Genomic DNA, 55,139 nt, shown 5'->3' on the forward strand with positions numbered 1-55,139 from the left:
CGCTTTATGCGGGGGCGTCTCTGTACGGCTGTCTCGTCGAGATCTTGGCGCGGTTTCGTCCGGACCCAGCAGTTGTCGCGGAGATGGCTGCGATCGAGGTGAGTGACGAAGATGACGAGCTCTATCCCACCGTCGAGGCAGGAACGGTGGACGCCTCCTGGTTCAGGAACCGCAGGGTGGGGCGCGCCGACCTCGCCGGTCGCTACTGCGATGTGACGAACTCGCGAACGATTGCGGCGCTGCGTGACTCCTTTGCCGCCATGGCCATCCGGGAGTTCGGCTTGGGTGACTTCGACAGCTCAGCGCTGCAGAACAGCCAGCCTCGTGCGCTCACCCAACGCGTGGGTCGTTTCATTTTCGGGCGAGACGCCAGCGATGGTGGACCGTTCGACGGCATCCAATTCGGATCCCGTCATGGGGCGGACATCGTGCTCTGGGCCATCTTCGAGCAGGCGGATGACGGCATCACGAGCACGAGGCTCGACAACATCGACATCGATCTCATCGACCTGCAGTCCCCGGATCTTCTCAGCGTGTTGCGCCTCCACAACCTGACCATCGCCTAGCGTCACCACGTCCCGTCCGATGGGACGATCATGAGGCTTCAAAGCCGTCGAGCCGCTCGCCCGTAGGATTGGCGGAGGTGTCCGCGAGCAGGGAGTGGTGATCGATGGCCGGCCGCACAGGAGCATCGCCCGGTCGTCCTCGCGCGAGCGGGATCGCCGCCGAGGATCCTCGCGAGGAGATCATCCAGGTCGCGACCAGGCTGTTCGCCGAGCGCGGGTACGAGCGCACGAGTATGACGATGCTGGCCGAGGCGTGCGGGATGAAGCAGTCCTCGCTCTACTACTGGTTCGCGAACAAGCGCGAGGTGCTGCGGGCGACCGCCGCCTCGAACCGCCAGTCGGTCGGCGCAGCGGAGGCCCTCGGTTCGATCGAGGCTGATGTTCCGGCGAAGCTCTACCGCGTCCTCTACGAGGACGGCGTCGCGATCTGTGAGGCTCCCTTCGACTACAACGAGATCGAGCGACTCGCGGCGGAGCATCCCGACGACCTCGCGTCGTTCTGGGTCGACTATCGCACGCTGTTCACGTTCATCGCCGGACTCATCCGCGACGGGGTGGAGCAGGGATCCCTCGTCCTCGGCGGCAGCGAGACGCCGGAGTGGGCGGCGGCGGCGGCGCTCCACGCCAACGAGGGCATGCAGAAGGCCTACCGCTACGGCTCCGGCGACATCGCCGCGCAGTACCCGCCGGTCGAGGCCGCCGAGGGTGCGAGCGACGCGGACCGTATCCGGGCCTTCGCCCGCCGGACGGCGTCGGCCACCGTGCACAGCCTCCTCGTCGACCGCGCGGCGCTCGCCGACGTGGAGCACGACGCCCTGGCGCTGGACCTCGCCGTCGGCGGTGAGGGGCTGGCTTCACCTAGCAAGGCTGATCTCATTGATCTCATTTAGCGCTCCAATTGGGCCAAAGACCTATCAGGAACTTGCCAGCGGATCGATGCTGCCGCTGAATATCCCGGTTTGGTAGCCTTGCTCGGTCGAGCATCGTGCTCGTGCCCGGAAGCACTTGGTAGTCGGACAGGTGCCGCTACAGACTTGCGCTTGAGGCAAAGGTCACTTCTGCGTTCGGGTGCCAGTGCGATATTTGGCCGAAGCGCGGCGTCCTTCTAGGAGGGCTCTCGGTGGTGTCCGAGTTGGAGCGTTGCTCTTCCGCGGCCTGTCATAGGTCGCGGAAGAGCCTCTCGATCAAGGCAACGGTCGATCCAATTGAACTGGGCGCCTGACGCTCTGGCTAATTCGTAGGCCGTTTGCCCGTAGTTGGGCAGCAAAGAGGCGTAGCTCCATCCGCGCCGCCGCAGGATCGTCTAGCGAGAGTGTGTAGCGGCGACGGCGCCGGTCCTCGATTCGCAGTGTGGTCTCGGAGCGAGTGCGAACACGCCAGCCCTGCGCTTCGGCTGCTCGACATACGCGTTCGATTTCAGATCGCAGGATCCGCTGAGAATCGGATTGGTGCGACGCGCTCGCCGTGGTCACCATCTGTGTACGCGGTCCGAGCGCGCCGATTCGCTCCACAATGCCTAGCACCGCTTCGTTCAGGGCAGCTCGCTGATTCCCGTCCTGCCGACGGGTATATGGAAGCCATGTGACTCCCATCAAGTCGGTGGGGAGGTGGAGGTCGGTGGATCGATCCGCAACTATGTAGGTTCGCTCTCGACCTAGGGCTCCAATGAACAAGCCAAGTTCGAAAACGACATTGTCGCGGGCGACCGGGCGAGTCACGCCTCGAGAACTCACCGTGTCGTCCGCTGACACGACGAGTACGGCGAAATCGGACTGGGCCGTTGCCTCGGTCAGGCGATCAATTGTTATGGAGGATGCCTGGAACACACCTTGGTCCCACCGTGTCGCGACGCACGAGCCGGTATGTTCCAGTTCTAGCTGAAGATACCGACCGATCTGTAGGGCCTCGCTCGACGAACCTATGAAGACAGACGGGAGCTCGTCGTGGCCTATTCCTGCATCGCGCATGAGGCCATCGTATGGTCACCTTCCTCGCGCACGCGTACGTAGGAGGATAATGCTTGCGGCCACTAGTCTGAGTCCCATGCCAGAAAGAATGGATGAGGAGAGCCTTGCTCTGGTCCACAGTGAGATGCTCCGCCTACGCGAGGCCCAGTCGGTGCGTGTCGCGAGCGTGCGCGCTAGGTCATCGGCCGTTCTAGCGGCGGCAGGCATCGCGACGACGCTCCTCGCAGCGGCCACAGCAAATCCCTACTACGTACTGGTAATCTGTGCTTTAGTTACGTCCAGTGTATATTGCGTAAAGTCGATGTGGATGACTCGGGTTGCAGTCATGCATCCGGTAGCGATGATGCGATCGATAGGCCTCAAGCGGCCGTTTGAGGCCAGACTGCAGCTCCTGCAGCAGCTCAGGAACGAGTACAACGCAGTCGAGGTGGGTCTGCTTGAGACCGGTAAGCACACGAACACGGCATTGGGTTGGTTTGTGGCTGGCCTCGTTTTGGCGCTTCTAGTGAGTCTTGTCACGGCTCTATTGCCGGTATTTACAATTCATTAGGAGGTGAATTATGAGCGATAACGAGGATGAGATCGTCGCTATTGCCTATGGACGTGTTGTCGGACAGCCTGAGGATGAAAACCAGGAGACGATCCAGGCGTCTGGTTGGGGAGGCAAGCACACCACCCTTCAGGAGAGTGCCGACGTGCCTCCGCAGGAGGACTTCGAAGATTAGGCAGTGGATGCGGAACATCCGGCCAGCGGCTGCAAGCGGACTCTGATTGTGCGGGCTGGCCGGATGGCGCAGCGAGGCGGATCGTGTCCGGTTCTTCGCTCGCCTCCTGGCCTCCGCAACGGCGAAGCTCCGCATCTTGGGGCCTCGGCTATAGGTCCGTCGTCGACTCATCTAGCGCCTCTCCAGAATGGATCGGGTCAGGACCGCTGTCGTCCCTTTCTCGAGCCTGACGCCCGCCGCTGGATCGATGGAGGGGCGCGGAGCTTCTGGTGCGAGCGAGCCGCCGGTGAGATGCTGCGGGCTGACGTACTGGCTCCGTTCGGCGAGGCCATGGCCACGAACAGGTGCTGGGCTGCTCGTGCGGAACCGACTCCGCCCCGCTCAATCGCGGTGGACTAAAGTCGTGAGGCGAGATTGTCCACGGCCGCTACGCAATCGAGGCGATATGGCTCGTTCACTTGAATGCGCTGGCCCTCGACCTCGAGGCGCCCCGAGCGCATCGCATAGAAGGGGCAGCCCCGAGCGAAGGCGACCACGCCAGTGGTTTGGAAGTCGCGGATTTCGACCATCCCCTCGGCAGGGACGGTGAAGTCAAAAATCTCAGGGTTCGTCACCAGGAGCTGCGCGACGTCCCGGTCGATGGACTGAAGAACACTCGCATACGCCGACGACGGCCCCATGTATTGCGTGAGCCGGTTCTTCACAATCGAATGTACTTTTGGAAGCGGTCGTCCTGCTTCACGGAGTTTTGTTGGGAACGCATATGCAAGGTAAATATCCGATGGGAGTTTGAGCCCGTAGATCAGCGAGAATGCGTTCTGGATCGCGCGACGTGATGAATCATCGGCCATGACCGGTAAAACAAGAAGTTCAACGGTTGAAAGAGCGATCTGGGTGTAGATCGAGAAGCTCGGGTTGGCATCGACGAAGACCGTGTCGTATTCATCCTGGATGCCGGCGAGGAAGTCACTGAGCCAGTCGATCACGGCAATCCAACTGTTCGTGCCCGGGATTTGGTTATTTGCGAGCGTCGAGATCGCGTTGGCCTGTAACTCGAGAAGTGGATCGCCCGCTAGCAGGTCGATGTTGGTCGGAATCGCGTCGTTAAAGTCGCTCGGGTGAGTGATGAAGTCCCGGGGGTCAAACGTAGGAGGTGAGTAGGGGGAGGGTAACCGTAGCTGGAAATATCCCCCGATGGTCGCGCGCACCAATCCTCCCTGGATTTCAAGGAGACGGGTGCTCCCGCCGTTGACGAGGCCCCCAAGGAGCAGTTCGGAAAGATTCGCCTGTGGGCATACATCCACCGTGAGGATCTTCTCATCGGGGTGCGCATGGGCGTACGCGGTGGCAGTTTGGAAGCTCAGGCTTGTCTTCCCCGTGCCGCCCTTATTGTTCCAGAACCCATAGATCTTCATTGTTGCCTCTCGACAGTCATAGACGTAGTTGCGTCGTTCGTAACCATCCTAGCGTACACATTGTACGTATTGGCAACCAATCTCGACGCGCTGACCGGCGCGTTGGCTGCATCTTGGCGACATTGGCGCCCGTGTGGATCCCGTAACGAACACGAAACGGATTCGATACTGCATTGAAACCGGTCGTCATGACAATTGGATGACCTATTGAAATGCGGTCGTCCGTTTCGGATCCCGCGCGAACCCTGGAGGTCCGGATGGACACGGCTGCAATCGCGGGTAACACGGCATGGCTCCTGACGGCGGTGGTGGCCGTGGCACTCATGCTGCCCGGCCTGGCGATGTTCTACGGCGGGATGGTCAGCCGTCGCGTCACCATGAACATGATGATGATGATCTTCGCGTCGTTCTGCCTCGTCGGGATCCTCTGGGTGGCCTTCGGCTACTCGATGGTCTTCGGGGACAGCCTCGGCGGCCTCGGCATCGTCGGCGACCCCACCGAGTACCCGGGCCTCGGTCAGTTGCTCGTCGCGCCCGAGGGGAGCACGCTGCCGCCGCTGGCGCTCGCCGCACTCCACCTGATGTTCGCCGGTCTGACGATCGGGATCGTCGCCGGAGCGGCCGCCGGTCGGATGAAGTTCAGCGCGTGGATGGTCTTCGCCGGCGTCTGGTCGACGCTCGTCTACTTCCCGGTCGCGCACTGGGTCTTCGCCTTCGACTCCGCTGACGGCAGCGTGCAGGGCGGGTGGCTCGCCAACACGATCGGCTCGATCGACTACGCCGGCAGCACCGCGATCCACGTCAACTCCGGGGTCGCCGCACTCGCCCTCGCCATCGTCCTGGGCAAGCGGAACGGCTTCCCGTCGCAGCCCAAGGCCCACAGCCTCCCGCTCACGCTCCTCGGTGCCGGCCTGCTCTTCGTCGGTTGGATCGGCTTCGACGGCAGCGCCCTCGGTGCCGCCGACAACAACGCCGCCGTCGCCGTCTTCAACACCGTCGCCGCGACCTGCGCGGGCGTCATCGTCTGGCTCGTCGTCGAGAAGCTGCGCGACGGTCACCCCACCACCCTCGGTGCATGCTCGGGCGCGATCGCCGCACTCGTCGCCATCACGCCGTCCTGCGGTGCGGTCACCCCGCTCGGCTCGCTCGCGATCGGTGCCGCCGCAGCGGTCGTCTGCTACTTCGCGGTCAGCCTCAAGCTCCGCCTCGGCTTCGACGACGCGCTCGACGTCACCGCGCTGCACTTCGTCGGCGGTGTCGTCGGTGGCCTCCTCATCGGTGTCCTCGCGGTGCCGCTCGCGCCGAGCGGTGGAGAGGGGCTCCTCGCGGGCGGTGGCTTCCTGCTCCTGGGCAAGCAGGCGCTCGCGATCGTCGCCGTCTTCGTCTACACCTTCTCCATCACCTGGGTGCTCGCGAAGGTGCTCGACAAGACGATGGGCATCCGCGTGTCGGCCGAGACGGAGGCGCAGGGCCTCGACGTCGTCCTCCACGCCGAGAACGCGTATGAGATCAGCACGCACGAGGCCCTCGCCCCGCGTGGGCACGCCGAACCGAAGGTCCCGGCCGTCGTCGACTAGGACCGGTACCGACGAGGACGGGCACCGACGGCGCCGCAGAACACCACCGGGGTAGGGGGTCCGCGATACCCCAGGGTGATGCTGCGGCGCCGTCCGCTTCGTAGCGTCGGAGCATGGACGTCATCAACGAGCTCATCCTCAACGCAGTGACCTCACCGTGGCTGTACGTGGTGATGTTCGCGACCGCGGTCATCGACGGGTTCTTCCCGCCGATCCCGAGCGAGACGGTGCTCGTCGCCGCGGCAGCCGTCGCGGTCTCGACCGGCGGATCGAACGTCCTGCTCCTCTGCGCCGTCGCGGCCGTGGGTGCGGCGATCGGCGACAACATCGCCTACCTCATCGGCCGTGGGGTCGGCACGACGCGCTTCGCGTGGATGCGGCGTCCCCGGATCGCGGCGGCCTTCGACCGGGCAGGGCGGACGCTCGGGCGTCGCGGCGCCCCGCTGATCCTCGGGGCGCGGTACATCCCGGTCGGCCGCGTCGTGGTCAACATGTCCGCGGGTGCCCTCCGATACCCGTGGCGACGGTTCCTGCCGCTCAGTGTCATCGGGGGAGTGACCTGGGCCGCTTACAGCGCGATCATCGGCGTCGTCGCCGGCAAGCTCTTCGAGGACCAGCCGTTCCTCAGCTCCGTGCTCGGTGTGGGCGTCGCGCTCGTCCTCGGCCTGGTCGTCGACCGGGTCGCAGCCATCCGTCGTCGTCGCCGTGAGCGGTCCGATACGGCCGCAGACGGGACGCCGGCGGGACCCGACACCGAGGACCACCCGCCGACCCTGGCGCTGATGGGACAATGACCCTCATGGATCGGACGGCGCGCGGCACCTCCCGCCGCACCGTCGGACTCTTCGTCCTCGCGGGTGTCGGCGTCGTCCTGCTGAGCGTCCTCGTTCCGATCCAGAGCCTCCTCTACGGCACCGTGCTCCCGGCGTCGTTCCTCCTCGGAGCCGCGATCTGCGGCGCTCCACTGTTGTCCGTCGTACTCCCACGCGTCGCGATCGTGCTGTTCTCCGCTGCGGCCTTCGTCCTTCCGCTGGTCGCCTCGCCCGACCACGATCCGATCTGGCCATGGCCGTGGTCGGTGCCCGCGCTCATCGCCTTCGCCGTGTTCATCGGCGTCGTCACCTTCCTCCACGGCTGGCTGCACGGGCTCATCCCATTGCTCGTGAACATCGCCGGCTCGCTCGTCGCGGCGTTGCTCGTCCCCGCCGCCGCCGACGCGACCGTCATGACCGCCGACCTCATCGTCGCCTCCTCCGTCGCGGCGGCGGCGTACCTCGTGGCGCTGCTCCTCTCCGGCCGCGTGCGGGTGGGCCAGGAGCTCACCCGAGAGCGCGAGATCTCCGCCGCCGAGCAGTCCCGGCGCGTGCTCGTCGAGGAGCGCACCCGGATCGCCCGCGAGCTCCACGACGTCGTTGCGCACAGCATGTCCGTGATCCAGGTACAGGCGTCGACGGCGAGGTACCGTGTGCCCGGCCTCGCCGAGGACGCCGCAGCGGAGTTCGACGACATCGCAGCCACCGCGCGGGGCTCGCTCGTCGAGATGCGCCGTCTGCTCGGCGTGCTGCGCACCGAGGACCAGGTCGCCGAGCTCGCGCCGCAACAGGGCATCGACGACCTCCCGGCGCTCGCCGACGGCCTGCGTCGCGTGGGCGCCGACATCACCCTCTCGATGGACCGCGGCGACGAGGGCGTCCTCCCCGTCCCGCCGACCGTGCAGATCGCAGCGTTCCGCATCGTGCAGGAGGCGATGAGCAACGCGGTCCGACACGCACCGGGCGCGCCCATCGTCGTCGACGTCCGGGTCGATGCGACCGCGGTGCGGCTGCGCATCCACAATGGCCTTGCACAGACCCCGGGCGAGCATGGCGCCGGACACGGTCTCCGCGGCATGCTCGAACGCGCAGCCCTCCTCGATGGCGCCCTCGACGCCGGCCCCGACGGCGCAGGCGGCTGGCTCGTGACGGCCGTGCTGCCCACCGGCGAGCCGACCTCGACGCCACCCCGCCCCCGATCCAGCTCGACGAAGGACCGCCTGTGACCATCGACGTCCTCATCGCCGACGACCAGGCTATGGTCCGAGCCGGGTTCGCCGCGCTCCTCGACGCCCACGACGGGATCCGGGTGACGGGGCAGGCCGCGAACGGTGCCGAAGCGGTCACACTGTCGGCGCGCCTCGATCCCGACGTCATCCTCATGGACGTGCGCATGCCCGAGCTCGACGGCATCGAGGCCACGAAGCGCATCCTCGGCCCAGGCTATCCGGCGGCGAAGGTCCCTCGCATCATCATGCTCACCACCTTCGACATCGACGACTACGTCTACGACGCCCTGCAGGCCGGCGCGAGCGGCTTCCTCCTCAAGGACGCCCTGCCCGAGGACCTCGTTCACGCCGTGCGGGTGGTCGCTGCCGGTGACGCGCTGCTGGCCCCCAGCGTCACCCGCCGGATGATCGCGCAGTTCGCCGCGCAGAAGCCCCGCGCCTCGCATGGCACCGCGCGGCTGGCGGAACTCACCGAGCGCGAGCGCGAGGTGCTCGTCCTCATCGGCCATGGTCGGTCGAACAGCGAGATCGCCGCGACCCTGTTCATCGCGGAACAGACCGTGAAGACCCATGTCGCCAAGGTCGGCGCGCGCGACCGCGTGCAGGCCGTGATCTTCGCCTACGACACCGGACTCGTCGCCCCGTCCTGACCCGGACTCCGCGCATCGGTGCCTCACCCCTGGGTACGGGGCGCGACGACACCGCCGGGTGATGTGCCCTCGGGTGCCGCGTTCGTAACCTCCTCGGACATCACCGAGGAGGACCGTCATGGCCATCACCCACGCAGCACCGATCGACGCTAGACCCGATCGCGCCAGACCGGTCAGCACCGGGCCCGATCGCACCCTGGGTGCACGTGACCGCGGGATCGACCTCGTGCGTGCCTGTTGCATCATCGGGGTCGTCGTCCTGCACGCGATGATGGTCGGCGTGACGGTGACCTCCGCCGGCCCCGTGTTCGAGAATGCGAGTGATGGCACCGCCTGGATCGCCCCGCTCAGCTGGGTCCTGCAGGTCATGCCGCTCTTCTTCGTCATCGGCGGGTTCGCAGGCCTGCTCGCGTATCGACGCCACCGGTCGCACGGTGCGCCGGCCTCGGCGTTCGTCGCCGCGCGGCTCCATCGCCTGTTGCTCCCCGCGGTCGTCACCATCGGCTGTGTGGGAGCCGCCCTCGCGGCGCTGACGCTGGCCGGTGTCCCCGCCGACCTCGTCGCCACGGCCGGTTTCCGGTTCGGGCAGCCGCTCTGGTTCCTCGGCGTCTTCCTGCTCTGTCAGGCATTGCTGCCTGCGCTCGCCGCCGCCCACGAGCGCGCCCCGATCCGGTCGATCGTGTCGCTCGTCACCGCCGCCGTGCTGGTCGACGTCCTGCGCGCGGCCACGGGTGTCGACGCCCTCGGATTCATCAATCTCGTCCTCGTCTGGACCGCGCTCCAGCAACTCGGGTTCTTCCTGGCGGACGGTTCGATCGGCGCCCTCAACCGGAGTGTCCGGGCGCTTGCCGGTGTCGGGGCGGTCGTCGTCCTCGTGCTCACCTGGTGGGCCGGCCTCTACTCCAGCGACCTCATCGCGAACATCAACCCGCCCACCGCGGCGCTGCTCCTCGTCGGCGTCGCCCACACGGCACTGCTGTCGCTCGTCCGCGAACGACTCACTCGGCTGAGCGCGCGTCGCCGGGTCGCGTTCGTCACCGACGTCGTCACTCGTCGCGCCATGACGATCTACCTCTGGCACATGCCGGTGCTCCTCGCCATGGCCGGCGCGTCCGCCGTGTTCGCGCTGACGACCGGCGTCGCCCTCCCCGCGCCGGACAGCCTCGGTTGGTGGCTCGGACGGCCCCTGTGGCTGGCGGTGGCACTGACGCTCACCGCCCTGGTCGCGACGGTGTTCGCCCGCGTCGAGGCCGTTCAGACGCCGATCGCGAGCCAGTCGCGTGGCAGGATCACGGTCGCCGTCCTCCTCGGGCTTGCTGCAGTGGTGCTCCTCCTCGTGGCCGGCACGTCGGTGACCACGGCGACGCTCGCCGTGCTCTTGATCGTCGGTGCACTTCGTGTCCCCGGCACCGGCCGAGCTTGCGACCTGAGACGTCAGCCCATCGGTGCCGGCGCCGCGTCGGGAGCGGTAGCGGGTCCCGGGAGGATCTCGCGCAGCAGGTCGTCGATGGTCACGACGCCCAGGAGGCTGGTGCCCTCGGTCACGATCGCCAGTTGGACACGACCCCGTCGCATCCGTGCCAGAGCATCATGGGCGGACACGTCCGGAGCGAGCGTGAGCGGGTTGCGGGCGATGTCCGCCGCGGAAGTGCCGGGGTCGGCGGACAGTGTGTCGCGAACGTGCACGACGCGGCAGTCCGCTCCGGTTCCGAGCAGGATGCGCAAGTGGCCCGATGCCGCCGCCACCGCCTGCACGTCAGCGATCGACGCGGACGCCGGCACCGAGGTGGGTGTCCGGTCGGTCTGGACGATGTCGCCGACGGTCAGCGTCCCTAGCCCGATCGCGCGCACGATCGGCTCCGAGTACTGCACGTCCAGGGTGCCGGCCGCGCGCGAGTGCGCGACGAGTTCGCGAATGGTCTCGGCGTCCTGGCCGCCGGCTGCCGCCTTCTCGACCGGTTCGACACCGGACGCTCGAACGAGGCGGTTGGCCAGATGGTTGATCCAGAGGAGGAACGGACGGAGCGGCCAGGTGAGCGCGCGGGCGAGGGGCGCGGTCGATTTCGCGGCGAGTTCCGGATGCGCGATCGCCCATGACTTCGGGGCCATCTCTCCGATCACGAGGTGGAGGAACGTCACCACGATGAGCGCGAGCATGAACGCGAGCACGTCCGCGAGCACCGCGGGGAGCCCCCACTGGGCGAGGACGGGCGAGAGCGCGTAGTCGATCGCGGGCTTGGTGATCGCACCGAGCAGGAAGGTGCAGGCGGTGATGCCCAGTTGTGCGAAGGCGAGCATCACGGTGAGCTCGTTCATGCCTCGCAGAGCGGCTCGCGCAGCGGAGCTCCGATTCGCCTCCACCTCGAGGCGGTGTCGTCGAGCGGCGAGGAGCGCGAACTCGACGATGACGAAGAAGGCGCTCGCGATGATGAGCGCCACAGTGATGATCGTGACCAGCCACCAGCTCATCGGGTCGCCTCCTCGTCGATGATCCTGGTCGTGGCATCGTCCCCGTCGGGGTCCACTTCGATCAGGTGTGCGGTCACCCGTGAGGGGACGAGCCGCTCGACCTCGGTGACCTCGAGGTCGAGCGAGCGCTGCACGCGGAGGCCCTCCACGGTCTCCGACGGACGCTCGGGCAGGGCGATCCGGACGATGGTCCCGACCTCGAGGAGGTCACCGTGTCTGCTGATGGCGAGACCGGCGATCGTCTCGGCCTCCTCACGCGGCAGGTCCTGGCCGATGACGCGCTCGACCTCGTCCAAGTGGATGTCGCCTGGCAGGGACCATCGCCCCGACCCGAGGTCGGCGATGCCGACGCCGACGGAATCGTGTTCGTCGGAGATCTCTCCGACCACCTCCTCAGTCAGATCCTCGATCGTCAGGATGCCGTCGAAGTTGCCGTACTCGTCGACGACGCAGGCGAGTTCGTTGCGCGTCCGTCGCATCCGGTCCAGCGCCACCGGGAGCAGCATGGTCGTCGGTAGGATCACTGCCGGCCGCATCACGCTCGACACCGCGGTGTCGTCCGGGTGGGGCTCGCGCAGGAGGTCGATCAGTTCGACCACGCCGAGGGGTGTGTCCTCGTCGCCGATGACCGGATAGCGCGTGTGACCGGTGCTCATCAGTGCGCGGACCTCACCCACCGTCGTGTCCGGCGGGATCGAGTCGACGCGGGATCGCGGCACCATCGCATGCTCGACGTCGCGCTGTGGGAAGTCGAGGATGCGGTCGATGACGATGGAGAGCTCGTCGGGGAGGTCGCCGCTCGCGCGGGACTCGGCGACGATCGACTCGAGGTCCTTCGCAGTCGCGCTCTCGTCGACATCCTCGAGCGGCTCGATCCGCAGCAACCGCAGGAGGGCGTTCGCCGCCTTGTCGAACACGGTGATGAGGCCGCCGAAGATCAGGAGGTAGATGCGCGTCGGCACCGCGACTGCGCGAGCCAACGGTTCAGGGTTGGCGATCGCGAGGTTCTTCGGGTACAGCTCGCCGAACACCATCGTCACGACGGTCGCGAGGAGGAGTGCGCCGATCGTGCCGATCAGGACCGAGGCGACCGGGTCGATCCCCGCTCCGCCCAGGAGGGTGCCGACCGATGCGCCGATGAGCGGTTCAGCGACGTAGCCGATCAGGAGGCCTGTGACCGTGATGCCCAGCTGCGCGCCCGAGAGCATGAAGGACGTGCGCTTGGTGATCGCGAGGACCCGCTTCGCCTGCGCGTCACCCTTCTCCGCCTGAACCGTCATGCGGGTCCGGTCGACGGACATGTAGGCGAACTCCTGGGCGACGAAGAATCCGCACGCGGCGATGATCACCGCGGTCAAGACGACGCCGACAAGCAGTGTCAGCGCCGCTTCGAGCATCTGGACTCACCCCCTCGGCATGCGAGAGGGGTCGATGATCGACCCTCCTGGTCGGTGGAGGTGCGATGTCGGCTCACGGGGTTCTTTCTCGTGGGTCTGCGGGAAGTGGTCACGAGGGTACGCATCCATCATTTGACGGAGCTGTGTGTCACCACTTCGTCAATCGCTCCGACACGGTCGGCACCGCGCTCCTGCTGGACGCCGAGACCAGCGCGGATCGTCGCGGACAGTGCCGTTCGTCGGCGTTGGTGGACCTCGGGTGCGTCTGCGGATGTGGCGACGACGGTCATGGACGCCTGCGTTCACGTCGCCGCGGTCGAGATGAGCAGCGCCCAGACGTCGGCCGGGTCGAGGTCGGGGTGGATCGAGCCGGCTCGCTGCTCCGCCTCGATGTCCCGGAGGTGCTGGAGGTCGTGGTCCTCGGCGATGACATGCGCGTCGAAGACGGCGTCGAACAGCTGGTCCTTGGCGCCGCAATAGGCGTGCGTACCTCGCCGACATCGACGTCGAGCTCGCCTGACGGTCAGGCGTTCGCGGTCGTCGCTTGCCGTCCCATCACGCCGTCGAAGAACGCGGCGAGCTCCGCGGTGGCCTCGAGCGGGAGCACGTGGGCGACGTACTGGTCCGGCCGCACGACGACGACGGCACCAGCTCGGTCGACGCCGCGCTCGGCGAAGATGTCGACCTCGGGATGGCGGGCGTAGACCTTCTCGTAGTCGATGAGCTCGAACGGGCCGACACGCGGCAGGAACACCGGCGGCACGGTGCCGAGGTCGATCTCGGTGTGCGGCTGCTGGTAGACCACCTTCACGTCGAACCAGTCATCGGCCCGCACGCCGTCGGGGAGCAGACGGAGCGGTGACTCCGGTGCGTCCTGCAGCCAGGCCGCCAGCTCCGTCGATCGGCCCGACGACGGCGAAGCGGCATCTGAGAAGACGTAGATCCGCCAGCGCCCGTCGGCCGTGGCGTGGTGTCCGAGATGGATGTGGTTCGCGTCCGCGACGCGCGAGGTGAGGGCGGACTTGAACCGCTTCCCGATCGGGAAGCCGTTCGCGAGGTGCTGATGGGTCGCCTCGCCGACGATGGCCGAGGGGCTGTACTCGGTCATGAAGCCGGCCGGGAACTCCGCCGTCCGCACGTAGAAGTCGGCGAGCTCCGAGGGGTCGGCGAAGTCCTCCGGCCGCTTGGCCATGAGGCTCGACCACTCGCGGTCGAAGTCGATGAGCTCCCGGGCCACGACCTGACGCTCAGCCGAGTACGTCGCCAGCAGGCTCTCGGGGCTCCGGCCCTCGAGCACGTGGCCGAGCTTCCACGCCAGGTTGAAGCCGTCCTGCATCGACACGTTCATCCCCTGCCCGGCCTTCGCGCTGTGGGTGTGGCAGGCGTCTCCCGTGATGAAGACGCGCGGTGTGCGCGAGCCGAGTTCGTCGATCGGGACGTCGTCGAAGCGGTCCGTCAGGCGATGGCCGACCTCGTAGACGCTGTGCCAGGCGACGTGTTTCACGTCGAGCCGATAGGGGCTCAGGATGGTGTTCGCGTGGTCGATGATCTGCTCGATCGAGGTCGACCGTACGGCTTCGCTGCCACCCGACGGCACCTCGCCGAGATCGACGTACATGCGGAAGAGGTGTCCACCCTCGCGGGGGATGAGCAGGATGCTGCCGCCGGAACCTGACTGGATCGCGCACTTCGTGCGGATGTCGGGGAAGTCGGTGACGGCCAGAGCGTCCATGACCCCCCACGCGTGGTTCGCCTGGTCGCCGGCCAGGGTGCAGCCGATCGCCTGGCGGACCGCGCTCCGGGCGCCGTCGGCTCCGATGACGTACTTCGCGCGGACGGTCCTGGTCTCGCCGGAGGACTCGTCGCTCGTGTCGAGCAGCGTGACCGCGACCGGGTACTCCGCGTCGTGGTCGATCTCGAGTCCCTGGAACGCCCACCCGTAGTCGGGTCGCATCCGGGTCGGGGCGTTCGCCATGTACTCGGCGAAGTAGTCGAGGACGCGGGCTTGGTTCACGATGAGGTGCGGGTATTCGCTGACGCCCGTGGTGTCGTCGAGCGGCCGGGCACCGCGGACGATCCGGCCCGGGTCCTGGGGGTCGGGCTGCCAGAACGCCATCTCGGTGATGCGGTAGGCCTCGGCGGTGATGCGTTCGGCGAAGCCGAAGGCGTTGAAGGTCTCGACGCTGCGCGCCTGGATGCCGTCCGCCTGACCGATCGCGAGGCGTCCCGGTCGGCGGTCGACGATGCGCGTGGTGATGGACGTGAAACGGGACAGTTGTGCGGCGGCGATCATGCCTGCCGGCCCGCTGCCCACGACGAGGACGTCGATCTCGTCCGGGAGGTCGTCGGGCCGATCGATCCCGACACCCGCTGCGGGCAGGACCCGGGGATCGCCGGACACGTAGCCGTGGTGGTGGAACTGCATCGATTCCTCACTTCATCGTCAAGAATTCGATAATGGAACACGCTGTTCGCTTATCGCACGGCAGACACTACCCTGCACCGGCGCACGGTGGAAGACCGTACGCCGGTGCAGGTGCTGTTCGAGTCGCGGGTGGTCAGTCCTTGGTCGACCAGGTGCCGAGGTCCTTGACCTCGATGACCGTGGGCAGGGCGTCCTTGTCGCCGAGGAAGGCCTGGCAGGCGACGAGCGGGGCGTCGGGGGACACCCCGGCCGTCGCGTTGCCGTCCGGGGTGCAGTCGAACTGGCCCAGGACCTTGATGGGCTGGTAGCTGCCCGTGCCGCTGAGCTTCCATTCGTCCGTCGTCGGCACGGGGAGTGCGGAGCGGTCGGCGTCCTTGACGTCGCCGTCCGTCAGCGTGACCGAGTAGGTGACGAAGTACGGGGTCTTCCCTTCGTCCGACGGCGTCGACTGCACGCCCATCTCGGCGAGGTCGCTCAGCTTCCCCTCCCGGACGTCGTCGATGGCGAACGACATCTCGACGCCCGTCCCGACCTCGACGGCCACACCCGTGCCGAGCGCCAGGGCGTCGTCGGGGGCTTGCTGCGGGCTCGAGCACCCGGTCAGGGCGATTCCGACGGTCGCTGCGACGAGGGCGGTCAAGGCGAGGGTGCGGTGCATGCGGATCATGTCATCGACGGTATCGGGGACGGCCGCCCGAGGCCTACGGGGACAACTCCCCATCTGTCGGAGAGGAGGCGCGACGCGCCGTCGTCCAGTGCCCCGGCCGGTCGAGGGTGGCCGGGAGGAGCGCCGCGTCGTCACCTTGGGCTGCGTTGAGCTGCATCTGCGTGAGGAACAGGGCGGCCGAGAGGTCGGCTCCGTCGAGGCGTGCGCCGCGGAGATCGGCACCGAGCAGGTCGACGCCCGCCAGGTCCGCTCTGCGGAGGTCCGCGCCGATGAGGATCGCCCCGCGCAGATCGGATCCGCACAGTCGACGAGCGCGCAGATCGCGACCGGCCAGGTCTGCTGCGGGGTGGAGGTCGTCGTCCGGCTCGGCGTCGGCCCCGGCCAGATAGCCCCCGCGCACCTCCTCGCTGACGTCGATCAGCAGGTGCCGGATGTCAGCGCGGAGGGATTCGACGTCGCACGCCAGGATCTCGGAGGTGCCACCGTCGAGGATCCGCTGGATCCCGGTGCGGAGCCGGCCGATGTGCACCGCCAGGTCTGACGCGGCCGTCCGCTCGGCGGCTTCGGCGAGGTACCAGCGCATCTCCTGCAGCTGGCGCACGACGGAGAACGTGGCGAACATCTCGGCGCTCGTGTCGGGGCGTTCCCGCCAGCTCGTGCCGCCGAAGAGCTCCTGCGACACGAGTTGGCCTGCGCCGAAGCAGTCGAAGACGGTGCACCCGCGGAATCCTCGTGGGCGCAGGGACTCGTGGATGGTGCAGGAGAAGTCGTCCGCCAGATTGAGGCAGGGCGTTCCCGCTGGTTTGTCGATCGGGAAGTCGGTCGATCGTTGGAACCCGAAGGCGGTGCAGCAGAGCGCGAAGCAGTCAGCGCAGTTCGCGCGAAGCGCCGAGCGGTCGTCGGCGGGGGTGGAGGAAGCGTCGATGGACGTCATGCGTGGGTGTTCTTTCCGGAGTGGTTTCGAGTGGGGGCCGGGGTGCAGGGGAACTCCGCAGGGAGCTCCCGTTCCGGGCGCACGAAATCACCGCCCCTCGTGGGAGGAGCGAACGGGTGTCGCTGAAAGGCCTCTGGGTCACAGAGCGGAAGAACGGTTCACTGCGCTCAGGCTACCCCGCCCGATTGTGCACGTGCCAGGCTGCGACGCAGTCCTGCATCGGGAGGCCGACGGCGAGGTAGACGGTGCGGTCGTGCGCGGACCGGACGGTACGCTCGCCTCGGAGCGCCCGGCTGATCGGTGTGGTCGATCGCTGCAGGATTGGCTCGACGAGTGCGGGGTCGTCGGCGTAGCGGGTCGCACCCGCCAGGGTCTCCTCGGGAAGCTCGCGTTTGCCGGGTTCGTCCATGCCGAGCACCGTGATGTGCTCGCAGGCCGCGAGCGCCGCGGCTTCGGCGACCGGCCGGCGTCCCCAGGTCGCAGTCATCGCCGAGGTCGCCGTCGTCAACGCCTGCTCGACCGTCGCCGCGACCGTCGAGCCCTCGCCCAACTCGGCCCGCAGTGACTCGGCTCGGGCGGCGTCCGGGTCGTGGATCCGGAACCCGACGGCGGGCCGTCGACGCCGCAGGGCTCGTGCGAAGGTCGCCCCTTGGACGCCGGCTCCGATGATCGCCACGGGTCCCGGTGTCGCGGCTGCGGTCAGGTGGTCGTGTACGTAGGCGGCACTGAGTGCGGTTCGTTGTGCCGTGAGCCAGCCACTGTCCATGATCGACAACAGGGCGCCGTCGGGCAGGCCGTGGAGCAGGATGGTCCCGTGCACGGCCTCCCGTGCGGTCGGGTTCTTCGCATGGACCTTCACCGTGTAGGCCGGGATGCCCTCGTGGCGACCGGGCACGAGGACCATGGCCGTGAGGTCGTCGTTGATCGGGACGCGGATGCGTTGCGGCGCACCCTCGCCCGTGTACGAGCGGAGCGCTGCGCCGAGTTCTTCGGTGAGCCGCTCGACGTCCACGGCGGCGCGGACCTGTTCCCGGTCCAGGACCTGCGGTGATGTCATACGTCCACTCCAGCACAGCCACGGGGGCCGGTCCAATCCCGTGGGTTCGTGGTGATGTGGTACCGGCCCGGGGCTGACGTGTCGGCGGTGTCTTCTAGCGTGTCTCCGTGAAGATCCTCCTGCTCTCCCGTCAACCGGGTGCCATGGTGCCCTTCCTCGCCGACTTGGTCGATGCGGCGGGTCGTCGGCTGCGACTCGGGTACATCGACGACGCACAGGTGGCGTTCGCCGAGGCTCCCTTCGTCCGCGCCGAGCGTGAATCGGTTGAGGCCCTCGGCCATGAGGTCGTCCGGGTCACCGTCCGCGAGACCGCGCCTGCCGACCTCGACCGCACGCTGGCGGACCTGGACGCGGTCTACGTCGCAAGCGGAAGCACCTTCGCCCTGCTCGAGGCAGTACGGAGCTCCGGGAACGACGCGGTGATCACCAGGCACGTGCAGGCGGGCCTGCCGTACATCGGTTCCAGCGCCGGATCGATCATCGCCGGACCGGACGTCACCCCCGCCTCGCTCCTGGACGACCCTGCAGACGGCCCGACACTCACCGGCTTCGCCGGGCTCGCGCTGGTCGACCGAACGGTGATCCCGCACGCCGACGGCCAGTTGCCGCCGTACCCGCCGGAGCTCATCAGCCAGACGCTGGAGCAGTACGCCGACGACTACCCGCTGGTCCCGCTCCGCGATGATCAGGCGCTGCTGATCGACGGCGCAATGGCGACGGTGATCCCGTCGAGTCCGTGAGCGCGGTGGCCGGTTGTCGGCCTGGCAACCCGAGTAAGCGGGCCGCATGCGTCCACTGGTGCTCTCGGGTGCTCCTGCGGTCGGGAGGTCGACCTGCGGAAGGCGCCTTGCCGAACGCGGTGACCGAGCGGCCTTCATCGATGCCGACCTGATTCGGCAGTCGATCGCGGCGATCCGCGACGTGTGGTCGGCGTCCGGCTGATGCCGCCGGGTTCAGTCCCGGAGGAGCTGGTTCAGCGCGGCCCAGCCGAGCGTGGGTGGTGATGCGGGAGCCGCATCGGGCGTCTCGAGCATCGCCGTCGCCCACTGCTGCGCGAGGCTGTAGGCGGCCTCGGCGATCGACGAACCCGCGCTGATGCGACTCGCGCCGGCGCCCGCGAGCCCGCTGATCGACAGCGTTCCCGGACCTAAGGCGACGTTGAGTGGCAGCGTCGTCGCGTCGGCGAGCCGCTCGATCGTGTCTGCTCGGAGGGCACCGAGCACGAAGATTCCGCTCGCACCGGCTCGTTCATACGCTTCAGCGCGCGTCACCGTCTCCTCGAACCAACGGTCGCCTCCGACGTCGCCGATTCGATGGGTGTCGATCCGGACGTTGATGAAGAGCGGGATCCCGGCGTCGTCGGCGGCAGACCGTGCTGCGGCGATCCGATACTCCTGGTCGTCGATCGGGCGCAGCGAGTCCTCGAGGTTCACGCCGGAGGCACCCGCGTCGAGGCAGGCGGCGATGGTGCTGGCGACCTCGTCCGGTGTCGCTCCATAACCACCCTCGATGTCCGCAGTGAGCGGGACGGACACCGACGACGCGATTCGCCGCACGGCATCGATGGCGGCGTCGCGGGTCAGTTCGTTCCCGTCGCGGTACCCGAGCGACCAGGCGACGCCGGCACTCGTCGTCGCGATCGCGCGGGCGCCGGACGCCAGGACGGCGCGGGCCGAGGCGACGTCCCAAGCGTTCGGAAGGATCAGCGGGTCTCCGGGGACGTGCATCGCCTGCAGGGCGAGCGCGTGGTCGAGCGGTGTGGTCATCAGGTAAGTCCAGCACAGCTCGCCTGGCCGTTCGACCGCGTGGGTGGCTGAGGCCAGCGGGTCAGCGTGTGGAAGGGGTGAGGGCCGAGCTCAAGCGCGACATCGGAATCGCGCCGGGGAACGGCTCACGTTTCGGCTCCCAGTCCGGTTCGGCGAGACGCCGCTCGGCGACGTTCTTCGTCTGCCCGTCCCAGATCCTCGTGAGGACGTTGCCGGTGCGTCGGCTCAGCATCGTGATGATCAGGTTGAGCGGCGAGATCGGGACGGGCATCTCGACGTCGAGCAGGATGCAGAGCCGACCCGAGTACAGGAACCCCGGATCGTGGTTCACGAACCACCCGCCCCCGCCGATCCGCAGGTAGGTCTCGCCGATGTATCGCGTGGCGCCATCGTTGAAATCGGTGTCCTGCTCCTGCGCGAAGGCATGGCGGTCCGGCCAACGGTCGAGGATGAGCTGCTCGAGGGAGACGAGCGAGTCCCGCGTGTAGTCGGTGACGACCTCGCGCGGTGTGAGGAAGTCCTCGAATCGCGCGAGGCGCGGGTGCATGATCTCCAACCATTCGATCAGGAGCTTGTCCTGCTCCGGTGCGGGCGATTGCTCGGCGGTCTCGGTGCGTCCGTCGTCGTTCATCCCTCGAACGTACGCGGTGCGCGACGGCCGGGGAAGGGGGAGGCGTCTCTGGGAACTCGTCCGCGACGCACCGCGATACGGTTGGGCATGTCCCGGATCTTCGTGGTGTTCGGCTACGTGTACGCGGCGATCGCCGTCGTCACCGCGGTCCTGATCGCGGCAGCGACCTGGTTCCTCGTGAAGGTGGACGCGTATCCCGGCGACAGCGCGCTGTGTCAGGACGCTCCAGTAGGTGCTCTGGTCGCGGAGAACCCGGCGCCGGCGTTGGAACTCTCCTGGTTCCCGTTCGGGTACCAGTGCGTGTACCCGATGGTCGGAGGCGGCACGGTCGCGACGCCTCCGACGGACTGGTCGGCGACCCAGGGACTGGCTGTGGCGATTGCCTTCCTGGTGACGGGGCTGGTCGCGGTGATCGTTGCCCGGTCGATTCAGTGCCGGGGCGTTCGACCCGTCGGCATGGCACCCTGCCCGTATGGTTGACCCGTCCGCAGATGCGCGGTCGTCGTCCCCTAGGAGGTAGCCGTGCGTGTCTTCGGTGTCTTTGCCCTCGTGCTCGCCGCCGTCGGCCTCGTGGTCGCCTCGCTGGTCGTGATCGGCAACCCGGATCTGGCCGCACCCGGTCCGCAACTCCTGCCGTACCAGGCGTACGACTCCTGGCGCTTCGCCCTCGGCCTCCTGCTGTGGGGCGCGGGTGTCTGGCTCGCGGTCGGCATCCTCGCGGTGTCGCGTCAGCCGGGGCTCGCCTGGCTCGTGCTGCTGGCGTTCATCCCGCTGCTCGTGGTCGACCTGATCGGCGGCGGCCTGATGCCGAGCTTCGTCCTCGCACTTCTCGCGGTCGTCGTCCTCGGGCTCGTCGTCCCGGTGATCGTCGGGGTCGTCGGCGTCGCGATCGGCGGGGCTGTCCGCCGTCGCCGGAAGATCGCTGCAACTGCCTGACGACAGCGCTCCACAGGATCACTGGGCCGGAGCATGCTGCGAACAGCTCCCCACGAGACGGGCCCGGTTCAGGCCGTCTGGAACGCTCTATCCGGGGGTGCGGATTGTGTTCACTGAACGAGGTGGCGTCGCGAGAGCCGCTCGGCAGCGCAGCGCAGCGCTGAGCGCATGGCAGGTCGGTGTCGTATTCACCGGAGTGGGATGTCTGATCGGCTCGATTGTCGGACGCCTGTTCCCGCCATTCATCGTCGACGATGGGTTCTGGCGAACCGTCTTGTCCGGGCCGCCGATGGCCGGTGGAATCGCTGGTGTCCTCGCCGTCGTCGCCGCCTGGATCGCGTTCCTCGCGGCAGATCGTCAGGCTCGTGTGACTCGAAAGGCTGCCGAACGCGAGCAGTGGTGGCACCGAGCGGAATGGGCGCTGACGCTGGCACGGTCGGATCATCGGGTGGACAGGCTGATCGGCATTCGAGCACTCGAGCCGCTCCGTACGGAAGCGACCGCAACCGAGTACGAGATGATCCTCGCCGTCACCCACGCCGTCTCGGGAGGGGCCGTGGACACCGGGGAGGGAGCGATGGACAATAGGAGTTCCGTCAGAAGGAGGTTCCCGTGGCAGAAGACGATCGCATGAAGAGCGTTCTTTCCGAGCGGATCGCTGCAGGGAAGGCCGACCCGATCAGCGATGAAGAGCGAGCCCTTGTTGCTGAGATGGAAGCGGATTTCCAGCGGAGATTCGGACGGCCTTCTCGGAGCGTCCTCCGCTCGTCCTCCAAGACGGCCTGAACCGTCCGGCCGGCGCTTCCGCTACCGCGCACCCTCGAAGGTCTGGGTGCCGAGGACGGCGAGCAGCTTGAGCTTGCCTGCGGCCTCGGTGTGCGGTGCGGCCGTGAGGACGAGGAGTGCCTGCGACTGGTCCTCGGTGAACAAGGCCTGACAGTCCAGCTCGATGGGGCCGATCTCGGGGTGGATGAGCACCTTGTGGTCCTCGAAGCGCCGACCGACCTCGTGCGTCGCCCACAGCCGCCGAAACTCCTCACTGTGCCCGGAGAGCGCCTCGACGATCTCGCCCGCAGGCGACTGCGCCCCCAGCGAGCCGTAGGCCGCACGGAGCGACGCGACCTGCGCTCGGCTCTGCCGGTCCCGGTCCTCGGCCGGGTATCGCTCGCGTTCCTCCGGGTGCAGGAACCAGCGGTAGATGGCGCTGCGTTCCAGGCCCCGGTACCGGCTCGCATCACCGAACAGCGCCCGGGCAGGGTCGTTCTGCACGAGCGTCTCGCCGAGTGCTGAGAGGATGAGCGCGGGGGCGTCGGTGAGCCGGTCGAGGACGCGCAGGAGTGCCGGTGCGACGTAGTCGGTCGCTGCGAGGCGGGTCGGTGCGTTGTGTCCGGCGATCCGGTACAGGTAGTCGCGTTCCTCGGCACTCAGCCGGAGCGCCCGCGCGAGTGAACCCAGCATCTGCGTGCTCGGCTGCGGACCCCGCTGCTGCTCGAGCCGTGCGTAGTAGTCGGTCGACATCGCCGCGAGCTGTGCAACCTCCTCGCGTCGGAGCCCGGCCGTCCGTCGCCGAGATCCGCTGCTCAGGCCGACGTCCGCGGGCTGCAACGTCGATCGGTGTCGGAGGAGGAAGTCGGCGAGCGCTGGGCGATCCATCCCGCCAGTATCCGCCTCCGCAGCCAGGCGATCCAGGGATCGCGGATCCATGGATGGCCGGACCCTGGTGCGGCCGTCGTCACCGACGGAGACTCGACGCATGCAGATCACCGGAAACACCGTCTTCATCCCCGGCGCGACGAGCGGCATCGGCCTCGCTCTCGCACGACGCCTCCACGCAGCCGGCAACACCGTCATCGTCGGCGGGCGACGCACCGAACTCCTCGAGTCGATCGCAGCCGACGAGCCCGGCCTCCACACCGTGCGGATCGACACGGCCGATCCCGCGAGCATCGAAGCCACGGCGAAGCAGGTCGTCGCGGAGCACCCGGAGCTGAACGTGCTCATCACGATGGCCGGCGTCATGCGCGGGGAGGACTGGACCGGTTCCGACTTCGTCGCGACCGCCGAGGAGATCATCACGACGAACGTCCTGGGGCCCATCCGGCTCATCGGTGCGTTCATCGAGCAGCTCCGCAGCCGTCCGGACGCCACCATCATGACCGTCTCCTCGGGCCTCGCCTTCACGCCGCTGCGGGTGACGCCGTCCTACAACGCGAGCAAGGCCGCGATCCACATGCTGAGTGAGTCGATCCGCCTCCAGCTGGCGGACACCAGCGTCCGGGTCGTCGAGCTCGTGCCGCCGGCCGTCCGGACCGCGCTCATGCCCGGCCAGGAGGAGAGCGACTTCGCGATGCCCCTCGATGCCTTCGCCGACGAGGTCATGGGCCTCATCGAGACACAGCCGGACGCCACGGAGATCCAGGTCGAGAACGTCAAGTTCCTGCGCTACGCCGAGGTGCGCGGCGAGTACGACCACACGGTCGCGATGCTCAACCGCCTCGATCCGCACTAGGCGGACTCATCTGCCCGGATCTGCACGAGATCAGGCTGATTCCGTGCAGATCCGGGCGACTCAGCGAGCCGCTGCCTCCAGATCCAGGACGACGTCATCGAGGCCGGCACCGCTCACCGTCACCGTGATGGCACCGGAACCGCTCGGCCGGACGATCGCCAGCGCCCGTCCATCGAAGGTGGTGCGCGTGGTCGCGTCGAAGCGCTCGGTCGTCTTCGGGGTGCCGGTTCCGAAGCCCGCGAGCCGACCCGCGCCCACGATGCTGACGGAGACCTGGCGGTCGGCGCCGGTCACCAGGACGCCTGCCGCGTCGCGCAGCTCGATCGCGATGAAGGCGAGATCGGTGTCGTCCGCGCGGAGCGTCGTCCGGTCGGCGGTCGCCACGAGCCTGGTCGGGCCGGTGGCGGAGACGAGCGCAGTGCGGCCGACCTCCGCGCCCGAGCGGAACGCGACCGCCTCGAGCGTGCCCGGCCGGTAGACGGTCTCGAACTCGGCGAGCTTCGGCCGGCGCCCGCCCACCGGCCCGCGGGCCACCTCGACGCCGTCGAGCAGTAGGGCCACCTCGTCGGCGTCGGCTGCGACCTCGACCGTCACCGGCGCGCCCTCGAAACCGGGCCACGTCCACGAGTCGACCGAGTCGCTCCACGCCCACGGCGACTGCATCGTGATCGTGTGGCCGTGGTGTTCCGGTCGGAGGACCGCGATGGCAGGCGTCGACCGCAGGCCGAAGACGATCTCCCGGTAGTACGACACCGGCCGCCGCCAGCCGGTGATGTCGAAGTCGCCGCACCACGCGGTGAGGTAGGGGAACTCGCGCTCGAGCGCACCGTTCGCCTCGGGGTCCTCAGCGTAGGAGGTCGCACCGATGCCGACCTCGCCGAGGTAGTCCCAGCCGGTCCAGGTGAAGTCGCCGATCACGTTCGGGTTCGCCTCGACGAGCGGCCAGAGGTCGCCGATCCGGGTCGGGAAGGTCTCCGAGCCGACGATCACGCGGTGCGGGAACCGCTCGGCATCGCTCGCGTAGCGGCCGTCCGCGTAGTTGAGGCCGAGGACGTCGAGGGCTGCACTGGACTCCTCGGTGCGCGTCGTGACGGCGTCGGAGGAACCGATGAGGCTCATCAGGTTCGCGCCCGCTTCGCCCATCAGCTCGTTCAATCCCTGGTCCGAGGCCATGATGTCGTCCAGCTCGTCGAGCACGGCCAGGGTCGCGTTCACGCCGTTCGTGACGAGCCGGGTGGGGTCCAACGCCCGCACGTGTTCGGCGAGTTCCCGCGCCTGGATCGCGCCGTGCGGGGTGCCGACCTCGACGATCTCGTTGCCGATCGAGTACATGATCACGCTCGGATGGTTCATGTCCTTCGCCACCATCGACTCCAGATCGGCCCGCCACCACTGCGCGAAGTCGAGGGAGTAGTCGTTGTCCGTCTTGCCCCGGCTCCACATGTCGAAGGCCTCGTCCATGACGAGCATGCCGATGCGGTCGCAGGCGTCGAGCATGGCGGGCGACGCCGGATTGTGGGCCGCGCGGATCGCGTTGAAGCCGGCGTCCTTGAGGAGCTGGACACGCCGTTCCTCGGCGCGCGCGATCGATGCTGCACCGAGCGGGCCGTTGTCGCTGTGGATGCACGCCCCGCGCAGGAGCACCGGCTCGCCGTTGATGCGGAGCCCTTTGCGCGGGTCGACAGTGACCGTGCGGATGCCGTGGACCGTGTGGACGACGGCCGCTTCGTCGGCGGGCCGGCCGTCGACCTCGAGCGAGGTCCGCGCCGAGTACAGCGCGGGCGAGTCGACGCTCCACAGGGCCGGGTCCGGCACGTACAACCGCTGGCGGATGAGCGCGGTGCCGCCTGGCGCGACGGTGACCGGCGTGCGGTCGCCCTCGACCACGCTCCCATCAGGGCCGGCGAGTTCCGTCGCGAGGACGCGCGCACTCCTCGTGAGTCCCCGGTTGACGATGGTCGTCGCCACTTCGAGCACCGCCTGGTCGTCCTCGATCCGGATCGTCGTGATGCGGACACCGTCGGGCTCGATGTGCGTGGGTTCGTCGACGTGGAGGAGGACCGGTCGGTGCAGGCCGGCTCCCGCGTACCAGCGGGAGTCCTGCCCTGCACGGGTCTCGATGCGCAGCGTGTTCGTCTCGCCGAAGCGGAGGAACGGGGTGAGCTCGACGAAGAAGCGCGCGAAGCCGTCGGCACGATTGCCGGCGAACTCGTCGTTGAGATACACCATCGCGTGTCGGAACGCCCCCTGGACCTCGAGTCGGACGATGCGACCGGACCACTCGGCGGGGACCTCGAAGGTCTTCACCTGGCTGAAGGCGCCGGCGGGGAAGTAGGCGGCCCCGCCCTTCGCGGGCGCGTCCGGCGAGCGCTCGGCGTCGCGCAGGGCGTCGTGTGGGAGGGTCACAGCCAGCGAGTCGTCCGCGCCGCCTTGGACAGCGGCGAAGGGGCCTCGGGGCGCGCGGACGATCCAGTCGCCAGTGAACGGGATGGTGGTCATGACATGCTCCAGTGCAGATCGGGATGACGAAAGTCTTTCGGCATGACGTGCCTTGACCTCGAAGGTAGGCGGGGCAGACGAGCGTCGTCAACGCGTCGAATCGAAACTGTTTCGCTAGACTGGGCGCGACCGACGACCGCCCGCTGCGGGACGAGGGAGGGGCTCCATGGCACGAACACCGATGACGGGCCCGACGCTGGCGTCGATCGCAGAACGCGCCGGTGTCTCGATCGCGACCGTCTCGAAGGTGATCAACGGTCGGTCGGGCATGTCCGAGGCGACCCGTGCCAGGGTCGAGGCGGCCGTGCGCGAGCTCGGGTACCGCCCGACACCCCGGTCGATCCCCGGTGGTCCACGAAGCATCCACGTCGTGTTCGACACCCTGCACAGCGTCTACTCCCTCCGTGTCCTCGACGGCATGGTGGCAGCGGCACAGCGGTCGGACATCGACCTCGTGACGCGGGTGCTGTCGCCCGGTTCCGGTTTCGGTGCCACGGATGCGACCGGAGACGAGGTGGCGCTCGACCGCGCGTTCGTCGACGGTGTCGCGGCGCGAGGCGCGATCGGCATGATCGTCGTCACGACGCCTGTCGCCGCCGACGTCGTCGACGCCTGCCTCGACGCGGGGATCGCGCTCGTAGCTGTCGACTCTCCCGATCCGCTCGATCGCTCGGTCGCGAGTATCGGTTCGAGCCACGCCGCCGGCGGGCAGCAGGCGGTCGAGCACCTGCTCGGTCTCGGCCATCGGCGGATCGCCTTCGTCGGAGGGAACCCGGCGAATCCAGGCCTGCGGGCGCGCGCCGTCGGGTACCGCGAAGCACTTCGCGGGGCCGGCGTCCCGCTCGATCCTGACCTCGTCTCCGAGGAGGGGATGGGGACCGCCGGGGACGCCGTCGCGCGCATGCTGGCCCGCTCGGATGCGCCGACCGCCGTGTTCGCGACCAACGACGCCGACGCCTTCGCGGTCGTGCGCACCGTCCTGCGGGCCGGCCTCCGGGTGCCGGACGACGTGAGCGTCGTCGGCTACGACGACACCTACTCGGCGATGCCGACCGTCCCGCGCCTCACCACGGTCCACACGTCCATGCACGACATCGGACGCGCAGCGGTCGACACCCTGCTCCGCCTGCATGCCGGGGAGAAACCGTTCTCCCACCACCTCGAGCTCGCGACCACGCTCATCGAACGCGAGTCGACGGGGCCGCACCCGCCAGTCGGCGCCTGATCAGGGGAACCTCCGCAGGTCGCCGAGGGTGAACCGACCGACGGGGAGCGCGGCACGGATCCGGGACTCGTCGAAGCGGCGTGACGGACGGAGGTCCGCAGGGAGTTCCGGTGCGGGTGGAGCGGACTCACTCACGCCCTCGGCCAGCATCTGCGCCTGCGCCTTCGCCACCAACGGCGTCTTCATGAGGCGTTCCGTCACGCGCGCGAGCAGGCGGATCGTCCAGACGGGGACCGGGATGTACAGCGGGCGGCGTCCGGCCGCGTGCGCGATCCGGCGCACAGCCGCACCCAGCTCGAGTTCCTCGGCACCCATGATCGCCACGGTCGGTTCCGACACCCGGCCCTCGAGCGCTGCGATGAGCACGTCGACGGCGTCCGCGACCGGCACCGGACGCACGAGACGCTCGCGGTAGCCGACGGTCGCGAACACCGGGAAGGTGCGGACGGCCTTCGTGACGTGATCGACCATGTGGTCGCCGGCGCCGTAGATCATGCCGAACTTGAGGACGGTGTGCGCGATGCCCGAGCCCCGCACGATCTCCTCGGCCGCCCACTTCGTCTCGTGGTACCCGGAACCGCAGTCGGGTCGCGCGCGGAGGAAGCTCACGAGCACGATGCGACCGACGCCGGCGCGGTCGGCCGCGTCCACGACCGCCCGGGTGCCGTCGACGTGCACGCGCTGGAAGGTCTGGTCACCGAGCTCTCGGTTGATCCCGGCGCAGTGCGCGACCGCGTCGCAATCGGCGAACGCGGCGGCCAACGCTTCGACGTCGTCGATCTCCACGCCGGTGCGCCGGGAGACGACGACGATCTCGTGCCCGTCGTGCTGCAGCCGCTCGGCGAGGTGCCGTCCGACGAACCCGGTCCCACCGGTGATGGCCACTCGCATGCCGTCTCCTTCGCTTGTTAGCAATATAGCGAAACTGTATATCGCAATTGTGCTAGATTGCAAACATGGCAGATACAGCGTCGGACATCTTCGCCGCGCTCGCTCACCCGACGCGGCGGCAGATCCTGCAGGACCTCAAGGACGGCGAGCTCGCCGCGGGGGAGATCGCCGCACGCTTCGACGCCACCGGGCCGACCATCTCGCGGCACCTGAGCGTCCTGCGCCAGGCCGGCCTCGTCTCCGAGCGCCGCGACGCGAACCGCATCCTCTACTCGCTCGTCGGTGAGCGCCTCGCGCTGTCGGTGGGCGACTTCCTGTCCACGGTGTGTCCGGAGCAGATGGTCCTGCGCGAGGTCCGCAAGCGCCGGACCGCGTAGCTCGGTCTCGATCCGGCGCTGAGTCGCCCGAAGGTGTTCGATTCCGCCGTGATCTCGAGCCGTTTCGGGCGACTCAGCGCAGCCCGCGCGTGACGCTGCGGACGATCGTCTGCGTGGCGGCCTGCCCGGCGCGGGTCGGCAGCAGTGCCCAGACGTGGAACTGTCCGGTGCCCTCGAGGTAGTCGACCGTGACGCCGGCCGCTTCGGCTCGTTCGACGAGCGACTCGGCGTCGGGGTTGAGGACGTCGCGGGTCCCGCTCAAGACCGTGAGTGGCCCGAGCCCGGCGAGGTCGCCGAAGAGTGGGCTCACGGCTGGATCGGTGATGTCCAGATCGCCGCGCCAGTGTTCCGCGAACACGCGTCCGCCGGGCGTTGCCAGCCAGGGGTCACTCGGCTGCACGAGGGGGATCCGCGGGTTGCTCCAGGTGAGGTCGAGCGCCGGTGACAGCAGGGTGGTCATCGGCAGGACGACGCCCTCGTCCTTGAGTCGGAGCGCAGCCGACAGGGCGATCTGACCGCCGGCCGAGTCGCCCGCGAGGACGGTCGGCCCGTGCCGCTCGATGCTCCGCCGGACCAGCTCGACGACGCCGTTCTGCGCCACGGCCGCGGTGCCGTAGGGCACGAGCGGGTAGATCGGGAGTGTGACCACGGCGCCGGTCTCCGCGGCGATGGTGGCGGCCAACGTCCAGTGCTGCGGTGCGATCTCGCCGACCCAGCCGCCGCCGTGCGCGTACACGACCCCGCCGGTCGCCGGACGTCGTGTGGGGGACACGGTGTACACCGGCCAGTCTCCGAAACGTTCGACGTCGACCCGGACGTCGCTGCGGAGGGTGCTGGGCGGACCGTAGGACGACGGCCGGAGGGTGCGCTCCCGGATCCGGCGACGCGCGCCGGCCTCACTCACGAAGGCGCGGTTCGCGCGGATGAGTCGGAGCGCGGGGCCGACGACGACGCCTGGGATGGTGAGCACGGTGCCTCCGCGGTTGACGGGTTCCTGGGGCTCGCCACGCTAGCAGCGCAGGCTGGGCAGGAGTCTCCGTCAAGCTGGCGCTGACGCGCTCCACCGGCGTTCGTCGTGGGAGACTGGCAGACGGCGTCGACGTACCGATCGCGCCGCAGTAGCCCGTCCCGAAGGAACCGCATGTCCGAGCTGAACCCCGTCGTCATCGAGCGAGTCGGCTGGGACGACGAGCGGGCCGTGCGGCTCCGCGCCGCGATGGACGAGGAGATGGACGCACGGTACGCGTCGGCCTGGGAGGACTGGGACCCCGAGGCCGCCGAGCGGGCACAGACCGCGTTCAGCGTCGACCCTGCCGACATCAGCGCGACCCTCCTGGCCCTCATCGACGGCGAGCCGGTCGGTCACGCCGCCCTGCGCCGACTGCACGGCGAATGGGAGCTCAAGCGCGTCGTCACCCTCCCGAGCCACCGCGGCCGGGGCGTCTCGAAGCGCCTGATCACCGCCGTCGAGGACACCGCCCGTGCCGAGGGGGCGTCCCGCCTCATCCTGCAGACCGGCGACCGCCAGCCCGAGGCCGTGCGGCTCTACGAGTGGCTCGGCTACGAACCCATCCCGATCTACTCGCCGTACGAGGTCATCCCGATGTCGCTCTGCTACGCCCGCCCGCTCCGCTGACGCTCGGCGGCGCGGCTGTCATCGCTAGTGAGCAGCTTTCGCGGGCTGGTTCCGTGAACGCAGGCGCGAGATCCCGGTCACGATCGCGACGACGATCAGGCCGAGGACGAGTCCGAACACGGCGGACATCGCGGTGTCGGCGATCCAGACGACGACCGGTCCGGCGGCCTCGATCGCGTGGGTGACGACGTGCAGGAGGTCGTACGGGCCGTGCCAGAACGTCTCGGCGAGGTTCGCGATCACGAGGTGGCCGCCGACCCAGAGCATCGCGACCGTGCCGACGACGCTGATGACGCGGAAGACCGCGGGCATCGACGCGACGATCCGTGCACCGGTGCGCCGCACGCCACGTGACGGGTTCTTCATGAGCCGCAGTCCGATGTCGTCGATCTTCACGAGCAGGGCGACCGCGCCGTAGACGACCGCGGTCATGACGAGGCCGATGACCAGGAGGGCGCCCAGCGTCATCCAGATGCCGAGCCCCGAGTCGAGGCTGGCGAGGGAGATGAGCATGATCTCCGTGCTGAGGATGAGGTCGGTGCGGACGGCCCCGGAGACGAGCTTCTTCTCGTCGCGGACGTCCTCCTCCGCCTCCGCGTGGTGCATGCCGAACCACTCCATGACCTTCTCCGCGCCCTCGAAGCAGAGGTAGGTGCCTCCGATGATGAGGAGGAACGGCAGCACCCACGGTGCGAACGCGGTGAGCAGCAGGGCGATCGGGATGATGATGACGAACTTGTTGATGAGGCTGCCGCGGGCGATCCGCCACACGACCGGCAGTTCCCGCGCGGGGGTGAGCCCCTGCACGTACTGCGGGGTGACGGCCGCATCGTCGATGACGACGCCGGCGGTCTTCGCACTCGCCTTGAGGGCTGCGCTGAGGATGTCATCGACAACGGCGAGCAGGCCGACCGACATGTGCTTCTCCTTGGTTCGGGGGTCGCGCCGCCGCGGGCTCGGCGGGGACGGAGTCCACAGTAGTGCGGATCGGGGAGCGTTCGGGCGGGCTGGATCCCCGCGCTCGAGCGTGCATCACAGGTGTCCGCGCACGCGAACCGTTCACGGGGTAGGGACCGCTCCCTTCCGCTCGGATCGTGCCCCGGTACTGTTGGCACTCACGACAGATTGGGGATTTCGAATGGTCGAGACCACACCGCGCCGCTCACGGTCGGCCGTGCTCGCGCTGACCTTGACGATCGGAACGCTCGTCGCGGCGGCGATCATCGGCGGATACTTCATCATCGTCGGCGATCAGGCCGACATCGCCGGGCGGGTCTGGCTCACGTTGCTGCTGCTCGCGGCCTTCGTCGGTGCCGTGTCGCTCGACGCCGCAGCCGGCCACGGACCCAACAAGTGGTACCTCGCGGTGTCGACGTTGGTGAACATCTTCCTCGTCACCGTCGGCCTCCTGAAGCTGTGGAACGGGTGGCTCCAGCCGCCGAACACCTCCGACGGGTTCGTCTGGTCCACGCAGATCATGCTGTTCCTCGGCATCCTCATCATCGTGCGGCTGGCGCTCATCATCATCCAGGTGTACTTCCTCCACTTCGTCACCCGCGCCACGTCCACGGTGGTCAGGGCCACCGGCATCGTGACGATCGCGCTCATCATCGCCACGGTCCTCGTGCTCGTGTTGCCCATGGCGTTCCCCGAGGGCACCTGGGCGGACTGGTGGTGGCGCATCGCCGCGGCCACGACGCTCGCTGCGGCGATCTCCGCCGTGATCCCCGTGATCGTCCGGGCGTTCTCGCCGAAGCCGGAGGGCGAGCGGGTGACCTACGGGCAGCAGCCGTACCGTCCTGAGGTGTACCAGCAGGCCGCGCCTGGCTACCCGGTTCAGGGTTACCCGGGTCAGCAGGGATACCAGGGCCAGCAGGGATACCAGGGCCAGCAGGGATACCAGGGCCAGCAGGGCTACCCGGGACAGCAGCCACAGCAGCCACAGCAGCCGTACCAGGGGCAGCAGCAACCGTATGGCGGCCAGCCGGGCCCCGGCCAGTATGGGCAGCCGTACCCCGGCCAGGGCTACCAGGGGCAGCCGGCCCCGCAGCAACCGGGTCCGCAGTGGCCTACGCCGTCCTGGCAGGGCTCCGCGCCTGGGCAGCCGACACCTCCGCAGTCCGCGCCTGGGCAGCAGTGGGGGCCGCCCCAGCCGCAGGTTCCCTCAGCGCCGGTCCCGCCCGCGTCTCCGCAGCAGGACCAGCAGCGTCCGCAGGAGTCTCGCGCTCCGCAGCAGCCGCCCGAGCCGACGGAGCCGCCGAAGCCGCAGAGCCCGCCGCCCGCCGAGTAGGCGAACCGACCACGAGCCGGCGGGAAGCCCACCGCTTCCAGCCGGCTCCGTCGTCGGTCGCACTCGTAGCCGGGCTCCGCTTGCGCACAACTGCGTAGCCAGGTCGGGGACGTCCTCGCCCAGCGGCGGATGTGGCGATGCGCTCGCTCCGTGAGTATGGAATCGGCGCGGCGCGACCGCCCGCCGCCGACTCCACACGACGGGTGACGATGCGCAAGCTCCTGAAGGTTCCACTGATCTCGATCGCCACGATCGCCGGCCTCGTCGCCGCGGGCCTCGCGACGACGAGCATCGTGAACGCCGTGGCGAGTGCATCAGAAGCGGACGAGCTGCAGCCCTACGGACAGCTGGTCGACGTCGACGGCAAGGACATGAACGTCGTCATCAGTGGTTCCGGCGCCGAGACGATCGTCCTGCTGCCCGGGCAGGGCACTGCGGCACCCGGCCTCGACTTCGAGCCGCTCGTCGATGAGCTCCGCGATCAGTACCGGGTGGTGGTGGTCGAGCCGTTCGGCTACGGCCTCAGTGATCAGACCGACGCTCCGCGAACCTCGGCCAACATCGCCGACGAGGTGCACGCCGCCCTGCAGCACCTCGGCATCGACCGGTACGTCCTCGCCGGACACTCGATCGCCGGCATCACCGCCCTCGAGTATCTGGAGCGCTACCGTGACGAGGTCTCCGCGTTCATCGGGATCGACACGAGCGTCCCGACCCAGCCGGGGAGCGACGAGCCGACGCCGACGGACGGGGTCGAGGCGTTGCAGGCACTCGGCATCCTCCGTCTCCTCGCCGCCATCGCGCCCGATCCGTACGAGGGCCTCCCGTACGACGCCGCCACGAAGCGCCAACTCGCGATCCTGACGAACCGCAATGCGATGTCGCCGACGCTGCTCGACGAGATCGCCCACACGCCCGGCAACTTCCAGGCGGCCCGATCCCAAGCGTTCCCGGCCGACCTGCCGATCCTCATGTTCGTCGTCGGCGACGACCCGGAACTCTCCGACTGGGTGCCCCTCCACGAGGAGCAGCTCGCCGGAGTCGACCGGGGTGAACTCGTCCTCCTCGACGGCGGTCACTACCTGCACCACACCGAGTCGACGGTGATGGGCGAGGACATCAAGCGGTTCCTCGCCGACACGCCGGGAGACTGAACCCCCGGCAGATCCGGGCTGGCGTGTCGTCGGATGTCGGGTTAGGCTCACTCTCTATCGAACGTATGTTCGAACGACGGGAGGCCACGCATGTTGATCACGAGCACGGAGATCGCGGTCTGGACGACGCCGGCAGGCGTGCCGGAGCGACTGTTCTGGGACGGAGCCCGGTACCTCGTCACCGACACCCCGACCCCACTCGAGCCGAACGTCTCGTTCGTCACCCATCCGCCCGCGGCGACCCCCGCCTGGCGGTTCCAGGCGACCGCTGCAGACGGCCGGTCCTTCGTCTTCGACATCCGACTCGACGCCGCGCGCGGACGCTGGCAGCTCCTCCGAGCGTACGAATGAACGGGTCAGACCACCGCCCGGGTCGACGTCGCTCCGGCTGTCAGGCGGCCGGCTGCAACCGCACGACGATCGCCTTCGAGACCGGGGTGTTGCTGCGGTCGGCCGTCGAGTCGAGCGGGACGAGGACGTTCGCCTCGGGGAAGTACGCCGCGGCACAGCCACGAGCGGTCGGATAGGAGACCACGCGGAAGCCGCGGAGCTCCCGGTCCGGCTGCCCGGCCCACTCGCTGAAGACGTCCACCGTCTGCCCGTCCTCCAGGCCGAGGTCGCGGAGGTCGTCCGGGTTGACGAAGACGACGTTCCGGCCCTTCTTGATGCCGCGGTACCGGTCGTTCAGACTGTAGATCGTCGTGTTGAACTGGTCGTGCGAGCGCAGGGTCTGCAGGAGCAGCCGACCGGGCGGGCAGTGGATCGGTTCGAGCTCGTTGACCGTCAGCAGGGCGCGACCCTCGGGGTTCGTGAACGTGCGGGAGTCCCGCGGTCCGTTCGGCAGGACGAAGCCGTCCTCACGGCGGATCTGCTCGTTGTACCCCTCGCAGCCCGGCACGACCCGTCCGATGTGTTCGCGGATCGTGTCGTAGTCGTCCTCGAACGCCTGCCAGGCGATGCCCGAGTCCTCGCCGAGCGTCGCACGCGCGAGCCGGGAGATGATGGCGACCTCCGAGAGCAGACCGGGCGCTGCCGGCGGGATGCGGCCGTGCGAGGCGTGGACCGCGCACACCGAGTCCTCGACGCTGACCATCTGCGGTCCGCTCGCCTGCAGGTCGATCTCGGTGCGCCCGAGGGTCGGCAGGATGAGTGCCGCCTCGCCCGTGACCGCGTGCGAGCGGTTGAGCTTCGTGGAGATCTGCACGGACAGCTGCGTGCCGCGGATCGCGGCCTCGGCGGCGGCGGTGTCGGAGATCGCCGCGACGAAGTTGCCACCGAGCGAGATCCAGGTGCGGACCTCGCCCCGCTGCATCGCCCGGATCGCGTTCACCGCGTCGACCCCGTGCTCCCGCGGCATCGGGACCGCGAACTCGCGCTCCATGGCAGCGAGGAAGGATTCGGGCATCTGCTCCCAGATACCCATCGTCCGGTCGCCCTGCACGTTGCTGTGCCCGCGGATCGGCGACGCACCGGCGCCCGGCTTGCCGATGTTCCCGCGGAGGAGGAGCAGGTTGATGATCTCCTTGATCCCGTTGACCGCCGCCTTGTGCTGGGTCAGACCCATCGCCCAGGTGACGATCGTCGCGTTCGACGCGATGTAGCGGTCGGCGAGTTCGTCGATCTGCTCGCTCGTGAGGCCGGTCGCCTCGAGCACCGCCGCCTCATCGAGGTCGGCCAGGTGGGCCGTCAGCTCCTCGAGTCCGAGGCAGTGCTCGGCGAGGAACGCGTGGTCGAGGATCGTCCCCGGAGCTGCCGCCTCGGCGTCCAGGACCCGCTTCGAGACCGCCTGCAGGAGCGCCATGTCGCCGCCGAGCCGGATCTGCAGGAACTGGTCGGAGATGACCGTGCCGCGCCCGACCATGCCGCGGACCGTCTGCGGGTTCTTGTACCGCTCGAGCGCCGCCTCGGGGAGCGGGTTCACCGAGACGATCGTCGCGCCCGCCTGCTTCGCGTCCTCGAGCGCCGTGAGCATGCGCGGATGGTTCGTGCCCGGGTTCTGGCCCATGACGATGATGAGGTCGGCCTGTTCGAAGTCCTCGTACCGGATGGTCGACTTGCCGACCCCGATGACCTCGCCGAGCGCCGTGCCGGTGGACTCGTGGCACATGTTCGAACAGTCGGGGAGGTTGTTGGTCCCGAAGGCGCGCACGAAGAGCTGATAGACGAAGGCCGCCTCGTTCGACGCGCGGCCACTCGTGTAGAACACGGCTTCGTCGGGGGACTCCTGCCCGCGCAGTTGCTCACCGACGATCGCGAACGCCTCGTCCCAGCTCACCGGCCGGTAGTGGTCCGAACCGGCCGGCTTGTAGACGGGCTCCGACAGTCGGCCCTGCATGCCGAGCCAGTACTCCGACTTGTCGGCGAGGTCGGTGAGCGAGTGTTCGGCCCAGAAGGCGCTCGGGATGACGACCGGCGTCGCCTCCCAGATGACCGCCTTGGCGCCGTTCTCGCAGAACTCGAGCTTCTTGCGGTCGTCCGGGTCGGGCCAGGCGCAGCTCATGCAGTCGAAGCCGCCGCGCTGGTTGATCGACGTGAAGAGCTCTGCCGTGCGCTTCGGCCCGAGCTGCCGGAGGGCCGGCTCCATCGAGTGCAGGATGCCGGGCAGGCCGACGGCGACGTGCTTCGGGTGGGTGACCTCGATGTCGGCGTCCGTGACGTCCTCGACGGGCGGTTCGGCGCTCATGCGTTCGCTCCGGTCTGGAGCGCGGCCGGTGCCGAGCCTTCGGCCGGATCGCTGAGCCGGTGTGCTCCGCTGTAGACGACCATCGAGTCGCCACGGAGGAAGCCGACGAGCGTCATCCCGAGCTCGGTGGCCAGTTCGGCGGCGAGCGACGACGGAGCGGAGACGGCGGCGAGCATCGGGATGCCGGCCATCGAGGCCTTCTGCGTGAGCTCGAAACTCGCGCGCCCCGACACCATCAGGACCATGGAGCGGAGCGGGAGCAACCCCTCCTTCGCCGCCCATCCGACGACCTTGTCGACGGCGTTGTGTCGGCCGACGTCCTCGCGGAGCACGAGCATCTCACCGGTGCGGGCGTCGAACAGGCCGGCCGCGTGCAGACCGCCGGTGCGTTCGAAGACCGCCTGCTGTGCCCGGAGGCGGTCGGGGAAGGTCACGAGGAGCGCCGGGTCGAGGCGGAAGTCGTCGTCCGCGACGGAGTAGCGCGAGCTCGTCCGGACGGCGTCGATGCTCGCCTTGCCGCAGAGGCCGCACGAGCTGGTGGTGAAGAAGTTCCGTTCCAGGCTCGGGTCCGGGGCTGGGACGCCGGGGGACAGGGCGACGTCGAGCACGTTGTACGTGTTGACGCCCTCGTCCGTCGCGCCGGCGCAGTAGCGCGCGGTCCGGACGTCGTCACCCCGACCGATGACGCCCTCCGAGACGAGGAAGCCGATCGCGAGGTCGACGTCGTGGCCGGGCGTCCGCATCGTGATGGCGAGCGAACGACCACCGACGCGGATCTCGAGCGGCTCCTCGACGGCGAGGACGTCCTCGCGGGTGCGTGCGGGCTGTCCCACCGTGATGCGGGTGACGCGTCTGCGCGCCGTGATGCGAGTCATGGCTCATGGCTATCACCACCATCGGACGAGGGCAAGGTGCCTCACCGGATCCGCAGCCGCCGGTGCGGTCCGAGCGCGGCCTAGGCTGGTGCCATGTCCGTCGACGCGATCATCCTCGCGGGAGGGCGGTCCTCCCGCCTCGGCGGCGTCGCGAAGGCGTCGTTGCTCCGCGACGGCCGGACGCTCCTCCAGCTCGCGATCGATGCTGCGCGGATGGCCGGCGGACGCATCGTCGTGGTCGGTCCCGCGCTGGAGACGACCGCTCCGGTCCGCTTCGTCCGGGAGCACCCCGCCTTCGGTGGCCCCGCTGCGGCCGTCGCCGCGGGACTGGAGGCCCCGCATGATGACGTCGCGGCCGAGGGGCTCGCGCAGGTCGCCGTCCTCGCCTGCGACATGCCGGATGCCGCTCCGGCGCTCGCCGCGGTCCTCGACGCCGCCACAGTCGACGCCGATACAGCCGACGCCGACATCGACGGCTGGGTCGCGGTGGACGACTCCGGCCGTGAGCAGCCGCTGCTCGCGGTCTACCGCCGGGAGTCCCTCGAACGGCGGGTCGCCGCACTCCGGGCAACCCAACCGAGCGGTGACCTCGCGGGTGTCTCCGTCCGCCAGCTGCTCGCCGGACTCGTCCTCCGCCAGGTGCCCATTCCCGACGGCGGCTCGGCCGACGTCGACACCTGGGCGGACGCCACCGAACTCGGGGTCGTCACTGCCGTCGAGTCGACGGCGCCGACCGCGTCCACCACGCCGACCGCCGACCCTGAGGAGCGCCTCCGATGACCGATGACCTGCATGCCGTCCTCGCCGACTGGACCGAACGAGTGTCCGCCGAGCTGGAGCTCGGCGACGTCGCGGTCGACATCGACGCCGTCCTCGGACTCGCGGGCACGGCCGCGCACGCCGTGCGGCGTCCGGCCGCCCCGCTCACGACCTACCTCGTCGGCATCGCCGTCGGGAAGGCGCTCGCGAGTGGCGCGGATCCGGTCGCCGCGGCCGAGGCTGCGACCGCGGCCGTCGAACGGCTGGTCGCCTCGGACACGACCGCATGACGAGGTCCTCCTGGTCGGACGCGCGCAGCATCGCGCACGCGACGGGTGCCGCGCGGCGGTCCGACGTCGTCGACACCCTGGCGCTCACCGAGGCCCTCGGACACGTCCTCGCGTCGCCGCTCGTCTCGCCCATCGCGATCCCGCACTATGCCTCCTCGGCGATGGACGGCTGGGCGGTGGCCGGGAGTGGCCCCTGGACCCTGCTGACCGGCAGCGACGCCGAGCGAGTGCGGACGGTCGGGCTCGCGGACGGTGTCGCGGTCGACGTGCTGACCGGAGGGCTGATCCCGGCGGGCGCCGAGGCGGTCCTCCAGCTCGAGCACGGCGTGGTCGAGCACGGCTCGGGATCAGCTCGTCTCCATCTCGCACCGTCCGCACCAGGCGGGGAGCCGCGGCCGGGGCGGCACATCCGGCCCGCCGGAACCGAGTCACCCGCGGGGGCGACCGTCCTCGACGCCGGCACGCGTCTGGGGCCCGTGCACCTCGCGGTCGCCGCCGGGGCCGGCTTCGACCGCGTGTCCGTCGTGCCGACACCGCGGGTCCGGCTGGTCCTCACGGGTGACGAGGTCGTCACGAGCGGCGTCCCCGGCCCGGGGTTCGTCCGCGACAGCTTCGGTCCATCGCTCCCGGGAGTGATCGGCTCGCTCGGTGGCGTCGTCACGTCCAGTGTCCGTGTCGGCGACGATGCGCCCATCACGGCCGACGCCCTCGGGCTGACGAACGGGGCCGGCGTCACCACCCGCCACCAGCGGGACCTCGTCGTGACCACGGGTGGCACGGGCGACTCCCGCGCCGATCATGTCCGAGCGCTGCTCCGCGACGCCGGAGCGGACTTCCTCGTGGACGGCGTCGACGTCCGCCCGGGTGGGCCCGCGCTGCTCGCCCGCCTCCCCGACGGCCGACTGTTCGTCGGACTCCCCGGCAACCCGCTCGCCGCCCTGCTCAGCGTCCTCACGCTCGTGCATCCCGTGCTCGCGGGCCTGCAGGGACTCGACCTCCCGGCCCTGCGACCCGCCGTGGTCGCCTCGCCCATCGACGGAGTCCGCTCCGGGACGGTGCTGCGTCCCTACCGCTCCACGCTCGATCCCGGCTCAGGTGCTGTCACGGCCGAGCCCACGCCGTGGCACGGGGCAGCCATGCTCCGCGGACTCGCAGTGGCCGACGGCGTGCTCGTGTGCCCGGGCTCCGGCGCGGCCGCGGGCGGCCTGGTACCGAGCCTCGACCTGCCCTGGTGATCGGGCCTCGGGTCAGCGGCCCCGGACGGCTGCCGCCGTCATCAGCTGCAGCAGTTCCTCGCCGGCGAGGATGCCGCGCCGCTCGGTGACCGTCAGCGTGTCGATCGTGAAGCCCTCGTCGTCGAGCTCGCCGTGCGCCGGCCGGAACGCGAGGTCGGCGGTCTCCAGCATCGACTGGTCGAGGAGCGAGTCACCGGCCGCGAGGACGAGTGGACCGTCGAGGCGGCGGGCGACCTCGCTGACGGCGTCGTGCTTCGTGAGCGTCCGCGGCACGCAGTAGAGCTTGCGTCCCTGCAGCGACACGGTCCATCCGAGCCGTTCGCACTCCTGCTCGACCTGTCCGAGCCAGCCCGCCGGGATCGCGTCGCGCTCGACGATCGAATAGAAGAACAGCGCGTCCGCGACGTTCGTCTTGAGGATCCAGGTCGGCGAGGCAAGCTCCTCGAAGCGCGCGAGCGCCTCGTCGAGCGGAGCGGTGTGGTCGGTGAGGTGCGCTCGCACCCGGTCGCGCCAGTCGGCGTCCGGGACACCGTCGACGAGGATCTCGCCGCCGTTGCTCGTGATCGCGTACGCAGGCGCGCCGCCCGGCAGCTGCACCCGCTGATACTGCGCCACCGTCCGCGTCGTGACCGGCATGAAGACGGCCTGCGAGCGCAGCTCGATCAGCAGGCGCTCCGACTCGCGCGTCATGAACGAGATCGGCACGCCGTTCCAGAGCTCCGAGACGATGATCGACGGCGCCTCGGGGTCCGGCGTCTCGAGCCAGAACGCCTTCGGCGAGTAGATGAGGGTGCGGTCCAGGTCGCAGGCGACGAGGGCGCTCACTGGGCGTCTCCCGCCGCGGCGTCGCTCAACGGGTTGATGAGCCCGACACAGCTGTAGGGCAACCCGGGCACGACCTCGACCGGCACACCGCGCTGCTCGGCGAGCAGGAGCACGTGGGCGACGTCGTCGAGGGCGTCCGGCGAGACGAGCACCTTCCACGGCACCCGGCGGAGCAGCACGCGGGTGGTCTCGCCGACACCCGGCTTCACGAGGTTCACGGTCGGGATGTCGTACTGTTCCCGGATCCGCTCGACGGCCTCCCAGCCGATCCAGCTCGGTTCGCGATCCGCCGTGGATGCCTCCTCCACACCCGCCGCGACGTCGTCGACCACCTCGGCGAAGCGGCTCGATACCGCGTCCAGGAAGGCGCCGGAGACGTCGTGACTGCTGAGCTCGCGGTAGAACTTGGCACCGTGGAACTGGTCGTCGGAGAGGAGCTCGCGGTTGTACACCGTGCGGGACACGAGGCCGGAGACGGTGGAGTTCAGGCACGCGGAGGGGATGAGGTAATCGTCGCGGGTGCCGTAGACGGGCACGCAGTGTCCGGGGTCGGCGAGGACCGCCAGCTCGTCGGAGAACCTGATGCCGTCGGTCTCAGCGAAGAGTTCCAGCGCCGCCGTCAGTTCGCGGGCGATGGCGCCCTTGCCGGTCCAGCCGTCGACGAACGCGATCTGCTCCGGGTCGTGGTGCGCCGCGAGGTAGCGCAGCGCGGTCCCGTCGACGCCGACGCCGCGGACGATGCTCATCGTGTAGTGCGGCACGTCGATCCCACGGACCTCCTTCGCCCATCGACGCATGAGGATCCCGATGGGCGTTCCGGCGCGGGCGAGGGAGACCAGCACCGGGCGGTTCGCGCGGGAGGCCAGGACGAGGTCGGTGACGACGCCGACCGCCACCGCGAGGCGCCGGCTCGACCGCGCGAGGGCGTCGCGGTAGAGCTCCTCGTATTCGGGGGAGGGCAGGTACTCGATGGGCAGTGACTCGGCGTAGTGCGCCCGACCGCTCTGGATCGCGGCCTCGCGTTCGGAGGCGTCGGCCTCGAGGCGGGTGTCGCCGAGGTCGGTCAGCAGCCAGCGCACCTCCGAGGCGTCGTAGGACCCGAAGTCCGGTCCGGTGAGCGGCTCGGGGAGGGCGGCGGCGTCGATGGTCACGGTGCGGGGTTCCATTCGGCTGGGGTCGGGACGGATTCGGTGAGGAGGACGACGATGACGTGGTCGGTGACGGTCCGCAGCGCCTCGACGACGCCGTCGGGTCGGAGCAGGAGCTCGCGGTCGGCGCCCGGCTCAGGGAACAGGACCACCGCCGCGAACCGTGAGCCGGCGCGCGAGAGGTTGTAGGCGAAGCGGGGTCCGAAGCCGTCGATCGTGCGGTCGTGGCTGGTGAAGGACACCGCGCTCGCGATGGCGTAGTCGTCGCGGTCGATCACGGCGATGGGGGATCGCGTGGTGGTCGAGAAGCGCGTCGCTCCGCGCGTGCGGTCGAGGTGGGCGGCGACGGCCAGCGGTACCGCGATGAACTCCTCGGAGCCGAGCACCACCACCTCGCCGTCCGGCAGCTCCGGAAGGACCCGGTCGGCGATCGCGGCGGTCACCGCGTCGTCCAGGCGTCCTGGCGCACCGAAGCGCGCGCTCCGCACGGGCGGCAGGTCGGAGGCGTCCACGACGACGACGACGTCGCCGGTTGCGGTCGATCCGGCTACCGACGCGGCGGGTGCGGCGTCGATGACCGCCCGCGCGCGGGCGAGTACGTCCTCCGGAAGGTCGACGGCACCCACGCCGAGCGCCACGACGGTGATCCGGGTGCCGAGGCTGTCGGCGAGTTCGTCGAAGCGCTGTCGGTCCGCATCCGAACGGAGGTCGATGAGGCCCGCGACCACCCAGTGCGCCTGCGGCGTGGTGGCGTGCAGCGCGGTGATCGTGTTGCGCACGGTGCGTCCGGTGCTCAACTCGTCGTCGACGAGCACCGTGGTGCCGCCGACCGTGGCCCACGCGGGGTCGCTCGGGTACAGGCGGTGGTCGCTCGCGTGCGAGTGCTCCTCCTCGAACGGCGTGAAGGGCACGTCCGCCTCGTGTCTCGTGGAGTGGAGGTACGGCGAGCCGAGCGCGTCGGCGACGATGTGGCCGAGCCCGGTCGCCGTCTCCGCGTAGCCGACGGTGACGAGCTCCGGCCCGGCCGCGGGGGCCGCATCGCGGAGCTGGGCGAGGTGCTCGCGGACGGCGGTGAGGGCGGCGAGACCGTCAGCATCCGGCCGTTCCCGACGGCTCAGGAGCTGCGCCACCGTGTCGAACGGAGCCGTCTCCGGGTCGCTGCCGTCGAGCGCGCTCCGCACCAGCAGCCCGAGCAGTTCGCCGGCGGCGAGTGCCAGGCCGGGCACGGTCGGCACGTGTTTGGCGAGGACCGTCGATACGAGCAGCTGCGCGCGTTTGGGGTTGTCGCGGAGCGCGAGACCGACGAGGTCCTCCACCGGGATCAGGCTCCGGGACGCGTCCGAGCGCAGGCCGATGCCGATGGCGTCGCGCACGAAACCGCCTGTCCATGCGCCCGTCCATGCGGTCACCGCATGCTCGTCTCGAGGAGGTCGACGAAGGTCGTCTCCTCCGCTGCCACCCCGAAGGCCTCCGCGCGGAGCAGGGTCTTGCGCGCCCACGCCTGGTGCGGCTTCATCTCGTTCATCTTGTTCCGGTAGGGGGAGGCGTTGGCGCCGCCGCCCACGTCGCCGACGACCGAGAGGGCGTCGACGTACTCCTCGTGGCTCACGACCGACATCGCGTGGACGACCGGCACGTGGCTCGGGTGGATGACCGTCTTGCCGAGCAGTCCGTTCGCCTGGTCGAGCGCGATCTCGCGGATGAGGCCGTCGAGTCCTTTGAGGAGCAGCTTCTGACGCAGCTGCGCCTCGTTCGCGTCCTGGAACGGCGTCATCCGCAGCTGCGGGCGCATGAGCCGCTCCGCGTTGTGGAAGTGCTCCCAGACCGTGCCGGTGATGACGAAGTCGTCGCCTGGCCGACCGAAGACGTTGACGACGTCGGCGATGACCGAGGAGACGAGTTTCACGTCGTACACGGTGAGGTCGCGTGAGCGCCGGAGCGAGAAGGCGCTCGAGAGGTCGGTGGCGCCGATCCGGACCGCCAGGACGTCCTCGCGGTGGGCCTTGGTGACGTCGACGATCCCGGAGAGGGTGTCGTCGCGGGTCTCGCGGTGGATCATCCGCGGCGACTCGAGGATGGGCATGACCCGGAGTCGACGCGCGCCGTTCGACCCGTCCTGCGCGTAGTCGCGCTGCACGCGGCCGAGCGCCTCGAAGAAGCGGTCCGCCAGACCCTCGCTGTTCTCGTACTTGGGGATGACGAAGCCGCTCAGGAGGTCGAGTCCCGGACCGAGGAGTCCGGCGACCCGCTCGAGCTGCTCGGGCGTGCGGACGCGGATGAAGAGCAGCGGCAGCACCGGGCGCTTGGAGCCCGAACTCTTGGCGGCGAGCTGTTGCATCGCCTCCGCGACGTTCGTCTCGGCGAACTCGACCGCGTCGTCGGGGACCGAGTCCTCGAGGCACAGCACCATGCTCAGGCAGCCGTGCTTCGCCTGCTTCACGACGTCCTTCGCGAGCGTCGGGCGTGTGCCGGGACTGTAGAGGGTGGCACCGAGTGCTGCCGCCACATGTTCCGGCGGGGAGTCGATGCTGATGGGGCTCGGGAGTTTGTGGAACAGCCGCGACGCGCGCTTGTCGTCGACATAGCTGAAGTGGCGCATGGTCATCGTCTCCGGGGTTCGCGGGCGACGACGTACGGCGTCGGCTCGAAGCCGAACTGCTGCAGGAGCGTCTGGAGGGGGATCTCGGCCGGAAGGGGTTCGAGGCGGAGTTCGAGTCTCGACCCGATGCGCAGCAGCGAGACGACCGGAGCGCCGCCGGTCTCGTCGGCTGCCGCGAAGCTCTCGCCGTCGAAGAGCTGCACCGTCAGCGGCCGGCCGGGGGTACCGACGAACAGCGCTCGCCGGAGGAGGTGCACGTGCCGGAGTGCGAGGATCGCGTCACCGCCGTCGAAGCCGAGGAGCGGCCGGTTGCCGGGTGTCGTCACGGGCGTGCCGTCGACACCGTCGGCCGTCGCGACACCCGTGACGAGCTCGACGGTCTCCCACACGATCGCCGTCGCGCCGCCGACGATGAGGCTGCCGATCGCGGACTGACGCGGGTCGAGCCGGACCAGCGGGGTCTCGTCGTCGAGGACGCGGACCTCCTCGGCCGTCGGGGCGGGGAAGGGCTGCGGGGTGCTGGGCGTCGACGGGGGCGGCGACGCCGCGTTCACCGACGGGGTCACCGCGGCGGGCGTCGACGAGCCGCCGAGCGAGAGTCCTGTCGACGGTGCAGTCGGTGCCGACGCCCCTGATGCCGCCGGGGCAGGGGGTGCAGCGGCAGGCGTCGACGGCCCGCCGAGCGTGAGTCCCGTCGCCGGCGCTGCCGACGCGGCGGGCGCTGCGGGGGCAGGCGCCGCAGGGCTGCTCGCGACGGGTTCCGCCTGCGCCATCGGCTCGGGCCTCGGCTTCACCCGACGACGGAGGTAGTCGATGTCCCGTCGCACCGGGGAGGTGTTGAGCGGCACGGCTCAGAGGTCGATTCTGAAGTCGCGCGCCACGCCGGCGAGACCGCCGGCGTACCCCTGCCCGAGAGCACGGAACTTCCAGTCCGACCGGTGCCGGTACAGCTCGGCGAGGAGCAGCGCCTGGCTGCTGCGGACCTCGGCGATCGGTACGTCGAAGCGTACGAGCTCCCGACCGTCGGGCGTGGCGACGCGGACGAACGCCGAGCGCACGGGCGAGAAGTCGCCGGGACCGCGGACGTCGGGGTCGATGTAGAGCAGGAAGGCGATCTTCGACACGGCGTCCGGCACGCGCGACAGCTCGACGTCGATCTCCTCGTCGTCGGCCTCGGACGAGAAGGTGACCGCGCCGTCCTGGCTCTCGACCTGGTTGAAGAACACGAGGTGGTCGTCGGACAGCGCCTTGCCGTCCTCGCCGCACATGATCGCCAGCGGCACGGGTTCGCTCTGCGGCCCGCGGCTCGCGATGACGTCCCAGCCGAACCCGATGAGCACGGCGTCGAGACCGGGGTTCTCGGCGGTGAGCGCGGCGTTCGCGCCCGCGATCAGCGACGCCATCAGTGCGCACCCAGTACGAGACCGGCGTCGGGCTCCTGGAACTTGTCGGAGAGGAACCGGCCGTGCGTCGAGAGTTCGGCGATCGCGCCGATGCGGATCTGGTTGAGGAGGTCGCGGATGGTCTCCTCGATGAGCTCCAGCTGGCGGGCGAAGACGATCGTGCTGCGGGAGTCCTCGGTGCGGTCCGCGGCGGGCAGGGCGAGGAACGAGCGCAGCGGGGACGGGATGTAGTCAGTCACCATCGCGGCGAGGAGTACCCGCTGCTCGGTCGACGCACCCTGGTCGGCGATCGTCGCGACGACGAGGCGCAACTGGTCGTCGATCTGCCTGAGCTGCGAGGTGAGCAGCGTCGGGAGGTCGCGCCCCACGGAGCGCACCGAGTCGCGGAGTTCATCGAGGTGCCGGGCCGTCTGCTCGTCCTCCGTCTCACCGACGGGCGCCGGCGTGGCGTCGACGACGCCGAGTGGCTCGGCCCCGCCGGTCCGCAGTGCGTTCAGCAGTCGTCCGAATGCCATCCCTCGTCCCCTTCGTCCTCAGCGACCCGTGCGCCCGGTCACCCGAGCGTGAGGCTACCGCAGTTCGCGCTGCTCGGCCTGACGGCTGCGCTCGAGGTACGGCTTCGCCTTCTCGAGGCCCGTCTCGAGTGCGTTGACGGTGCCCTCCATGTTCTTCGCGGCTTCGGCACGGAAGGTGTCGATCGCGTCCATGGTCTGGAAGACGTTGTCGAACGCACGCTGCAGGGTCTCGACGCTGACGCCCGAGGTGGACGCCTGCTGGTGGATGCGCGTCGTCTGGTCCTTCAGCATCTCGCTCGTCTGCAGGATCATGTTGTTCGTCGTGGTGTTGATCGCGTCGATCTGGTCGAGGACCATCTTCTGGTTCGCGAGGGCCTGCGCGACGACGACGGCGGTCCGCAGGGCGGCGATGGTGGTGGTGCGAGCGCGGTCGACACCCTTGATGAGCTCGAGGTTGTTCTTGCGGATGAGGTCCATCGCGAGGTAGCCCTGCACCGAGACGGCGAGCTGCGTCAGGATGTCCTGGTGGCGCTGGCGGACGGGGAAGAGGACGTCGGCTTCGAGCTTCTGCGCCTCCTCGATGCGTCCGGCGGAGCGTGCTTCGTCGATCTTGTCGACACAGGCGGCGTCGAGCGCCTTCGCGAAGACGGCGTACTCACTGAGCGCCTGCATGGTCTCCCAGAGCTGGACCTTCTCGCCGGCGAGGGCGGCGTTGTCCTTCAGGAGCTCGTCCTGGCCGGCCATGAGCGACTTGATGATCTTGTCGAGCTGGGTCTGCGCGGACTCGTACTTCTGGAAGTACTTGGCGAGCTTGTTGCCTCCCGGGATGAACCCGAGGATCTTGCGGCCGACGCCGAGGTCCGCCTGGTTGGGCGTGAGGTCCTCGACGGTGCTGCGGAGGTCGCCGAGCGTGGTCGCGACCTTGATCTGGGCGCTGTCACCCGAACGCTTCGCACCGGCGACCGAGGTCGACGAGCGGTCGAGCATGCGGGACGAGTACCCGCTCGACTGCACCATCTCCTTGCCGCCGATCTGGGAGATGCCCTCGATCTTCTGCGTGAACTCGGGCGAGCGCGGGTCGAGCGTCGCCACCTCTGTCACGAAGGAGCGCGCCTGCTGCTGGATCTCCGTCTGGCGCTCGGCCGGGACCGGGACCATGCCCGGTGCCTCTTCGGCCTGCACGACGTCCGGTGCATCCGGAGCGTGCAGCACGAGGGAGGCTGCGGCCTGTTCGTTGGCGTCTGGCGGAGTGAGTGGCGTGCTCATGCGGTCGACCTTGCTCTCGTGTGTGGCTGGCTCGTGGTGGAGGGCTTGCTCGTGGTGGAGGCGTCGGTGCTCAGCCGAGCGGGACGCCGAAGTCGCCGGCGATGCCGGCGAGACCGGTGGTGTAGCCCTGGCCGAGGGCCTTGAACTTCCACTCGGATCCGTTGCGGTAGAGCTCCGAGAACAGCATGGCGGTCTCGGGTGCGGCGTCCTCGCTGAGGTCGAAGCGCACGATCTCGGTGCCGTCCTGGTCGACGACGCGGCAGTACGCGCCGCGGACCTGTCCGAAGTTCTGACGACGTTCGTCGGCCTTGTCGATCGACACGGCGATGACCACGCGCTCGACGTCGGCCCCGACCGCGTTCAGGTCGACCGAGATCTGCTCGTCGTCGCCCTCGCCGTCGCCGGTGCGGTTGTCGCCGAGGTGCTTGACCGAGCCGTCGGCCGCCGCGGGCTGGTTGTAGAAGATGAAGTCGGCCGAGGAGCGGACCTTGCCGTTCGCGCCGACGAGCAGCGCCGAGGCGTCGAGGTCGAAGGCCTCACCGCTGGTGGTGCGCGGGTCCCACCCGAGGCCGACCGTCGCGACCGTCAGGCCGGGGCTGGTCTTGGTGAGCGAGAGGTTGTTGCCCTTTTCGAGGGTGAGTCCTGCCATGGTGATCGCTTCTCCTTCGGTGGAACTGCGCTGACGCGCGGGGGACTACTGCGGGTGGTGCTCAGAGGGCCTGGGCGGCCGGGCCGAGCAGGTCCATGACGGAACGCCCGTTGGCGCGCTCGCCGATCGCCTTGAAGGTCCAGCCGTTGCCCTCGCGCGAGACCTTCGACATGATCATCGCGGTGTGCGGACCGGAGTCGGTGAGCTGGTAGCGGGCGACCTCGGGGGAGCCGGGGGTCGAGTCGTCGATGATGCGGCTGAAGGCGTTCTGGACCGTGTCGAAGGTCTGGCGGCTGTAGCTGCTGATCACGAACACGATCTGCTGGACGGACGGGGCCACCTTCGAGAGGTCGACGAGGATCGTCTCGTCGTCGCCGTCGCCCGCACCCGTGAGGTTGTCGCCGGTGTGCGTGGCGGAGCCGTCCTTGCTCGCGAGCTGCTGGAACCAGATGGTGTCGAGCACCTTGCCGGTGGCGTCGAAGAAGATCGCGGAGGCGTCCAGGTCGATGTCGGGTGCGGACGAGCGTCCGAAGAAGCCGCGCTTCACCGGTGCGACGCCGTCCCAGCCGAGGCCGAGGCGGATCCGCGTGAGCGAACCGCCGTCCTGCTTCGTCAGTGAGAGCGACTGGCCCTTTTCCAGACTCAGACCCATGGTTCCGTCTCCTAGATGCTTCGTCGTGTTGCTGGTGGTGAGGTGTGGGACGTGCGCCCCCGGCCGAAGCTGGGAGCGCACGTCCACGTTATCGGTTCAGCCGGGCGAGCGCCCGGATTCCCGGTCCGTTCAGAGCAGGCCGCGTGAGCCGGGGCTCTTCGCCTGGAGTTCGTGGGCCCGGGAGAGCAGCCGCTGGAGCTCCTCGTCGTCGGCCGCCTTGGCCTGATGCTTCGGCTTCAGGTTCGCGAACGACTTCTCGCGCTCGACCATCCGGGTGTAGCTCGTCTCGAGTTCGACCTCGTCCACGTGGTGGCCGTCCGGGATGTCCTCGGGGGAGTCGGCGTGGAGCACGATCTTCTTCGCCTGGCTGCGGGCGTCGCTGATGATCGTGTGGGCACGACCGGCCGGGCTGAGGAGCGACAGCAGGACCGTCACGATGAGGATGCCGACGATGACGGCGAGCGAGAGGCCCGTCTCGATCTCGAAGACCGGGACGTGCTCGCCACCGTTGATGAACGGCAGGGTGTTCTCGTGGAGCGCGTGCAGGACGAGCTTCACACCGATGAAGCCGAGGATCGCTGCCAGGCCGTAGCTGAGGAAGATGAGGCGGTCGAGCAGGCCGTCGATGAGGAAGTAGAGCTGACGGAGGCCGAGCAGCGAGAACGCCGTCGCGGTGAAGACGATGTACGGGTTCTGCGTGAGGCCGAAGATCGCGGGGATCGAGTCGAGCGCGAAGAGCAGGTCGGTGCCGCCGATGGCGACCATGACGAGCAGCATCGGGGTGAGGACCTTCTTGCCGTTCTCGATGGTGACGAGCTTGTCGCCGTCGTAGCGGTCGGTCGTCTTGAACAGGCGCTTGGCGAGACGGATGACGAAGTTGTTCGCCTCGTCGTCGCTCTCCTCCTCGGGGCGGAGCAGCTTGACGGCCGTGAAGATGAGGAAGCCACCGAAGATGTAGAACAGCCAGGACCAGGCGTTGACCGCGGCGGCGCCGAGGAAGATGAAGCCGGTGCGGGCGATGAGCGCGAAGACGATGCCGAAGAGCAGCACCTTCTGCTGGTCGGCCCGCGGCACGCGGAAGCTCGACATGATGATGAGGAAGACGAAGAGGTTGTCGACCGACAGGGCCTTCTCCGTGATGTAGCCGGCGAAGTACTCGGACCCGAGCGTCCCGCCGCCGAAGATGAGGACGCCGACGCCGAAGAGGAGGGCGAAACCGACGTAGAGGGCCGACCACTTCGCGGCTTCCGGCAGCGTCGGCTCGTGGGCCTTGCGCACGTGGAAGATGAAGTCGAAGGCGAGGAGGGCCAGAATGCCGACGATCGTCAGCAGCCAGACGTATCCGGGGATTTCCATGGGCTGTGTTCTCCGCAGCGCTCGAGGTGGGGGACGGGTGAGGTTTAGTTGGTGCCGTCCCACTATATAGTTGGTATGGTCGAACCAACACCCGAACGCCGGTATTCAGAAAGAATTCAGCTATGAGCGATGACGTCGACCCCGCCGATGCGGGTGCTGTCATCCAGGCGTCGCTCGCGACGGTGCTCCGCTGGTCCACCAGGGCCGACAACCGGCGTTCGCTGCACGACGCCGAGGGTGCCGCCCTCACCGCCACGGACGCGTGGTTGCTCGAGTACGTCATCACGGCCGGACCGATCCGCATGTCCACGGTCGCAGGCTGGATGGATGTCGACAAGTCGACCGCGACGGCAGAGGTGCGTCGCCTCGAGGAGGGGGGTCTCGTCGTCCGGGCGACGGATCCGAGTGATCGCCGCGCGGTGCTCGTGAGCGCGACGGAGGAGGGACGGACCGCCCTCGAACGACACCGGCAGGCGGCGCAGCAGGTCTACAACACCCTCGTCGGCAAGTGGAGCGAGCGCGATCGTGCGGAACTCGCCCGGCTGCTCTCGCGGTTCGTCGACGAGTTCTCGTGGGTCAGCGACGCCGTCTCGCAGCACAACGCGAGTCGCTGACCGGCGGACCTCACGGGTCGATGCGCACCGGGATCGGCCCCGTCCGCTCTGCCCGTGGCCCGTACACCCAGAAGCGGTAGAGCACGAAGCGGAACGCGGAACCGAGGGCGAGCCCGACGATGTTCGCCGAGACGTTGTCCGCCAGCGGCGTCGTCAGGTGCATCGCGTCGTGGGAGACCCAGAGGCAGGCCAGGGCGATCGCGCCACCCGCGAGACTCACCAGACCGAATTCGAGCGCTTCGCGGGCGACGTCCGAGCGCCGATGCGCGCGGAAGGTGAGGAGCCGGTTGCCCACCCAGTTGGCCACGATGGCGAGCGTCGTGGAGATGCCCTTCGCAACGAGCAGTCCGGAGGTGCCGGTGTGGAGGAACACCGTGTACGCGAGCAGGTTGAAGACCCCGACGTCGACGAGGAAGCCGGCGCCACCGACGAGGCCGAAGGCGGCGACCTCGCGGACGATCGGTCGCCGGAGCAGCGCGCGCGGATGCTTGAGGGGTCGGATCAGCACGCCGTCACGACCTGACCAGCTCGTACACGATGCTGCGGTGGACGGGGATGTGCTGCTCGACGCGGTAGCCGAGCGCCTCCAGATCCGCCACGTCCGGTGAGATGCTCGACCCTTCGACGACCCAGACGGTGTCGTGGCCGATGAGCCGGTCGTGGATCTCGGACAGCGGCGCGGCCAGGTCCCAGAGCTCGGGGCGGTCGCGGTAGCTCGTCTCGAGCGCCACGTCGTCGAGGCCGGCGAAGGCCTGCGGGTAGAGGTCGATCGCGAGCCGCGACTTGCGCGAGGGCTTCACCGACTGGTCGAAGACGACCGCGTCACCCGGCGAGGCATGCGCCTGGACGACCTCCGCGGTCTGCCGGAGGTCGCTGCCGTCGTCCTTCGCGAACGGGCCGCGCTGTTCCGCGAGGACCGGGGTGGCGAGCGCCAGCACGAGCGCGACACCGACCGCGGTCGCCACCGCGCGATCCACCCGCTTCGGCAGGAGGTCGACGATCGTGCGGAGCCCGAGCGCCATCATGATCGCGACGGCGGGGACGCAGAAGGTGACGTAGCGCAGGTTGTACATCGGCGTCACGAGCGTGTTGCCGATGATGAGCAGTGCGGTCGGTGCGAGCGCCCAGACGGCGATCATCGCCAGTGCGCGACGCTGACGGGACGACCGTCGGACCACGAGGACGCCGATGGGGGCGAGCACGATGAGCAGCCAGGCGAGCACGGCGAAGGCCGGCGTCTGGAACCATTGTCCGATGAGCACCGACTCCGGCGTCGCGTAGTCCCGTCTGCCCAGGAATGCGATCTGCTCGCGCTGCGCGATGCCCGCGATCACGATCGGAGCGCCGAGGACCAACGCGCCGACCAAGGACCAGCCCCACGCTCGGACCACCTTCCGCCCGGGGCGTTGGAGCAACATCCACGTGGCGTGCACGATGAGGAGCATCGCGAGGTAGAGGAACAGGTACATCGAGGCGGCGCTCGCGACGGCGAAGAGCGCCCAGCTGCGGCGTGACGTGGACCGGCGCCGCACGAGCGACACGAACCAGACCGTCAGCCACACGACCGCAGCCATGCCGAGCGCATAGGAGCGCGTCTCGGCGCCCATCCTCGTGACCTGGGGGATGACGGCGAACACGAGGCCCGCCGTGATGCCGATCGCCGGGGTGAAGATGGATCTCGCGAGCACGACCGTGCCGGCCGCGGCCAGTCCGACCCCGATGGCACTCGGGAACCGTGTCGCGGCCTCGGCGGTGCCGAAGGCTCCGGTCCAGACGTGCAGGAACGCGTAGTAGAGGCCGTGGACGGCGTCGATGTGGCCGATCATCCCCAACATGACGGGGAGCGGGCGTTCGGCGGCGAGGACGCTCGCCGCCTCGTCGCCCCAGTACGACGGCGTCCCGATGCCGATGAGCGAGACGACGGTGGCGAACAGGCCGACGCCCCATGGTGCGGCGCGGCCGCCGAGGAGGGTGTGGAGGGCGTCCCATCGACGGCGCGAGGGCGCGGTCGGGACGGTGATCGTCGCAGTCATGGGTTCCCCTCGGACGCGACAACCTGGCGCGTCGTCTCATCGTCCGCCGCTCGGATGAACGCCAGCAGAGAGATTCCTGAGAGGAGGCGGGGACCGTGTCGGGACCTGAGGGCAGATGGCTGGCCGCCCCGGTGGGGAGTTGTCCCCATCGCGCGGGGGCGGCGCGCAGGACAGACTGCAGTGGTCCGCCGCCGAAAGGAATTCCGATGCAGCTCTCCCGAGCCTCCGCCCTGATCATCCTCCCCGTCGCAGCCATGCTCGTGCTGGCTGGATGTTCCACGCCGTCGGCCCCCGACGCGAAGCCGACGGAGAAGGCCTCGTCGTCCGCGACGTCGAAGCCGAGCTCGACCGGATCGGCCGACGGTGAGGTCACCGAGCCTGGAGCGCAGGTCGGGATCGACGAGCCGATCGTCTACGAGTCGCAGGGCACAGACGGCGTGACCGCGCTCATCAGCGCGGAGCTGACCGAGGTCACCCCAGCGACGCCCGACCAGGTCGCGTTCCTCAAGACGCAGTTCGACGGCGGAGAGCTCGACGGCTACGACATCACGCTGATCCGGCTCGAGATGACCAAGGTGTCGGGTGACCCGGTGGCGTTCAACAGCGACGCGACCTCCTTCGCGCCCGTCGACGCCGATGGCGAGAAGGTCCAGGAGGCCACACTCATCGGGTGGGACGAATGCAGCTCCGAGTCGTTCACCGAGGAGTTCGACGGCGGCGAGCCGATCACGCAGTGCTACGTCGCGGCGGCTCCCGCCGGCGGGAAGGCGCCGGCCGGCCTCATGTACGACGGTGGCTTCACCAACCCGAACCCGTACGACTCCTACGACGGCGACCCGATCCTGCTCATCAAGGACTAGCGGCGCTGCAGGCCCGACCGCCCTTCGACGGGCTCAGGGACCGGAACCGTTCGAGCACACTTCTCCCGGTCACTGAGCTTGTCGAAGTGCCCACGAGAACCCCTTCGTCGGCGGGGTCAGAACGGTGCGGGGTCCGGTTTGGTCCGGTGATGTTTGCCGTCGGGTGTCGTCCAGTCGAGGACCCCGCCCGGTCCGTGGTCGAGGTTCCACCCTGGGAGATGCTTCATCCGGTGGTGATGTCGGCACAGGCAGGCGAGATTGCCGACATCCGTCGTCCCGCCGTCCTCCCACGCGACCGAAGTGGTCGAGATCACAGGCTCTGGCTCGTCTGTCGCACCCGGGTGCCCGGCAGGTGCCGTCCCGAAGCCGGACCGCGCGTTGCAGATCGGCGGGAACGCGGTACTGGTTGCGCCCGACCGAGAGCATCGTGCCCGTCTCAGGCTGGACCAGGATGCGGGTCATCGACGGTGCGTTGACCGCGATGCGGGCTGCGGTCTCGGGGTCGATCGGGCCGTACCCGTCGAGCGTGCCAGGGGTGTTCGAGACGCCGGCGACGCTCAGCGCCGGGACCGTGATCTGCACGGACGGCACGATGTGGTCCTGGATCTCGATCGGATGCGGGAGCACCGGGCTCGTCATGACGTCTTCCGGGGTGACGCCGGTGAGGGTGAGGGCGGCGAGGGCGTCCGCCTGCAGCTGTGCGCACGTGCGGGTGTCGCCCGCTGCACGCGACTCCGCCGCAGCGGACTCGATCCGCTCCGCGATGCCCCGCGCGATGGGTGCGGTCGTGAACAGGTGCACCCAGGCCATGCCGTCGGCCGCAGGCTCGACTTCCACCCGACGATCTGCCTCCGAACGCACGGCACGCGTCGTGATCGACTCTGGGTGCAGGCGTTCGCGCAGGATACGGGCGCGTCGTCTGAGCTCCGCATCGGTGGTCTACTCGGCGACCGGGAGCACCTTCGCTAGGAACGCGGCGCGACCTTCACCAGGGATGTCGCAGAGTTGATCGGTGATCGTCTTCGCGTGCCGAGCCGAGATGCGCCCCGCCTCGAGAGACTCGAGGACGGCCGGGGCGTCGTTGACGAGTGCCTCGGCGTTGTTCGTCGCGCGTTGCACGGTCGGTTCAGGGGTGTGGGTTGCCATGGCGAGTGCTGCACACGTGGAGCGGCGGGACAGCGCGCGGCGCTCGGCAGGAGGGAACGAGGCCGGGACGACCGTGTCTGCGAACGCGTCGGCGTAAGCGGCCGAGCGGGCCAACAGGCGGGCCTCTCGCGCATCGAGAGCCGCCCGCAGTCGCGTGATCTCCGCGTACTCGGCAGAGAACTCCGCGAGTCGAGCGGCGTAATCGTCGCTCGCGCGGATCGCAGCGGCAGTGGTCTCGGTCATGACCTCAGTCCACCATGGACCACTGACATTCCAGATGCCGAGTCGGACGGTTGTGGAGGCTGCTCGTTGGCCCTTCGACGGGCTCAGGGACCGGAGGGGGTGCTCTCGGATCGGAGGAAGGCTGCCTGATTCGTCGGGTTGTTCGTTGGCCCTTCGACAGGCTCAGGGACCGGAGGGGGTGCTC

General features: G+C 69.1%; 55 protein-coding genes and 2 pseudogenes (1 of these 57 cut by a window edge). 24 read left to right on the forward strand and 33 right to left on the reverse strand.

Annotated features, from left to right (window positions below):
- Positions 1-566: the 3' portion of an RES domain-containing protein gene (locus tag QRN19_RS10970; RefSeq protein ID WP_285026930.1), read on the forward strand. The gene continues 166 nt to the left of window position 1, outside the view; only the last 566 of its 732 coding nucleotides appear in the window; its start codon lies beyond the left edge, outside the window; the stop codon is at positions 564-566.
- Between the two features lie 104 nt (positions 567-670).
- Positions 671-1,456, forward strand: coding sequence for a TetR/AcrR family transcriptional regulator (locus tag QRN19_RS10975; protein ID WP_285026932.1), 786 nt, complete (start codon positions 671-673; stop codon positions 1,454-1,456).
- Positions 1,457-1,750: 294 nt separating this feature from the next.
- On the opposite strand, the gene QRN19_RS18520 is transcribed toward QRN19_RS10975, so the two are convergent.
- A complete protein-coding gene (locus tag QRN19_RS18520; protein ID WP_350224037.1) occupies positions 1,751-2,533 on the reverse strand; it encodes a TIR domain-containing protein in 783 nt (260 codons plus the stop codon).
- Between the two features lie 560 nt (positions 2,534-3,093).
- On the opposite strand from QRN19_RS18520, the gene QRN19_RS10980 reads away from it, so the two are divergent.
- The gene (locus QRN19_RS10980; protein ID WP_285026934.1) at positions 3,094-3,258 is read left to right on the forward strand and encodes a hypothetical protein; all 165 of its coding nucleotides are present in this window, start codon (positions 3,094-3,096) and stop codon (positions 3,256-3,258) included.
- 395 nt (positions 3,259-3,653) lie between these two features.
- Here QRN19_RS10980 and QRN19_RS10985 read toward each other — a convergent pair whose 3' ends face one another.
- The gene (locus tag QRN19_RS10985) at positions 3,654-4,673 is read right to left on the reverse strand and encodes a ParA family protein (RefSeq protein ID WP_285026936.1); all 1,020 of its coding nucleotides are present in this window, start codon (positions 4,671-4,673) and stop codon (positions 3,654-3,656) included.
- Between the two features lie 257 nt (positions 4,674-4,930).
- On the opposite strand from QRN19_RS10985, the gene QRN19_RS10990 reads away from it, so the two are divergent.
- The 5 genes and pseudogenes from QRN19_RS10990 to QRN19_RS11010 all read left to right on the forward strand — a co-directional run.
- Positions 4,931-6,250 carry an ammonium transporter gene (locus QRN19_RS10990; protein ID WP_285026937.1) on the forward strand — a complete coding sequence of 440 codons (1,320 nt, stop codon included), beginning with the start codon at positions 4,931-4,933 and terminating at the stop codon, positions 6,248-6,250.
- Positions 6,251-6,363: 113 nt separating this feature from the next.
- On the forward strand, positions 6,364-7,044 hold the full coding sequence (locus QRN19_RS10995) for a DedA family protein (protein ID WP_285026938.1): 681 nt from the start codon (positions 6,364-6,366) through the stop codon (positions 7,042-7,044).
- A gap of 5 nt (positions 7,045-7,049) precedes the next feature.
- On the forward strand, positions 7,050-8,288 hold the full coding sequence (locus QRN19_RS11000; protein ID WP_285026939.1) for a sensor histidine kinase: 1,239 nt from the start codon (positions 7,050-7,052) through the stop codon (positions 8,286-8,288).
- The gene (locus QRN19_RS11005) at positions 8,285-8,941 is read left to right on the forward strand and encodes a response regulator (RefSeq protein WP_285026940.1); all 657 of its coding nucleotides are present in this window, start codon (positions 8,285-8,287) and stop codon (positions 8,939-8,941) included. Before QRN19_RS11000 ends, QRN19_RS11005 begins: the two co-directional genes overlap by 4 nt.
- A 271-nt stretch (positions 8,942-9,212) precedes the next feature.
- Positions 9,213-10,121, forward strand: a pseudogene (locus QRN19_RS11010) (acyltransferase family protein); the annotation flags it as partial.
- 74 nt (positions 10,122-10,195) lie between these two features.
- On the opposite strand, the gene QRN19_RS11015 reads toward QRN19_RS11010, so the two are convergent.
- The 7 genes from QRN19_RS11015 to QRN19_RS11045 form a co-directional block, all read right to left on the reverse strand.
- Entirely contained in the window at positions 10,196-10,351 is a 156-nt protein-coding gene (locus tag QRN19_RS11015) for a hypothetical protein (protein ID WP_285026942.1), read from the reverse strand.
- Positions 10,352-10,375: 24 nt separating this feature from the next.
- The gene (locus QRN19_RS11020) at positions 10,376-11,410 is read right to left on the reverse strand and encodes a CNNM domain-containing protein (protein ID WP_285026944.1); all 1,035 of its coding nucleotides are present in this window, start codon (positions 11,408-11,410) and stop codon (positions 10,376-10,378) included.
- Positions 11,407-12,807, reverse strand: a complete 1,401-nt coding sequence (locus QRN19_RS11025; protein ID WP_285026946.1) for a hemolysin family protein — start codon at positions 12,805-12,807, stop codon at positions 11,407-11,409. Before QRN19_RS11025 ends, QRN19_RS11020 begins: the two co-directional genes overlap by 4 nt.
- Before the next feature lie 523 nt (positions 12,808-13,330).
- Positions 13,331-15,232, reverse strand: a complete 1,902-nt coding sequence (locus QRN19_RS11030) for an FAD-binding monooxygenase (protein ID WP_285026948.1) — start codon at positions 15,230-15,232, stop codon at positions 13,331-13,333.
- Between the two features lie 133 nt (positions 15,233-15,365).
- The gene (locus QRN19_RS11035; protein ID WP_285026950.1) at positions 15,366-15,899 is read right to left on the reverse strand and encodes a hypothetical protein; all 534 of its coding nucleotides are present in this window, start codon (positions 15,897-15,899) and stop codon (positions 15,366-15,368) included.
- Between the two features lie 34 nt (positions 15,900-15,933).
- On the reverse strand, positions 15,934-16,833 hold the full coding sequence (locus tag QRN19_RS11040; protein WP_285026952.1) for a pentapeptide repeat-containing protein: 900 nt from the start codon (positions 16,831-16,833) through the stop codon (positions 15,934-15,936).
- 172 nt (positions 16,834-17,005) lie between these two features.
- Positions 17,006-17,890 carry a hypothetical protein gene (locus QRN19_RS11045; protein ID WP_285026954.1) on the reverse strand — a complete coding sequence of 295 codons (885 nt, stop codon included), beginning with the start codon at positions 17,888-17,890 and terminating at the stop codon, positions 17,006-17,008.
- Positions 17,891-17,997: 107 nt separating this feature from the next.
- On the opposite strand from QRN19_RS11045, the gene QRN19_RS11050 reads away from it, so the two are divergent.
- Entirely contained in the window at positions 17,998-18,630 is a 633-nt protein-coding gene (locus QRN19_RS11050) for a Type 1 glutamine amidotransferase-like domain-containing protein (RefSeq protein ID WP_285026956.1), read from the forward strand.
- 213 nt (positions 18,631-18,843) lie between these two features.
- Here the strand turns inward: QRN19_RS11050 and QRN19_RS11055 are convergent, their stop codons facing one another.
- Both QRN19_RS11055 and QRN19_RS11060 read right to left on the reverse strand, forming a co-directional pair.
- Positions 18,844-19,656, reverse strand: a complete 813-nt coding sequence (locus QRN19_RS11055; RefSeq protein WP_285026958.1) for an isocitrate lyase/PEP mutase family protein — start codon at positions 19,654-19,656, stop codon at positions 18,844-18,846.
- 61 nt (positions 19,657-19,717) lie between these two features.
- Positions 19,718-20,287, reverse strand: coding sequence for a hypothetical protein (locus QRN19_RS11060; protein WP_285026960.1), 570 nt, complete (start codon positions 20,285-20,287; stop codon positions 19,718-19,720).
- A gap of 87 nt (positions 20,288-20,374) precedes the next feature.
- On the opposite strand from QRN19_RS11060, the gene QRN19_RS11065 reads away from it, so the two are divergent.
- The 3 genes from QRN19_RS11065 (at position 20,375) to QRN19_RS11075 (ending at position 21,857) form a co-directional block, all read left to right on the forward strand.
- Positions 20,375-20,767, forward strand: coding sequence for a hypothetical protein (locus QRN19_RS11065; RefSeq protein WP_285026962.1), 393 nt, complete (start codon positions 20,375-20,377; stop codon positions 20,765-20,767).
- 42 nt (positions 20,768-20,809) lie between these two features.
- Positions 20,810-21,223, forward strand: a complete 414-nt coding sequence (locus QRN19_RS11070; protein ID WP_285026964.1) for a hypothetical protein — start codon at positions 20,810-20,812, stop codon at positions 21,221-21,223.
- A 106-nt stretch (positions 21,224-21,329) separates the two neighbouring features.
- Positions 21,330-21,857: a hypothetical protein gene (locus tag QRN19_RS11075; protein WP_285026971.1), complete on the forward strand. Its 528-nt coding sequence runs from the start codon at positions 21,330-21,332 to the stop codon at positions 21,855-21,857.
- Between the two features lie 173 nt (positions 21,858-22,030).
- Here QRN19_RS11075 and QRN19_RS11080 read toward each other — a convergent pair whose 3' ends face one another.
- Positions 22,031-22,876: a helix-turn-helix transcriptional regulator gene (locus QRN19_RS11080; protein ID WP_285026973.1), complete on the reverse strand. Its 846-nt coding sequence runs from the start codon at positions 22,874-22,876 to the stop codon at positions 22,031-22,033.
- A 100-nt stretch (positions 22,877-22,976) separates the two neighbouring features.
- On the opposite strand from QRN19_RS11080, the gene QRN19_RS11085 reads away from it, so the two are divergent.
- Complete coding sequence (locus QRN19_RS11085; protein ID WP_285026975.1) at positions 22,977-23,732, forward strand: SDR family oxidoreductase; 756 nt, start codon at positions 22,977-22,979, stop codon at positions 23,730-23,732.
- Positions 23,733-23,792: 60 nt separating this feature from the next.
- On the opposite strand, the gene QRN19_RS11090 is transcribed toward QRN19_RS11085, so the two are convergent.
- Positions 23,793-26,231 (reverse strand): glycoside hydrolase family 2 TIM barrel-domain containing protein, encoded by a 2,439-nt coding sequence (locus QRN19_RS11090; protein WP_285026977.1) that lies wholly within the window; start codon positions 26,229-26,231, stop codon positions 23,793-23,795.
- Between the two features lie 166 nt (positions 26,232-26,397).
- Between QRN19_RS11090 and QRN19_RS11095 the strand changes: the two genes are divergently transcribed.
- Positions 26,398-27,456, forward strand: coding sequence for a LacI family DNA-binding transcriptional regulator (locus tag QRN19_RS11095; RefSeq protein ID WP_285026979.1), 1,059 nt, complete (start codon positions 26,398-26,400; stop codon positions 27,454-27,456).
- Here QRN19_RS11095 and QRN19_RS11100 read toward each other — a convergent pair whose 3' ends face one another.
- Positions 27,457-28,347, reverse strand: a complete 891-nt coding sequence (locus QRN19_RS11100) for an NAD-dependent epimerase/dehydratase family protein (RefSeq protein WP_285026981.1) — start codon at positions 28,345-28,347, stop codon at positions 27,457-27,459.
- A 65-nt stretch (positions 28,348-28,412) separates the two neighbouring features.
- Here QRN19_RS11100 and QRN19_RS11105 point away from each other — a divergent pair, with 65 nt between their 5' ends.
- A complete protein-coding gene (locus QRN19_RS11105; RefSeq protein WP_064295846.1) occupies positions 28,413-28,724 on the forward strand; it encodes a metalloregulator ArsR/SmtB family transcription factor in 312 nt (103 codons plus the stop codon).
- 73 nt (positions 28,725-28,797) lie between these two features.
- Here the strand turns inward: QRN19_RS11105 and QRN19_RS11110 are convergent, their stop codons facing one another.
- On the reverse strand, positions 28,798-29,694 hold the full coding sequence (locus QRN19_RS11110) for an alpha/beta hydrolase fold domain-containing protein (protein WP_285026984.1): 897 nt from the start codon (positions 29,692-29,694) through the stop codon (positions 28,798-28,800).
- 171 nt (positions 29,695-29,865) lie between these two features.
- Between QRN19_RS11110 and QRN19_RS11115 the strand changes: the two genes are divergently transcribed.
- Positions 29,866-30,360, forward strand: coding sequence for a GNAT family N-acetyltransferase (locus tag QRN19_RS11115; protein WP_285026986.1), 495 nt, complete (start codon positions 29,866-29,868; stop codon positions 30,358-30,360).
- A gap of 24 nt (positions 30,361-30,384) precedes the next feature.
- On the opposite strand, the gene QRN19_RS11120 is transcribed toward QRN19_RS11115, so the two are convergent.
- Positions 30,385-31,278, reverse strand: a complete 894-nt coding sequence (locus tag QRN19_RS11120; RefSeq protein ID WP_285026988.1) for a DUF808 domain-containing protein — start codon at positions 31,276-31,278, stop codon at positions 30,385-30,387.
- Positions 31,279-31,498: 220 nt separating this feature from the next.
- On the opposite strand from QRN19_RS11120, the gene QRN19_RS11125 reads away from it, so the two are divergent.
- The 3 genes from QRN19_RS11125 (at position 31,499) to QRN19_RS11135 (ending at position 34,155) form a co-directional block, all read left to right on the forward strand.
- On the forward strand, positions 31,499-32,650 hold the full coding sequence (locus QRN19_RS11125) for a hypothetical protein (protein WP_285026990.1): 1,152 nt from the start codon (positions 31,499-31,501) through the stop codon (positions 32,648-32,650).
- Between the two features lie 209 nt (positions 32,651-32,859).
- The gene (locus QRN19_RS11130; protein WP_285026992.1) at positions 32,860-33,804 is read left to right on the forward strand and encodes an alpha/beta fold hydrolase; all 945 of its coding nucleotides are present in this window, start codon (positions 32,860-32,862) and stop codon (positions 33,802-33,804) included.
- Positions 33,805-33,894: 90 nt separating this feature from the next.
- A complete protein-coding gene (locus tag QRN19_RS11135; protein ID WP_064295852.1) occupies positions 33,895-34,155 on the forward strand; it encodes a hypothetical protein in 261 nt (86 codons plus the stop codon).
- A gap of 40 nt (positions 34,156-34,195) precedes the next feature.
- Here QRN19_RS11135 and QRN19_RS11140 read toward each other — a convergent pair whose 3' ends face one another.
- Together QRN19_RS11140 and fdhD are read right to left on the reverse strand one after the other, a co-directional pair.
- Positions 34,196-36,487, reverse strand: a complete 2,292-nt coding sequence (locus QRN19_RS11140) for an FdhF/YdeP family oxidoreductase (RefSeq protein ID WP_285026994.1) — start codon at positions 36,485-36,487, stop codon at positions 34,196-34,198.
- Positions 36,484-37,362, reverse strand: coding sequence for a formate dehydrogenase accessory sulfurtransferase FdhD (gene fdhD / locus QRN19_RS11145; RefSeq protein WP_285026996.1), 879 nt, complete (start codon positions 37,360-37,362; stop codon positions 36,484-36,486). The genes QRN19_RS11140 and fdhD overlap by 4 nt, the downstream gene beginning before the upstream one ends.
- Before the next feature lie 93 nt (positions 37,363-37,455).
- Here fdhD and mobA point away from each other — a divergent pair, with 93 nt between their 5' ends.
- Genes mobA through QRN19_RS11160 form a run of 3 tightly spaced genes read left to right on the forward strand, consistent with a single transcriptional unit; the run spans position 37,456 to position 39,646 of the window.
- Positions 37,456-38,142 carry a molybdenum cofactor guanylyltransferase gene (gene mobA, locus QRN19_RS11150; RefSeq protein ID WP_285026998.1) on the forward strand — a complete coding sequence of 229 codons (687 nt, stop codon included), beginning with the start codon at positions 37,456-37,458 and terminating at the stop codon, positions 38,140-38,142.
- Complete coding sequence (locus QRN19_RS11155) at positions 38,139-38,411, forward strand: DUF6457 domain-containing protein (RefSeq protein WP_064295856.1); 273 nt, start codon at positions 38,139-38,141, stop codon at positions 38,409-38,411. The genes mobA and QRN19_RS11155 overlap by 4 nt, the downstream gene beginning before the upstream one ends.
- The gene (locus tag QRN19_RS11160) at positions 38,408-39,646 is read left to right on the forward strand and encodes a molybdopterin molybdotransferase MoeA (RefSeq protein ID WP_285027001.1); all 1,239 of its coding nucleotides are present in this window, start codon (positions 38,408-38,410) and stop codon (positions 39,644-39,646) included. The genes QRN19_RS11155 and QRN19_RS11160 overlap by 4 nt, the downstream gene beginning before the upstream one ends.
- A gap of 12 nt (positions 39,647-39,658) precedes the next feature.
- Here QRN19_RS11160 and QRN19_RS11165 read toward each other — a convergent pair whose 3' ends face one another.
- The 11 genes from QRN19_RS11165 to QRN19_RS11215 form a co-directional block, all read right to left on the reverse strand.
- Complete coding sequence (locus tag QRN19_RS11165) at positions 39,659-40,471, reverse strand: HAD family hydrolase (protein ID WP_285027003.1); 813 nt, start codon at positions 40,469-40,471, stop codon at positions 39,659-39,661.
- Positions 40,468-41,622, reverse strand: a complete 1,155-nt coding sequence (locus tag QRN19_RS11170; protein ID WP_285027005.1) for a cysteine protease StiP family protein — start codon at positions 41,620-41,622, stop codon at positions 40,468-40,470. The genes QRN19_RS11165 and QRN19_RS11170 overlap by 4 nt, the downstream gene beginning before the upstream one ends.
- Positions 41,619-43,028: a phosphoribosyltransferase domain-containing protein gene (locus QRN19_RS11175; protein ID WP_285027007.1), complete on the reverse strand. Its 1,410-nt coding sequence runs from the start codon at positions 43,026-43,028 to the stop codon at positions 41,619-41,621. Before QRN19_RS11175 ends, QRN19_RS11170 begins: the two co-directional genes overlap by 4 nt.
- Complete coding sequence (locus QRN19_RS11180; RefSeq protein WP_285027009.1) at positions 43,025-44,218, reverse strand: HpcH/HpaI aldolase/citrate lyase family protein; 1,194 nt, start codon at positions 44,216-44,218, stop codon at positions 43,025-43,027. The genes QRN19_RS11175 and QRN19_RS11180 overlap by 4 nt, the downstream gene beginning before the upstream one ends.
- Before the next feature lie 2 nt (positions 44,219-44,220).
- On the reverse strand, positions 44,221-45,066 hold the full coding sequence (locus tag QRN19_RS11185; RefSeq protein WP_285027011.1) for a hypothetical protein: 846 nt from the start codon (positions 45,064-45,066) through the stop codon (positions 44,221-44,223).
- 3 nt (positions 45,067-45,069) lie between these two features.
- On the reverse strand, positions 45,070-45,621 hold the full coding sequence (locus QRN19_RS11190) for a TerD family protein (protein ID WP_285027013.1): 552 nt from the start codon (positions 45,619-45,621) through the stop codon (positions 45,070-45,072).
- On the reverse strand, positions 45,621-46,136 hold the full coding sequence (locus tag QRN19_RS11195) for a hypothetical protein (RefSeq protein WP_285027015.1): 516 nt from the start codon (positions 46,134-46,136) through the stop codon (positions 45,621-45,623). The genes QRN19_RS11190 and QRN19_RS11195 overlap by 1 nt, the downstream gene beginning before the upstream one ends.
- Positions 46,137-46,190: 54 nt before the next feature.
- Positions 46,191-47,402, reverse strand: a complete 1,212-nt coding sequence (locus QRN19_RS11200; protein WP_285027017.1) for a toxic anion resistance protein — start codon at positions 47,400-47,402, stop codon at positions 46,191-46,193.
- A 70-nt stretch (positions 47,403-47,472) separates the two neighbouring features.
- The gene (locus tag QRN19_RS11205; RefSeq protein WP_285027019.1) at positions 47,473-48,051 is read right to left on the reverse strand and encodes a TerD family protein; all 579 of its coding nucleotides are present in this window, start codon (positions 48,049-48,051) and stop codon (positions 47,473-47,475) included.
- Positions 48,052-48,112: 61 nt separating this feature from the next.
- A complete protein-coding gene (locus tag QRN19_RS11210) occupies positions 48,113-48,703 on the reverse strand; it encodes a TerD family protein (protein ID WP_085511184.1) in 591 nt (196 codons plus the stop codon).
- 129 nt (positions 48,704-48,832) lie between these two features.
- Positions 48,833-50,059, reverse strand: a complete 1,227-nt coding sequence (locus tag QRN19_RS11215) for a TerC family protein (protein ID WP_285027022.1) — start codon at positions 50,057-50,059, stop codon at positions 48,833-48,835.
- Positions 50,060-50,181: 122 nt separating this feature from the next.
- Here QRN19_RS11215 and QRN19_RS11220 point away from each other — a divergent pair, with 122 nt between their 5' ends.
- Positions 50,182-50,673: a MarR family winged helix-turn-helix transcriptional regulator gene (locus QRN19_RS11220; protein WP_285027024.1), complete on the forward strand. Its 492-nt coding sequence runs from the start codon at positions 50,182-50,184 to the stop codon at positions 50,671-50,673.
- 10 nt (positions 50,674-50,683) lie between these two features.
- On the opposite strand, the gene QRN19_RS11225 is transcribed toward QRN19_RS11220, so the two are convergent.
- Together QRN19_RS11225 and QRN19_RS11230 are read right to left on the reverse strand one after the other, a co-directional pair.
- The gene (locus QRN19_RS11225) at positions 50,684-51,181 is read right to left on the reverse strand and encodes a GtrA family protein (protein WP_285027026.1); all 498 of its coding nucleotides are present in this window, start codon (positions 51,179-51,181) and stop codon (positions 50,684-50,686) included.
- 4 nt (positions 51,182-51,185) lie between these two features.
- A complete protein-coding gene (locus tag QRN19_RS11230) occupies positions 51,186-52,706 on the reverse strand; it encodes a glycosyltransferase family 39 protein (RefSeq protein ID WP_285027028.1) in 1,521 nt (506 codons plus the stop codon).
- Between the two features lie 206 nt (positions 52,707-52,912).
- Between QRN19_RS11230 and QRN19_RS11235 the strand changes: the two genes are divergently transcribed.
- Entirely contained in the window at positions 52,913-53,566 is a 654-nt protein-coding gene (locus QRN19_RS11235; RefSeq protein ID WP_285027029.1) for a hypothetical protein, read from the forward strand.
- A 69-nt stretch (positions 53,567-53,635) separates the two neighbouring features.
- Here QRN19_RS11235 and QRN19_RS11240 read toward each other — a convergent pair.
- Together QRN19_RS11240 and QRN19_RS11245 are read right to left on the reverse strand one after the other, a co-directional pair.
- Positions 53,636-54,490 (reverse strand): annotated as a pseudogene (locus tag QRN19_RS11240) (DUF222 domain-containing protein); the annotation flags it as partial.
- Positions 54,491-54,505: 15 nt separating this feature from the next.
- Positions 54,506-54,955 carry a hypothetical protein gene (locus QRN19_RS11245; protein ID WP_285027031.1) on the reverse strand — a complete coding sequence of 150 codons (450 nt, stop codon included), beginning with the start codon at positions 54,953-54,955 and terminating at the stop codon, positions 54,506-54,508.
- Positions 54,956-55,139 lie beyond the last annotated feature (184 nt).

The sequence above is a fragment of the Plantibacter sp. ME-Dv--P-122b genome, assembly GCF_030209375.1.
Lineage (GTDB): Bacteria > Actinomycetota > Actinomycetes > Actinomycetales > Microbacteriaceae > Plantibacter.

Coding starts and splice junctions, on each gene's coding strand:
- QRN19_RS10985 (WP_285026936.1), bottom strand. CDS start 4,673: ATGAAGATCTATGGGTTCTGGAACAATAAGGGCGGCACGGGGAAGACA.
- QRN19_RS10995 (WP_285026938.1), top strand. CDS start 6,364: ATGGACGTCATCAACGAGCTCATCCTCAACGCAGTGACCTCACCGTGG.
- QRN19_RS11045 (WP_285026954.1), bottom strand. CDS start 17,890: ATGACATCACCGCAGGTCCTGGACCGGGAACAGGTCCGCGCCGCCGTG.
- QRN19_RS11155 (WP_064295856.1), top strand. CDS start 38,139: ATGACCGATGACCTGCATGCCGTCCTCGCCGACTGGACCGAACGAGTG.
- QRN19_RS11035 (WP_285026950.1), bottom strand. CDS start 15,899: ATGATCCGCATGCACCGCACCCTCGCCTTGACCGCCCTCGTCGCAGCG.
- QRN19_RS11245 (WP_285027031.1), bottom strand. CDS start 54,955: ATGACCGAGACCACTGCCGCTGCGATCCGCGCGAGCGACGATTACGCC.
- QRN19_RS10975 (WP_285026932.1), top strand. CDS start 671: ATGGCCGGCCGCACAGGAGCATCGCCCGGTCGTCCTCGCGCGAGCGGG.
- QRN19_RS11040 (WP_285026952.1), bottom strand. CDS start 16,833: ATGACGTCCATCGACGCTTCCTCCACCCCCGCCGACGACCGCTCGGCG.
- QRN19_RS11195 (WP_285027015.1), bottom strand. CDS start 46,136: ATGGCATTCGGACGACTGCTGAACGCACTGCGGACCGGCGGGGCCGAG.
- QRN19_RS11030 (WP_285026948.1), bottom strand. CDS start 15,232: ATGCAGTTCCACCACCACGGCTACGTGTCCGGCGATCCCCGGGTCCTG.
- QRN19_RS18520 (WP_350224037.1), bottom strand. CDS start 2,533: ATGCGCGATGCAGGAATAGGCCACGACGAGCTCCCGTCTGTCTTCATA.
- QRN19_RS11020 (WP_285026944.1), bottom strand. CDS start 11,410: ATGAGCTGGTGGCTGGTCACGATCATCACTGTGGCGCTCATCATCGCG.
- QRN19_RS11090 (WP_285026977.1), bottom strand. CDS start 26,231: ATGACCACCATCCCGTTCACTGGCGACTGGATCGTCCGCGCGCCCCGA.
- QRN19_RS11080 (WP_285026973.1), bottom strand. CDS start 22,876: ATGGATCGCCCAGCGCTCGCCGACTTCCTCCTCCGACACCGATCGACG.
- QRN19_RS11025 (WP_285026946.1), bottom strand. CDS start 12,807: ATGCTCGAAGCGGCGCTGACACTGCTTGTCGGCGTCGTCTTGACCGCG.
- QRN19_RS11105 (WP_064295846.1), top strand. CDS start 28,413: ATGGCAGATACAGCGTCGGACATCTTCGCCGCGCTCGCTCACCCGACG.
- QRN19_RS11180 (WP_285027009.1), bottom strand. CDS start 44,218: ATGCGCCACTTCAGCTATGTCGACGACAAGCGCGCGTCGCGGCTGTTC.
- mobA (WP_285026998.1), top strand. CDS start 37,456: ATGTCCGTCGACGCGATCATCCTCGCGGGAGGGCGGTCCTCCCGCCTC.
- fdhD (WP_285026996.1), bottom strand. CDS start 37,362: ATGACTCGCATCACGGCGCGCAGACGCGTCACCCGCATCACGGTGGGA.
- QRN19_RS10980 (WP_285026934.1), top strand. CDS start 3,094: ATGAGCGATAACGAGGATGAGATCGTCGCTATTGCCTATGGACGTGTT.
- QRN19_RS11125 (WP_285026990.1), top strand. CDS start 31,499: ATGGTCGAGACCACACCGCGCCGCTCACGGTCGGCCGTGCTCGCGCTG.
- QRN19_RS10990 (WP_285026937.1), top strand. CDS start 4,931: ATGGACACGGCTGCAATCGCGGGTAACACGGCATGGCTCCTGACGGCG.
- QRN19_RS11000 (WP_285026939.1), top strand. CDS start 7,050: ATGGATCGGACGGCGCGCGGCACCTCCCGCCGCACCGTCGGACTCTTC.
- QRN19_RS11120 (WP_285026988.1), bottom strand. CDS start 31,278: ATGTCGGTCGGCCTGCTCGCCGTTGTCGATGACATCCTCAGCGCAGCC.
- QRN19_RS11095 (WP_285026979.1), top strand. CDS start 26,398: ATGGCACGAACACCGATGACGGGCCCGACGCTGGCGTCGATCGCAGAA.
- QRN19_RS11160 (WP_285027001.1), top strand. CDS start 38,408: ATGACGAGGTCCTCCTGGTCGGACGCGCGCAGCATCGCGCACGCGACG.
- QRN19_RS11135 (WP_064295852.1), top strand. CDS start 33,895: ATGTTGATCACGAGCACGGAGATCGCGGTCTGGACGACGCCGGCAGGC.
- QRN19_RS11065 (WP_285026962.1), top strand. CDS start 20,375: ATGTCCCGGATCTTCGTGGTGTTCGGCTACGTGTACGCGGCGATCGCC.
- QRN19_RS11200 (WP_285027017.1), bottom strand. CDS start 47,402: ATGAGCACGCCACTCACTCCGCCAGACGCCAACGAACAGGCCGCAGCC.
- QRN19_RS11100 (WP_285026981.1), bottom strand. CDS start 28,347: ATGCGAGTGGCCATCACCGGTGGGACCGGGTTCGTCGGACGGCACCTC.
- QRN19_RS11205 (WP_285027019.1), bottom strand. CDS start 48,051: ATGGCAGGACTCACCCTCGAAAAGGGCAACAACCTCTCGCTCACCAAG.
- QRN19_RS11115 (WP_285026986.1), top strand. CDS start 29,866: ATGTCCGAGCTGAACCCCGTCGTCATCGAGCGAGTCGGCTGGGACGAC.
- QRN19_RS11085 (WP_285026975.1), top strand. CDS start 22,977: ATGCAGATCACCGGAAACACCGTCTTCATCCCCGGCGCGACGAGCGGC.
- QRN19_RS11210 (WP_085511184.1), bottom strand. CDS start 48,703: ATGGGTCTGAGTCTGGAAAAGGGCCAGTCGCTCTCACTGACGAAGCAG.
- QRN19_RS11220 (WP_285027024.1), top strand. CDS start 50,182: ATGAGCGATGACGTCGACCCCGCCGATGCGGGTGCTGTCATCCAGGCG.
- QRN19_RS11140 (WP_285026994.1), bottom strand. CDS start 36,487: ATGAGCGCCGAACCGCCCGTCGAGGACGTCACGGACGCCGACATCGAG.
- QRN19_RS11130 (WP_285026992.1), top strand. CDS start 32,860: ATGCGCAAGCTCCTGAAGGTTCCACTGATCTCGATCGCCACGATCGCC.
- QRN19_RS11055 (WP_285026958.1), bottom strand. CDS start 19,656: ATGACCACACCGCTCGACCACGCGCTCGCCCTGCAGGCGATGCACGTC.
- QRN19_RS11230 (WP_285027028.1), bottom strand. CDS start 52,706: ATGACTGCGACGATCACCGTCCCGACCGCGCCCTCGCGCCGTCGATGG.
- QRN19_RS11060 (WP_285026960.1), bottom strand. CDS start 20,287: ATGAACGACGACGGACGCACCGAGACCGCCGAGCAATCGCCCGCACCG.
- QRN19_RS11235 (WP_285027029.1), top strand. CDS start 52,913: ATGCAGCTCTCCCGAGCCTCCGCCCTGATCATCCTCCCCGTCGCAGCC.
- QRN19_RS11215 (WP_285027022.1), bottom strand. CDS start 50,059: ATGGAAATCCCCGGATACGTCTGGCTGCTGACGATCGTCGGCATTCTG.
- QRN19_RS11190 (WP_285027013.1), bottom strand. CDS start 45,621: ATGGCGTCGCTGATCGCGGGCGCGAACGCCGCGCTCACCGCCGAGAAC.